Raw genomic sequence first — 56,104 nt, 5'->3', positions numbered from 1 at the left:
TTTTGCTTATACCCCTAAAGAATTCAGGAAAAAAGGATATGCATCTTCTGTTGTAGCCGAACTCAGCCGCCTTTTATTGAAGGATCATTCTTTCTGTTCCCTGTATACGGACCTGGATAATCCCACGTCCAACAAGATCTATATAGAAATCGGATATCGGCCGGTTTGCGATTCGATGATGATTTCCATAGTGTGAACCATTAACCACAATGTTGAATATAATTTATTTGAGAAATGGTTGACATCGTGATAAAAAGAGATTAGTATAATAAACAATTAATTAAATGAGCGATTGGCTTTGACGAAGAGGAGTACCTATAATCGACACTGCAGAGAGCTGGTGGTTGGTGTGAACCAGTGTGAACGGTCATAGGGAATGGACTTCCGAGCTTCCAAACCGAAACGTTAGGAGTAGGCTTTGGCGAATGTCTTATCGTTACAAAAGACGCGTATTAAAAGCATTGTGCTTCGATACGATTGAGTGGACTGCCGAGGCAGTCAACAAAGGTGGCACCACGGGTATCCCGTCCTTTCTTTTTTATGAAAAAGATTAGGATAGGGATGCCCTTTTTTTATAATTACATAGTGATAAATCGTTGAATAAGAGGAGTACATTCAAGTGATGCCTAACAGGGAGTTAAGGATAGTGAGACCTTAGCATGATAGCTTGTCTGGAATGGACTTATGAGAGATGATCTGAATGAAGTAGGATCATACGGATTTCCACCGTTAATAGGATAGAGTATCGGGTGATATACCCCGTACTTGAAACAAGAGGGGATATAGATCTATATCCCAATAGAGGTGGCACCGCGGTCAGCATCGTCCTCTATGAACAGATTTTTCTGTTCATAGGGGACTTTTTTTATGGGATTTTATGGTGGAGAATTGGAGGCAAAAAGATAATGAAACAGCAGGAATTGAATTATATGGTGAAAGAATTGAATGGTGATATGTATACACCTATCTCACTCTTTCAATCCCTTGAGGGCAAGAAAAAGTTTTTATTGGAGAGTTCCCTCAAACATGAACAATCCGGACGATATTCATTTGTAGGAAGCGATCCATTTTTAGAATGCAAGGCATACGGAAATGACGTACAGATCAAACGAACGTCTTCAGATCAGGTAGAAGAGCGGACGGGGGATCCGATAAAGATCATTCAACATCTTATCCCCCACCAGCAAAAGGATATTCCATTTCCTTTTGCTGGTGGAGGGATCGGGTACCTGGGTTACGATGTGATCAGGCAGTATGAGGATATCGGAAAGACTCCATCTGATGAAATGGAAATGCCGGACATCCACCTTATGTTCTATGAAAAGGTCATCGTCTTCGATCATCTAGAGCATAAAGTATTTATCGTCGTGATGGATGAATGGACCGGGGGGGAAGGAGAGGAACTGGAGGATAAGATCAAGAAGCTTGAGAATGAACTTACCGGTGTGTATTTACACACACATAAAGAAAAACTTGACCGCCTCAGCTTTCGTGCTCAAACGTCGAAAGAGGAATTCATGAATAAGGTGGAGAAGGCAAAGCAATCCATTATTGAAGGAGAGATCTTTCAAGTGGTACTTTCGCAAAGACTTCAGGCTCCATTTTCTGGTGAACCATTTTCATTTTATAGGAGCTTGAGAAAATCAAATCCATCACCCTATATGTTTTTTATTGATTTCGAAGACTACATCGTTTTGGGTGCTTCACCGGAAAGTCTATTGAAAGTCCAGGGTGACGAAATAACGACAAATCCGATTGCAGGGACAAGGCGAAGAGGGACAACAAGTTCTGAAGATTTGGAGCTGGAGAAAGAACTTTTGTCAGATGAAAAGGAAATTGCCGAACATCGAATGCTCGTTGACTTGGGCAGAAATGATTTAGGCAGGGTTTGTACAGTCGGCTCCATCCATTTATCCAAATACTTAACCATCGAAAGATATAAATATGTGATGCACATCGTTTCAGAGGTAAAAGGAGAATTGAAAGGTGATGTGACCCCTTTAGAAGCATTAACAAGCTGTTTGCCGGCAGGGACGGTCAGCGGGGCACCGAAAATCAGGGCAATGCAGATCATCAATGAACTTGAATCGACAAAGCGAGGAGTGTACTCGGGAGCGGTTGGATATATCGGGATCAACGGGAATCTGGACTTTGCCCTGGCCATCCGCACAATGGTCCTGAAAGATGGCATTGCCAATGTTCAGGCGGGTGCAGGTATCGTATATGATTCAGATCCTGAAAGCGAATATGAAGAAACGCTGAATAAGGCAAAATCATTATTGGAGGTAACAGGATGATTTTACTCATTGATAATTATGATTCATTTACGTATAACCTGTATCAATATATAGAAGAGCTTGGAGAGAGGGTGGTTGTCAGGCGGAATGACGCAACTTCACTTGAAGAAATCAAGAAACTAAATCCTTCAGGTATCATCCTTTCACCGGGACCGGGAAAGCCCGAACAAGCGGGAATCTGCATCTCCATTATCCAGAATCTTCACTCTAGTGTGCCGATTATGGGGGTATGCTTAGGTCATCAAGCGATCGGCGCCGCCTTTGGGGCAACTATTGAATTGGCCGATAACGTGATGCACGGGAAGACTTCCCTCATCAAACACAATGGCAGCGGAGTATTCGAATATCTGCCTCAACCACTTGAAGTCATGAGATATCACTCTTTGGTGATTAAGAAAGGGACGTTGAAAGCTCCCCTGGAAGAGGTTGCCCATTCTATGGATGACGGGGAGATCATGGCCATCAAGCATATGAAATATCCATTGTACGGGGTTCAATTCCACCCTGAATCGATCGGGACGAAAACGGGCAAGAAAATCATACAGCATTTTATAGACGAGATGAGAAAGGGGAATAACCGTGAAAAACTATCTGCAAAAGCTATCTGACGGTCATTCATTAGAAAAAGATGAGATGAGAGGAGCTGTTCAGGAATTATTAAGGGAGGAAACGACCGAGAGTCAAATCGCATGTTTCCTGACGCTGTTGAAGATGAAGGGAGAAACGGTGGAGGAAATGACAGCCCTGGTTGAAGTGCTTCGAGAGAAGGCTCTGCCGGTAAAAAGCACGTTGAAAGGTGTACTGGATAATTGTGGAACAGGGGGAGATGGTTCCCAGAGTTTTAACATCAGCACGACGAGTGCATTCGTATTAGCGGGAGCAGGCGTCAAAGTGGCAAAGCACGGAAACAGGAGCATATCGAGCAAAACTGGCAGTGCTGATGTATTAGAACATCTTGGCGTATCCCTGGACTTCGGGGAAGATGAAGTGGAAAATCTTCTGAATGGAACCAATATCGCCTTCCTCTATGCCCCCCATATCCATTCAGGGCTAAAGAAAATCATGAAGGTCCGGAAAGAATTGAAAATCCCGACCATCTTTAATCTGATTGGTCCATTAACGAATCCCGTTCAATTGGAAACACAGCTTGTCGGGGTGTATAGAAGAGATAAACTTGAAACGATGGCAAATGTTTTACATGAATTGGGAAGAAAGCGGGCAATCGTTCTGAATGGGGCGGATTACATGGACGAAGCGTCCCTTGCAGGTGTAAATCATCTTGTCCTTTTGGAGGATGGTGAAATCAGCTCATTTACGCTATCCGGGGACGAGGTCGGGCTTCCTTCTTATACCCTTGAAGAGATAAAAGGAGGAGATGCAAGGGAGAATGCCCGTATCTTACAGGACGTCTTACAAGGAAAAGAAGGAGCCTATACTGATACGGTCATATTCAACGCAGGAATTGCTTTAGTTGCCCATGGTAAAGCTTCGACCTTTGCAGAAGGTGTAAAACTGGCTAGGGAAAGTATAGAAACCGGACGGGCAAATGAAGCGCTCGCATCCCTTGTACACTATAGTCGACAACGAAGAAAGTTGGTGATTTGAATGGCAACCATTTTAGAAACCATCATTAAAAAGAAGAATGAAGAAGTGAAGGAGTTAAAACAATTCGGATATACTACCTTTCAGTATCAAGGCACCCACAACCATTCATTATATGAAACTCTAAAATCCGCTTCGTCACTTCAGGTGATAGCAGAAATCAAACGGGCTTCTCCATCTAAAGGAGATATTCGAACTGAAGTGGATCCCGTGTCACAAGCCGCTATCTATGCAGAAGCTGGAGCATGCGCCATTTCTGTTCTGACGGATACACCATTTTTCAAAGGGAGAATGGAGGATCTTGCAAATGTTCGAAGAGCCGTCTCGATCCCGATTTTATGTAAAGATTTTATCATTGATGAAATCCAGATCGATCGTGCCAGGGATGCAGGGGCGAATGTGATTCTGTTAATTGTGGCGGCCCTGGATTTCACCAGGATGAAAGAATTATATTGTTATGCCACAAATCTTGGACTGGAGGTTCTTGTAGAAGTTCACAATGAGGAAGAAATGATAGAAGCTTTAGAACTCGGTGCTACGATCATCGGAGTAAATAATCGTAACCTGAAAACCTTTGAAGTGGATCTTCTCATTACAGAATCTCTGGCATCGATGGTGAAGGGCAGGGAAGTCGTCCTCGTAAGTGAAAGTGGGATCAGGGATGAGTCGGATTCAAGGAGAGTGAAAGACGCAGGGGCACAAGGGATCCTCGTCGGGGAAACGTTAATGAGGAGTAAAGATCCAGCAGCTACCCTCACAGTTCTCCAAGTTGAAAAAGGTGAGATGAAATGACGAAAGTCAAAGTCTGCGGCATCAGGAGGCAGGTAGAAGCCGAGTGGGCATTAGAAGCGGGAGCTGATGCGATAGGGTTCGTGTTTGCCGATAGTAAAAGGAAAGTCGATGTGGAGAAAGCGGCCGAGATCAGCAAAGCCGTTTCTCCAGACCTATTGAAAATCGGTGTATTTGTAAATGAAACAAAAGAAAGAATGGAAGAAATCTTTCATCTCGTTCAGCTCGATTATGTGCAGCTGCACGGAGATGAATCAGTGGAATTCTGTGAAACTCTCAATCTTCCTTTTATCAAGGCGATTTCGGTGAAGGAAAGAAAAGATATAGACGGGATTGAGGGATTTCCTGGTGAAATGATTTTGTTGGATAGCGGAAAGGGACCCCATCGTGGAGGCAATGGCACCACCTTCAATTGGGATTATGCACATTCAATCAATATTCCCCAGCATCTGATTCTTGCAGGAGGATTAAATCCGGACAATGTAAGGGAAGCCATCATCAAGGTCCGTCCCTATATGGTGGATGTCTCGAGTGGGGTTGAAACCGAAGGGGAAAAGGATCGCTTAAAGATAGAGTCATTCATCAAGGAAGTAAAATCGGTGCTTGAATAAAATGAAAATAGTGAACGGAGGAAGAAGAATGTTATATGCGCAACCAGATCAGAAAGGACTGTTCGGTCAATTCGGTGGGAGGTTCGTTCCTGAATCATTGATGAAAGCTGTACAGGAGCTTGAAGCCGCTTACGATGAAGCAATCAATGACGAACATTTTCAAGAGAAGCTGCAGAGCTACTTAAAGGATTATGTAGGAAGGGAAAATCCTCTCTACTTTGCAGAAAACCTTAGCAGGCAGGTAGGAGGAGCCAAAATCTATCTTAAGCGGGAAGATCTTAATCACACCGGTGCACATAAAATCAACAACACCATTGGTCAGGCCCTGCTTGCTGAACGGATGGGAAAAAGAAAAGTGGTAGCGGAAACAGGAGCAGGCCAACATGGGGTCGCAACCGCCACCGTATGTGCTCTATTGAACCTTGATTGTGTCATTTTCATGGGAGCGGAAGATATCCGCAGGCAGAAGCTGAACGTATTCAGAATGGAGTTGCTCGGAGCAAAGGTAATCAGTGTCACCCAGGGAAGTGCCACATTGAAGGATGCCGTCAATGAAGCGCTGCGTTACTGGGTTGCCAATGTAGAGGACACCCACTATATCATGGGGTCCGTTTTAGGTCCACACCCATTTCCTAAGATGGTCAGGGACTTCCAGAGTGTTATTGGAAAAGAAACAAAGAAACAATTCTTTGAAAAAGAAGAATGTCTCCCGAATGCCATTGTGGCATGTGTCGGGGGTGGAAGCAATGCCATTGGGATGTTCCATCCGTTTATTGAAGACAAAGAAGTCGACTTATACGGTGTCGAGGCAGCCGGAAGCGGTGTTGAAACAGAAAAGCATGCAGCCACTTTAACGAAAGGATCCGTCGGAATCCTCCATGGAAGCATGATGTATCTCCTTCAGGATGAAGAAGGGCAAGTACAGGAAGCCCATTCCATTTCAGCTGGTCTTGACTATCCTGGTGTGGGACCTGAGCACAGCTATTTAAAGGAGATTGACAGAGTCCGTTATACTTCCATTTCCGACAGTGAAGCGCTCGAAGCATTTAAACAATTATCTCAGACCGAAGGGATCATTCCAGCTCTAGAAAGCTCCCATGCCGTTGCCTATGCGGTTAAAATAGCGGAAGACATGACAAAGGACCAATCGATCGTCATTTGTTTATCAGGCAGAGGGGATAAAGACGTTGAACAAGTAAAAGAATTATTGGGAGGTAGTCAGCATGGGTAAGACATTTCTGGAAAACACCCTTCAAGCCGAATTGAAACGGGGTAATAAACTGTTCATTCCCTATGTAATGGCGGGAGACGGTGGCATTGAAACGTTGATATTAACTTTAAAGAAGTTGGAAGAAGCTGGAGCGACAGCCATTGAAGTAGGTATTCCATTCTCAGATCCAGTCGCCGATGGACCGACGATCCAAGAAGCGGGTAAAAGGGCGCTTGAGAAGGGCACTACACTTCGAAAGGTGTTCGATGTATTAAAGAAACGAAGAGAAGAAATCGGGATCCCCCTGATTTTTATGACCTACATTAATCCAATATATAAATATGGTGTAGAACGCTTCTTTGGGGATTGTAAAAACGCCGGTGTTGACGGAGTAATCATTCCCGATCTGCCGCTGGAGCATTACGAATTGGTTAAAGCATCTTCCCGAGATAAGGAAGTTGCAATCATTCAGTTGGCAACACTCACCAGTCCTTTGGAAAGAGTGAAAGAATTGGCTTCTGTAACAGAAGGATTCCTCTATGCGGTCACGATTAATGGAATTACAGGAACAAGAGAGGGATTTGCAGAGGATATATCCCTTCATTTAAACAAGCTTAAGAGCAACAGTCCGGTTCCGGTTCTGGCAGGATTCGGGATATCCAGCCCTGATCATGTTCGCAGCATGAGTGAAAACTGTGATGGGGTAGTGGTTGGAAGTAAGATCATAGACCTTATTCAGCAAGGCTCATTTGATGAAATCAAGGAATTAATCGGGGCATCGAAGGGGATTTTTCACGCGTGAAAACATCCATTTTGTAAATAAATGTAGAAGTTGATGAACAGAGTCTAAATGAATGTTAAATAAAGGTAAATAGTCTTCTAATACTCTAAAAAATCAGTATGATAGAGATGTAGTTGAACAAAGCATCATAACAGGAGGCTATTAAAATGAAAAGTATGAAAAAGTGGTTATTAATGTTAATGACAGCACTATCAGTAGTAACTTTTGCAGCCGGATGCAGCAGCGACACAGAAGATGACACAGGAACAGAAGAGAACATGGATGAAGAAAGTAATACAGACGAGAGCAACACCGAGGAGTAAAAGATCTACAGCCGATCCTTATAGGGTCGGCTGTTTACTTGGCAGGATGAATTATTTTACACCTTTAACGGAGACAGTCAGTGAAGGATTCGCATCTTTATAGGAAACAGTAATATTTTTAAAACCGGTGTTCTGTAAAGCCTGTGAAATCTCCGCTCCATAGACTCGAGCTTTGCTGTCCCGCTCTTCATCTCCCCGGGGCTGAACGGTAATGAGCAGTGTGCCATCCGTTTTAAGCATCTTGTATAAATGGATGAGTGCCTGCTTCTGGTCATTCCATAATGGGTAGTTATTGACGGAAAGGATTCGATCGTACTGAACATCATTTAACTCGAATTGACTGATATCCTGAACAAACAGGCGAACCCTGCCTTTCTCTATGGCTTCTTCATTCTTGCTTTGGGCGGTTTCTTTCATGGTATCGGAAATATCGACGCCATCTACAAAGGAACCCGGATAGAGTTTGGAAATCCGCCGGATACAGTATCCTGTACCATATCCAACTTCAAGAATGCGTTCACCGTTTTGGATGGCCAGTTGCTTAATGGACCAGTTATTTATCTTCCGATTATCAAACTCCATCACCTTTCCCACAAACCAGCCTAGGAACCCTTTTGGACGCTTGAAGTGCTTTTGAATTGAAAACAACGGGACATCACCTCTATTCACTTTTCCTTCAAAAGGGATTCGTCCCTTCACTATTCCACTATTTCTTGTGAATAAAACCTAAGAATTTATGTTGCATTTTTTTTGAATAGTGGCATAATATAATCAAATTACTTTGTGCGTTGATGAGAAGAGTACTTAGTCGGTCCCTTTATCAGAGAGCTTCGGTAGCTGAAAAGAAGCAAGGGTACTTCCTTAGGAAAATGGTCTCGGAGCATTCTACTCGAACCAATATGGTGTAGGGTAGAACGGGGGTGGGCGTCCGTTATCATTGCCACGGTATAAGGGCTTTTCTTCCCCGTACTTGTTGAGGTAGTCTTGCGTGAGCAAGCTATAAACTAAGGTGGTACCACGAGCTTAACCCCTCGTCCTTGGATGTCTTTCGATATCTATCAGGACGAGGGGTTTTTATTTATATCGAGGAGGAAACAATATGACTGTTTTCATAGGTGGGGCTTGGCCATACGCCAATGGCTCCCTGCATTTGGGGCACATCGCAGCATTGCTGCCGGGGGATATCATTGCCCGTTATTATAGGTTGAAGGGGAAAAAGGTTCTCTATGTGTCAGGAAGCGACTGTAATGGTACACCGATTGGAATCCGGGCGAGACAAGTTGGAGTGACGGTTGAAGATATAGCTGATCGATATCATGAAGAATTTATCCACTGCTTTCAATCACTGGGATTCAGCTATGATCAGTATACCAGAACGGATCAGCCTCAGCATCATGAGGAGGTACAAAGGATCTTTACCCTCCTGTATGAAAATGGATGGCTTTATGAAAAGGAAATAGAGCAAGTGTACTGTGTTCACGATCAGCGATTCTTACCGGACCGATTCGTGGAAGGAACCTGTCCGGTCTGCGGTTCGAAGGCGAGGGGAGATCAATGCGATCAATGCTCCACTGTATTGGATCCAACAGACTTATTAGATAAAAGCTGTAAACTTTGCGGGCATAAACCGGTTCTTAAAACGACCACACATTTATATTTTGCTCTCTCCAAGTTTCAACAACCCTTACAGACGCTACTAAATGAACATAAAGGAAAGTGGAGGGAAAATGCCGTCCAGCTTACAAGCCGCTATCTTGAAGAGGGACTGAAGGATCGGCCGGTTTCAAGAGATTTGGAAAATGGAGTGGAGGTTCCCCTCGAAGGCTTCCGTGACAAGATGATCTATGTCTGGATAGAAGCAGTGTGTGGATATTTGAGTGCATCCAAGAAATGGGCTGGAGAAGCAAACGATCATTGGAACGAATATTGGGATAAAGATTCCGTCTCTTATTATGTGCATGGAAAAGATAATATTCCTTTTCATACGATCATATGGCCAGCCATACTTATGGGCATGAATGAAGAAATGAAATTACCGGATCACATCGTTTCAAACGAGTATCTGACATTGGAGAAAAGAAAAATATCGACGAGCCAAAATTGGGCTGTCTGGCTAAAGGATCTTTTAACCGATTACCATCCTGATACCATTCGCTATTTTCTTACGATCAACGCACCTGAAAAGAGGGATGCTGACTTTTCTTGGAGGGAATTTATTTATAGTCATAACAGTGAGCTTCTTGGCGCTCTCGGAAATCTTGTTCAACGTACAGTGAAATTCTATAAGAAAGAGTTCGGTGACAACCTAATAGTAACCAGTGTAGACGAGATAGTAGAACGTAGAGTGGAAGAGGTATTCACTTCTGTAGGCAAATGGATTGAAGCAGGAAGTACAAGGCAGGGACTCGAGGAAGTATTTGAATTCATTCGGTGGTCGAATAAACGTTTTGATGAAAAGAAACCATGGGTAATAATGAAAGAAAATAGGGGAGATGGGAGAAAGGTGCTCGAAGAATTCATCTATATCATCAGTAATCTGAGAAGCATCCTTGAGCCCTTTCTACCTTTCACAGCTTCAAAGGTCGGGGAACAGTTAGGCATGACCCAACAACCGGTTTGGGGGAATGCATACCTCCCTTTGAAGTTAACGATAGAGAATACATTACCATTGTTTACCCGGATTGAATTGGAATCGATCGATAAAGAACGGGAAAAGCTGATTGAAAAATCCAATGTCAAAGGAGAATGAAATGAAAATCGTCATTGTATCTGACACTCATATGCCGAGCAAAGGGAGGGGGCTCCCTCCTATCCTTCAGAAAGATCTTATGGAGAGCGACCTCATCATTCATGGAGGAGATTTTGGGACTTATGATGTTTATGTAGAATTTATGGGATACGGGGAATTGATTGCCGTTGTCGGAAATATCGATGATTCTGAACTTCAATCTCTTCTCCCAAAAAGAAGGATCATAGAAAGAAAAGGCATGAAGATTGGTATAACACATGGGGACGGGAAGGGTAAAACCACTGAAAAAAGGGCTTTGGAAGCTTTTGAAGGGGAAGATGTGGATGTGATCATCTTTGGTCATTCCCACATCCCCTTTTCCCGATTTATGAAAGGGATTCTTCTGTTCAATCCCGGGTCCCCCACGGATAAACGAAAGCTTCCATACTATTCCCATGGTGTATTGACGATTGAGGAGACTTGGAAGATAGAGCATGTATTTTATGATTAGTAAGGAGCAGTGGCCGAATATGCCACTGTTCATTTATTGGATAGGGTATTGAAAATAATCCTGACGATAGATGATTTGAAAACCACTGGATTCATAAAGTTTCAGCGCCTTGGAATTGGTGGCTGCTACGTCCAAATATATGTCATCCGTCCATTTCGATTCCTGCATCACCACTTGAGATAATGCTTTCCTCCCGATTCCCTTTCCCTGAAATGAAGGGAAGATGGCAAAACCATAAATGGAGCTTTTTTTGTCCATTCTTTGAACTCTTATCTTTCCTATCGTTTTTTCACCGTACATGATCATGAGGTTGCCTGACCTGGATTCTGCGAATAATCTTTTGGTGTACATTTGAGCATCGCTTCTGACTATTTGGAAACATTTTTCATCAAGGTCAATGATTGTTTCAATAGCGTGTTCATCCGCCACTCTTAAAACGACAGTATCGGTATTTGGGATGAGGTCTTTCTTATTCCACTTCATTTCGTATTCCGTGAAATCATAAGCTGCTTTTGTTTGGGATATAAATCCTTTTCCAGAAGCAGAAGAGCCCGGAACATTGAGTAAGAGCTTGTGGACACTACGGGATTTTAAAGAGTGTAGAGCCTTTTGAAGGAGTTCTTGAAACCGGTGCTGACGGCGGGAATCCGGATGGATCATTCCGCATATTTCATACGAATCTCCAAATCCATAAATACCTAAAAATCCAATCAGTTTATTATCCTTGTAAAGAAGGAAATCATCTTGATCATTCTCTCTCTTTTTAAGCATTTCCCAGTTTAATTTTAAATTTATGCCTTCAAACGTTTCGCAGACATTCTGCAGATCCTTTATATCTTGAAGCTGTTTCGAAGTAAGCATTTGACGTCCCCATTCTTTCAAAGAATAAAACATTTACTTACTAAATTTTATTTTATTATCCATATTTTCACAAGGGTGGAGCGTAGATTTAAAGAAATAAAAATAGGTTCAACACACGAATATCCATGGGAAAAGCCATGCTCTTCTACATGGCTAATAATTATTCTTTCTCTTGTATACGCTGAATCACTTCATGCAGGTCATCGGGCTTTAAAAATTCCAGAGGGGAAAACCCTCTTTCAAACATGACCGATTCGCTTTCAATCATCAAGACATAGCGCCCATTCACTTTTGCTAAATGAATGTTGTCCCCAAAGTCTGAAAGGAGGGCTTTGACTGACACATGATCAAGCTTCACTTTCAGTTCCACTTCAGGGGACTGCTCGACGATTTGAGAAGTGGCTTCTACGACTTGTTCCGTCGTGAATCGTTCCTGCAGTTCACGCTTTGGGCTGATCGCCCATTCTTCCACGGCTTCTTCAAATTCGATCCGTTCGTCACTTTCTTCCGCGTACGTTTCAGATATATGTTCCTTCACCATTCCATACACTTGGGATTTGACGATTTCTGGCATGGATTTTTCATACTCCACCCATTTCAGGAAATCTTCAAAGTACCTCGCATGTGACGCTTGATGGATCTTGATTTCGGCTGAATCCATCATACCTTCTTCAGGCATGTAGGGATATTGGATCGATTTCATATTTTTTGTCGTAATCGCCATTTCTACATTGTGGATCAAGGTTGCTTCATCCGTGATGGTGGCAACTTTTGGTTCAAAATCACATTTCATGATGAACAAAAAGGGATCATCAAAAAATTTCGTCAGCTTTGCTGAAGCTACCAGAAATGCTCCGCCTCTAATGGCGCTCGCTTCAATATACATTTGGACAATTTGATCGCACTCTTCTCGAAACGCTTCTGCACTCTCTGCGTACCGGGTTCGGTGGAATAAATTATAGTTTGGATTCGAGGTCAATTCATGACCGGGCTCTACAACAAAGCGGCCAATCTTAGTTGGAGCTGATTCTGACTTGGAATGCCTGTCAACCTTACGTTTGACGATCTTCGTCAGTTCTCCGTCAAGAAAGCTTTTCAGGGGGCTTTCTTCATATTCAGCCCCGGTTAACGTTTGAAAGTGTTTATGTCGTTTATCTGCTTCTTCCCCTTTGCCTTCAACCTGTATTAAATAAAAGGAAAGGTGCTGTATCGTAAAATCCATGATATTTACTCCTAACTAGATTGGAAATCGTATGTATACATACTTATTGTATCAGTATAGAAAAGCTCAAAAGGTTCGTCAATTGACTTATGAAAGTACAGACTTTAGAGATACTACGTATTAGGTGGATAAAACGTAAGGGGTGATCGTGGTGAGTAATGAGTCTTTTCTTTCGCTAGTGAAAAAAGGCAATAAATCTTCCTTTTTTGCAATGGTAGGGAACGGGATCCTGGCAATCGCAAAGGGGGCAGCTTTCCTATTCAGCGGGAGTGGGGCCATGTTTGCATCGGCTATGCACTCATTGGCCGATGCAGTCAATCAAGGTTTTGTGTTTATCGGAAGTGTTCTTTCAGAAAAAAAGCCGACAGAAAAGTTCCCGACAGGTTTCGGCCGTGTCATCAATTTATTCTGTATGATCGCGGTTATCGTCGTATCGGTTATGGCATATGAGACGATCCGTGAAGGGTTTCACCTTCTCAAACACCCTGCAGAAGTAAAAGGAATCTGGATCAATGTTTCAGTGTTGCTGTTAAACATCGTCATTGATGGAACCATTCTCTTTAAAGTCATGAAGGAAATCGGGCAGGAAGCTCGTGTGGAAAGCAGTGGAGCAGGTATTGTCACCGGTGCGTTCAAGCATGTAAAACGGGCTGCACCACCAACAAGGCTCGTATTTTATGAAGACCTGGTAGCTGTATCCGGGGCAATCCTTGCGCTGATCGCCGTACTTGTCTCTTATTTCAGCACGATTCAACTATTGGATGGGATTGTGACGATCTTGATAGGATTCCTGATGGTGGGTGTAGCTTTTCGGGTAGGCTACGATAACATGGTCGGTCTGATTGGAGTTGCTGCTCCTAAAGAAGTTGAGGACAGGATTGCTGCTGCCATCTTTGAACATGAAGCAGTCATCGATATCTTTAAGTTGAGAATCACCCAGGAAGGGCGCTATTACCATGTAGAATCCTATCTTGAATTGAAGAAGGGGCTGCCACTCTCAGAAGCGGATGACATTAAGTTTGCCATCCAGGAGAAATTAATTGCCGATCCTGATATCGCTGATGTCACTTTAGGCATCATTGAGGATGACGGTATCCAAGAATGGAAAGGGACACATTCCCATGAAATGTCATAAGGGATATCCGGCTGAGCATTCCAGCCGGATGGTGAAGATTAATTTTGAATGAATTTTTCAAATACAAAGCCGAAATCCTTTAGGGTCAACTCTTTTTTCTTATCTGCCATCCAATTGAAGGCATATTGATTGACCTCTTTAAACTGCTCGACTACATTCACATCATTTGTCTTTACTTGTCCCAATGTAGAGGCCGCAAGTTGGAGACTTTCATTTGAGAAAGATGAATATATGCTGTTGTCAGTAGTGATTTCACCAATCTTGATCAGAGATTTGTATAAATCTTTCACTTCAGTTAAGTGTTTTTTATGAACATCAATGGAATAAACTTCCGACCCGATCTTGAATTTGATTTCCACATCCAGATCAACTGTACCTGCGGTTTCAAGAAGGACATTCGACAGCTGATATTTATAATAATCGAGGCGGCGGAGCACCCGTTTTTTGCTGGCTGCACTCGTGCCGTCCAGATGAATGAGCGCTTTGTTTGTAAAGCAATATTCATCGGACTTGGATTTGATCAGGAAATAGATCTTTTCTCCATCCTCATGCATAATGTAATCATCTGAATCGGCTTTATCGTAATCAGCCGGCTTGATGACTGTACCAATATCACTTAAACCTAATACATCTGAAGCAACTTTTCCAAACATGCTATCAAATCCTTTCTATTAATGACTGAGTGTTCTTCTCCCCATCCGGGAAGACTTCATCAGTATATCATAGTTTCATAGTAGTTATGGTAAAAAATGGTTCGTGTTGTATCGAGCACATATGGCTTGGTGTTGGATCACGTTCATACTATAATAAAGAAAATCATAGAATAGAATATCGAATTAAGGAGGGATAGGATGGATATGAACGAGCTTTTGATGCGTTTCAAAGACAGAACGCCTAAAGTGCTGGGAAGTGAATCATTTTCTGAGTATGCTATTCTACTTCCTTTGATAGAAGTGGAAGATGAGATTCACGTATTATTTGAAGTACGCTCATTGAATATGCGGAGACAGCCGGGGGAAATATGTTTCCCGGGAGGCAGGATCGACCGGAGTGATTCCGATGAGAGGGCAGCTGCGCTAAGGGAGACGTCTGAAGAACTCGGGATTGCAGAGAAAGCAATCACCGACATACATCCCTTGGATTATATCGTATCACCATTTGGGACCATCATTTATCCTTATGTGGGAAAGCTGAATATCTTATTTGAAGATATGCGCCCAAACCCGGCGGAAGTGGAAGAAGTTTTCACCGCCCCCCTTTCTTATCTTCGTGAAAAAGAACCGGAATTATATAATATTAAATTTAGAATGGAACCTGAGGAGAGCTTTCCGTATAAACAAATTCCTGGTGGCGAAAACTACGAATGGCAAGCTAGGACTATGAAGGAACATTTTTACTATTATGAGGACAAAGTCATCTGGGGACTCACCGCCCGTGTGCTGAATCATTTTATTAAACTGCTATAATCGCCGTTGACTTGCTGTTTAATAAAAATAGATAAAAAGAAATTCTACATTTACTTGTACGGAGTGACATTCGTTTCGGTTTAATACTTTTTTCGATAAGCTAATCTGTCGGAGAAGGTATTTTTGTTTGACATTTTGTAGCAAATTGAATGGTTTGTAAAAGGTTAGAAGGAGGTAAAGACAAGTAACATGAACTAAGGAGAGGGGAAAAATTATGATCATTCGTGCTAAATGCTGGAGGATGTTAAGTGTACAGGAAAAACTGTTTATCCTGAAGGCGGTATGTAATAAACATCTGAAAAAATAACCCCTGGACATGGAGACACAATTATTTCATTTTGAACATTGTTAATTGGTGGTACGATCAATATCGGGAGCGAAGAATGTTTTACATGAATCCCATTCCATTTATGGAAATGTGGTGGAAACGACATGGATACATTGATCCAACCACCTGCCTATTCTTTTTTGAATATTTCCGAAAAGTCTAGAAGATCATTCGCTGGTACTCACTCCATTTTATCCCCCATATCCCTCCTGAGCTTATTTCATCTCTTCATGCTCATCACTAATCAAACAAGGTATGATTCCTTCTTGGTATGGAAAACAATTGTTTCTGGCGCACATTATTGATACTTTGGTAAGATGATAGTGCACATACATATAAGGAGGACAACAAGTGAAAGAATCAAAAGCAATTATGATTGCAGGAGTATTATTTGCCATCCTTTTAACGGGATGCAACCGAAATGCAGCAGATATGGTCGTAAACGGTGGTGTAACGTGGAATGAAGAAGAGGAAACACTTACATTTTCCGGACTATTAACCGATGAAGCCATAGAACCGGATACCAAGTTCCGTGCCCGTTTTTACCTGGAAGGAAAAACAATCAAGAATGCTTTGGGGACCGACTTGATCTATTCGGATGAAGAGCTCAAAAGCCGATCAGAAGGAGAGGCAGTTCAAGAGTTCAAAGTAGAGAAAACCGTAGATATTAAAAAGAGTGACGATATGGATAAGGTCATTGACGAAATAAGAAATAAAGATAAAGAAGCCGTAACCATTGAAATCGTAAATGATAATGGACGGATTGATGACATGGTTCTTCATAAAATTAAAAAGGAGTAGGGTTTTCCCTGCTCCTTTTTATTTCTTGCTTTTGGATGTAGAGAGTGGCTGTTGATTTCCGCTACAGGTGCTCGCTTTCCGCGGGGCTGGCGGTGAGCCTCCTCGGCTTTGCCTGCGGGGTCTCACCAGTCCAGCTACGGCGGCTAGCCCCTCGAGGTCATAAGCTAAATGGTCCAAGAAGGCAAAAGAACGCCTTCTTAGCCCATTCATCTTATGCTTGTCGGGGCTGAACGAGCCGCCTCCGCATTTCGTGCTGTCCAGCGTTTCCCGCAGGAGTCGAGCACCTTCCGCTCCAATCAACTATGTTTTTACAATCATAAAGAAAATGTGTAGATTGTTTATGCCACTGCTTTTTCATTTGTTGTAGTGAACGATTTTATTTAATCGTACATTACGCTTCCTTAACTGATGTTCACGATTTATTTTTTTTGCTCTGTCAACACTTACTACTCAAGAGGGTGAAGGGAACTGCGTAGACTCCTACGGAAAACGGGCGTGCCGAGACCCCGGAAGCGGTTTTTGCTGAGGAGGCTCGGCCGAACGTCCGTGGAAAGCGGAGCAGTTCCCTTCACCATCCTGCACCACATCCTAAATGACAGAGCATTCGCAGATCTTAGTTTGTATATAACAACAATCTTTTGCGAGTTGCATCATTTGGGATTCACTGGTCTTTTCAATGCATAAAGGTCGTCCTCGAGAAGCAGCATTTTATCCATCAACACGTCCTTGGAGTCCATCACTCCCTTATTGTAGAGGAAGGGACCTATTTCCTTCATGAAGAAGTCGAACCAATTTTCAGCGCCTAAATCCCCGATTTCATCCCCTGTTTGCTCATAGTAAAAGCTTTGGATCATTCCAATCATTTCATCTTTCTGTTCCTTTGGGATCTTTGTAAACATCATATGTAACCCTCCAGTTTGGTTTCCTCCATCGTAACATAACAGGCCCGATGACGGGTATGAAAGAAAGCCACCGATTCTTCCTAATGTTATAGATTGAAATCATTGTGTAATAAGAAAGCCAAAGTAAAATGAAGAAATCGACTGTCATGACGCTGACAAGCTTTGAAGCTTGGAATGCATTCCAATAAGAAGCGAGTGAGACCCCATTTCTAAGTTGCATTACTGAAGTAATGGCCATTAAGATCAGAAGAAAACCGAGAGCATTTGATGAAGCCGTGTTATCCAACCATCGAGGAGTCCTGGGAAGAGATCGATTATCACCTCTCTTAAGGAAAAAATATGGAAGAAGGCTGAATGCCCCCAGTGCGAGTGAGCCAAGAATGAAAGGCCATGCCGGGATATTGTCCCTATCGAAAGGTAGTATTAACGCTGCAAATAACAAGGGAAAGAGACCAAGAAAGGTGAAGACGGTCAAAACGAGTGGATCCACTTCATTGACATTTCCCTGGAGTAGATCGTGTATGATGGGGTCACTTGCAGACCTTTTCCTGGTGCAAGAAACATAGCGTAAAATATAAAGATCAACCAGAGCCAAAACATAATATCCCCCCCTTTGTAGAATTGTAACAAAGGTATCCAAATGAAGGTTGGATCAATGTGTTAGTCGTGATTATTTCTTAACAAGCTCATTTTCTTCAATAAATACTTCCTGCTTCTCTTCTTGAATATACTTCAAGATCCGGTCCTGAATCATGGGGTAAAGCACGATGGAATGAAGTTCAGATAGCGGGACCCATTTGATGCCCGTCTGTGTAGGATCCGGCTGACTTGGTGAAAGGGTGGAATGATAATCTGTCCGGTTACAAGAGAAAAACATGGAAAGGGTGTGGGTCGGTCCATATCTTTGGTCATTCAGATGGGGGGCATATTCGTAGGTGAATGCTAACGTTTCAACCTCTACCTGTGCTCCTGTTTCTTCAAAGGCTTCTCTAACGACAGCCTCTTTAATCGATTCTCCCTCTTCAACTCCTCCTGCGGGAAGGTTATAATGAAGCCCGTTTTCGTCTTGAAACTCAGCCAATAAGATTTTTCCTTCTTCTACAATGACAGCTCCAGCACGAATTCTGATAGGGTATAACATGTCATCTCTCCTTTTCTCTTTGAACATGTGAAAGTCCAGTTTAGCAGAAAGAAAGCTAAACGAACATATAAATTTGTATAATTGTGGCAAACTAATCGGGATAAAGTACTGATTTAACTGTAGAGAAAAGTATAAAGGAGAATGAGCATGTGGCAAGAATTTAAAAAGTTTGCCGTAAAAGGGAATGTCATAGATCTCGCAGTGGCTGTAATCATCGGCGCAGCCTTTGGCAAAATTGTCAAATCACTTGTAGACGATATCGTGATGCCCCTTCTTGGCACCATCCTTGGGGGAATCAGTTTCACGGACCTAAAGGTTACGTTCGGGGACGCAGTGATTACCTATGGGGTCTTTATTCAAAATGTAGTGGATTTCTTTCTGATTGCGTGGGTCATATTCTTTATCGTACGAATATATAAAAGAATGGAGAGAAAAGAAGAGGTAAAAGTAGAGGCCAAGGTCGATCCGAAAGAAGAACTTCTGAGAGAAATACGAGATCTACTAAAGGCAACTGCAAATCAATCGGAATGAATTTGACAAAAATAGAGGGAATATCCATTATTTATCTAATATAGACAAATAAGATCAAAGGGGGATTAAATAGTGGATATGAACTCGTTATATTTAATAAAAGAAAAAGAGGGAATGAAGAAGGATTTTTCCTTGCTTCTATCCATGATGAATTATGCCAGATTCACCTCTATACGTGAAGTCGAAAATCTTTCTGTTGAAATGCTTGATTACCGGTGTCATGATGAAGCAAATTCCATCGGCATGTTGTTGGCTCATTTTGATGCTGTAGAGAAGATCTATCAGGCGCTGACATTTGAAGAATTGACAAATGACGAGGTAGAAGCCTTTGCTGCTGAATTGGAACCTGCACTAAGTTTAGGAAGACAGGCGGCAGTAACGATTAAAGGGAAATCTGTAGAGTATTACCTGGACAATCTTCAACTTACAAGAGAAAAAACAATACAGCAATTTTCGAAATTGGACGAAACATGGTTATATCAAGAAACAGATTGGTGGTATGGACAAAAGGGCAATAACTTCTTTAAATGGTTTCATGTCTTTGAAGATGAAATCAATCACAGAGGCCAAATACGGATGATCAAGAAGTTGTATACTAAAGAACATCATAAGACAATGGCAGAGTAGGTTGATCTGGTCATTTTACAATTAGACCCATTCCCGCCTTGAGTTTTGAGGGAGAGTCTGTTATAGTTAAATTAGTTATTTTTGTTCGGTTAATATACATGATTGAAGAACATTCGTCTTGAATCTTAATCAGAGCAGGAATATAAATATTTTTATGTGCAACTGCACTAGGAGGTACATGTTTTATGTTACAAGGTAAAGTTAAATGGTTTAACGCTGAAAAAGGTTTCGGTTTCATCGAAGTTGAAGGTCAAGACGATGTTTTTGTTCACTTCTCTGCTATCCAAGGTGAAGGATACAAATCATTAGAAGAAGGTCAAGACGTTACATTTGAAATCGTTGAAGGTGCTCGTGGACCACAAGCGGCTAACGTTCAAAAGTAATCCAACCGTATAATTCCAAACAGAGTACGTCAGCTGACGTACTCTGTTTTTTTGTTTCTATAAAGAGGGGTTGTTCGGCTAGACATACAGCTAGAAAGTTCTATAATGGAAAAGAAGTTAACGGATTTTGGAAGGATGATGGTGATGGTTGCGAAAGAAAGTAATATGAAGCTGGCACTTGCCGGTCTATTGTTGGGGATCCTCATGTCTGCCATGGATAACACAATTGTTGCAACGGCCCTGGGCTCCATTGTTTCAGATCTTGGCGGACTTGATAAGTTCGTCTGGGTCACAAGTGCGTATATGGTTGCAGTGATGGCTGGAATGCCGATATTTGGTAAGCTGTCTGATATGTATGGGAGGAAGCGGTTTTACATATTCGGTCTTTCCATTTTCTTGATTGGTTCTGCTCTGTGTGGGATTGCACAGGATATTGTTCAATTAAGTATATTCCGTGCCATTCAAGGAATAGGTGGAGGAGCATTGCTGCCAATAGCCTTTACGATTGTTTTTGATTTATTCCCTCCAGAGAAACGTGGGAAAATGACGGGACTCCTTGGGGCGGTATTTGGTTCTGCTTCGGTATTTGGACCTTTAATCGGTGCTTTTCTAACGGATAACTTCAGTTGGCACTGGATCTTTTATGTCAATGTGCCGATTGGACTCCTTTCCCTCGTTTTTATATCGACTGCTTATAAAGAATCCACCCAAAGATCTGATCAGCGCATTGATTGGGGTGGAGCGATTACGCTAGTGATTGCGGTTGTCAGTCTGATGTTTGCCCTTGAATTTGGAGGAAAGGAATTCTCGTGGTCTTCCTGGCAAATTATCGGATTGTTTGGATCTTTCCTGTTATTCTTTATTAGTTTCTTATTTATAGAAAGAAGAGCAGCAGAACCGATCATTTCATTTTGGATGTTTAAAAGTCCCTTATTTGCGTCTGCACAGGCTTTGGCCTTTCTCTACGGTGCTGCTTTCATCATTCTGACTATCTTGATCCCGATATTTGTTCAAGCTGTGTATGGTGGATCGGCTACAAATGCCGGATTGATATTAACGCCGTTGATGCTGGGGTCAGTAGCAGGAAGTGCTGTGGCTGGCATTCGGATGACCAAAACAAGTTATCGAAGTATTATGTGGATCTCCATTATTTCTTTTATTATCGGTATGGTTTTACTTGCGACGATGGGGCCGGATACGAGTAGATGGCTATTGACCGTATATATGATCATTAGTGGTTTCGGTGTAGGTTTTTCATTTTCATTACTGCCGAATGCGACAATCCATAAGCTTGATCCCCGATTTAGAGGTTCAGCAAACTCGACAAATGCCTTTTTCCGTTCTCTGGGGATGACTCTCGGTATAACAATATTCGGAACATTGCAGACGAAACTATTTTCATCTAAATTGGAAAGCGCCTTTAAAGGACAAGAAGGAGGCGGCAACATTCAGGGTGATCCAAGAAGTATCTTTGAACCTGAAATGAGGGAGAAGATTCCTGATTTCGTGCTGGCTAAGATTACTAATGCTATGTCTGAGTCGATTACAACTACTTTCGCCTACGCATTGATTCCACTGGGGATTGCTCTTGTGTTTGTATATCTTATGGGGAAAAGCAGGTTGGAAGTTTCGGATAATCAACCTTCAATGGATAAAGTGGAATAGATTGAAATAATGAGTATCCCATGACCTGATCAAAGATGCCTGTAACTGGTCTTTGCTGCGTATTCCTGTTATATTCTAATAAACAATCCCTTACATTGGAGTGCTGTAATTTTGTGGGAAAATGCCAAGAAGTTTTTTATTTTTATAGGAGTATTCCTGGGAGTGAGCCTATTATTAAGTGTTATAGCCGGTCTAATCATAACGAACATGTATGATGGTACAGGTTATAAAGGCTCTCCTATGGTCGGAACTTTAATAAATGCGGTCTCGGCGGTGGTTGCCGTAGTGGTTGCCTACAAACCGTTCACCAAAAAGAGCAGTCATACTAAATAATTACATGAAATGGGTTCATCTCCTTTTCATTGAATTCCATGGAAAGAAAACAACCTCCCCGAAGGATTGCGGGGAGGTTGTTCTTGTTCTAGCCTAAAGATTGATTTCCGGTAGGGCTCTTCAAAAAGAAAGAGACCAGTCATTAGACTGATCTCCCATTAAGTATTCAATATTTATTACTATGTTAGATTATTTATTTTGTTGGTTTTGTTGTTTAGAAGCTTTTTTCGCTCTTTCAGCAGCGTTTTGCTCTTGAGCAAATTCTGCTTCATTTTTTTGCTGTTGTGGATTTTTGTTGTTTTTGTTTGTCATGTTTATCACCTCCGTCTACTATAATTTGCCCATTAATTCAAAATTGATACCTCTAAAATAAAATGAACAGGAAACTGTAAATGGATCTCCCCTTTTCAATTACCATTAACTTACTAGTTTAGTCCTATATACCAGAGGGTAAAATAATTTCATGTCTTTATTTTTATTACATATCAAGCTGTACATTATTCATTGACACAATTGTATTGAGGGGGAAGTAAGTTGAAGAATTTTACACCAATGTTTTGGATCGCGATTTCGATCGGCGTGATCTTTGTATTATGGGGAGTCATTTTTCCTCAGGGATTGATCGAAGTTATGACAAATACTCAAGGAGTTCTCCTTGATAAGTTTGGCTGGTTTTATCAGTTCTCAGCCACATTCTTTTTTATCATCGCCATCTTTTTTGCATTAAGTAAATACGGTAAGATCCGTTTAGGGAAAGATACGGACAGGCCGGAATATTCGACGTTAACATGGTTCGCCATGCTGTTTAGTGCAGGAATGGGGATCGGTCTCCTGTTTTATGGGGTATCCGAGCCGGTTTCTCATTATGCCACACCTCCTTATGGTGATGGAGGAACCATTGAATCAGCTAAAATCGGGTTGAGGTATACCTATCTTCACTGGGGATTTCACGCATGGGCCATTTATGCGGTTGTTGCATTGGCATTAGCCTATTATAAGTTCAGAAAGGGCATGCCGGGATTGATGAGTGCTACATTGTATCCGGTCATAGGCAAAAAAGCGAATGGGCCGATAGGATATGTCGTGGATATTATTGCGGTATTTGCAACGATTTTTGGCGTAGCCATTTCGTTAGGTATTGGAGCTCAACAAATTAATAGTGGACTTAATTACTTAATAGGAACCCCGATAAACTTCAATGTTCAATTGATCATCATGGGTATCGCAACGATACTTTACATTACGTCAGCTTCTACAGGATTGTCAAAGGGAATCAAATACCTGAGCAATGCGAATATGATCCTGGCGGTATTGTTATTTATTGTTTTCCTTATCGTTGGACCTTCTCAATTTGTATTGGAACTATTTCTGACTACGTTTGGGAGCTATGTTCAGAATCTTCCCAGTATGGGATTGCGGTTTTCACCCTTCAACATTGAAGATAACCAATGGGTGAAAGACTGGACGATTTTTTACTGGGCATGGTGGATTTCCTGGACACCGTTTGTCGGGACCTTTATAGCGAGGGTGTCAAAGGGTAGGACAGTCCGGGAATTCATCATTGCGGTCATCATCGTACCAACCATCGTATGCTCTCTCTGGTTTGGTGTATTTGGAGGGACAGGATTGTATTATGATCTTGTTCAGGGAATTGATGTAGCCGGTCAAAGTTTGGAGACTTCACTATTTTATGTGTTTGATCAGATGCCATTAAGTGGAGTTCTGTCGGTTATTTCGCTTTTCCTCATCATTACATTCTTTGTCACATCTGCAGATTCTGCAACATTTGTATTGGGGATGCAAACCTCAAATGGAAGTTTAAATCCTCCATTCTTTGTGAAATTCAGCTGGGGTCTAGTCTTGGCTGCCATTGCTGCGATCTTGATGGGTTCAGGTGGGATCAGTGGATTACAGGCAGCCACTATCATAACGGCTTTGCCATTAGGAGTGATATTACTCTTCATGACATATGGCCTGATTCTTTCCTTTCAAAAGGAAACCAGTAAGAGAAAAAGAAAAACAGAAGCAGGTACAGATAATTAGTTATTTGAACTGAATAGTAAATAGAGGTTGTCTCAAGAAATCATGAAAAATGACTCTTGATGACAGCCTATTTTTTTATTTTAAGGATGTAAGTCAAAATTCTATAACCCGAACACAAGTTAATTTGATAGGATAGAGGTACTTATCATTTTATTCCATAAAAGGAAGTGGGTATTTTCATGAAACAAATCATTGCAATGGGTGGAGGAGGTTTCTCCATGGAGCCCGAAAACTTATTATTGGATCAGTACATACTCCAGCAGGCAAAAGCCTCAGAACCAAAGATATGTTTTCTTCCGACAGCCAGTGGAGATGCCGACAGTTATATTGAACGGTTCTACCATTCATTTAAATCCCTATCCTGTGAGCCTTCACATCTTTCTTTATTCAAGCCCTCCACAAGGGATTTAGAAGGATTTCTATTAGATAAGGATATTATTTATGTAGGAGGGGGCAATACAAAATGCATGCTGGCACTATGGCGAGAGTGGGGGATCGATTCCATATTAAGAAAGGCATGGGAGTGCGGGATCATCCTTTCAGGATTAAGTGCAGGTTCTATATGCTGGTTTGAAGAAGGTACGACCGATTCATACGGTGATGAATTAGAAGGAATTAAAGGATTGGGTTTGTTGAAAGGCAGTCACTCCCCCCATTATGATGGAGAAGAGAACCGACGCCCCCTCTATCATTCTTTTATTAAGAGTGGTGAATTGAAGGTTGGCTATGCAGCAGATGATGGGGCAGCCCTGCATTTTATTGATGGTGAACTACACAATGTAGTGAGTTCCAGGGAGCATGCTTCCGCATACTGGGTTGAAAGACAAGATGGTGCGATCCGGGAAACCAAACTAACGACAAATTATTTAAAACATAGCACGTGATTGTCGGCTGGTTCGAATACTTTGGTCTCCTCTTACATAGGGATAGTGATGAGTCTTTATCTAAGGAGGAGAATCAGCATGACTGAGGATAAACGAAATACTCCGGGTGAATTAGTCAAGAATACATCCAAGCAGGCCAGTGAACTGTTGAACAAAACGGCAGACACTGCAAATGACATGATTAAAAGTGTGAGCGGTAAAGGTGGATTGGTAGGGAAGGTTTCTGATACCTCGGCAGACTTTGTGAAAAATGTAGGCAATACCGGTAATAAAATGGTTGGAAAGACCGTCGATACGGCCGGCAAAGCAGTCAAAGGGGCATCGGATAAATTATTTAAAAAGAAAAGATGAAAAGAGAAGCAAATTCCCATGTCGGGGGTTTGCTTTTTTTTGTTTATAGGCAAAAGATCTCAACATTAAAACAACCGGGCAAGCCCGGCTGTCTCCGTGATCATTCCTGTATGGTTGATCTTCGCAGTTTAATGAACTTCACTGTATTCAATACTATGGTTTTCGTCACGGCGTAAGTTGGTACAGCTAAGATCATTCCGAGTATCCCTGCCAAATTCCCAGCAACAAGTAATAAAATGATGATGGTCGCCGGGTGGGTATCCAGTCGTTTACCCAGAATGAGGGGTGAAAGGAGATTCCCTTCAATTTGTTGAGCGATCGTGACAACGACCACCACCAGGATCGCTTTCGTCGGTGAATCAAATAATGCCACGATGATGGCAGGTGCTGCACCGATGAAAGGACCAATAAACGGTATGATATTCGTGACCGCTCCGATCAGTGCCATAACTAATGCATATGGCAAACCAATGATTAAATAACCGATAAAAGTCAGGGTCCCTACAAATGAAGCGACGGTCAGCTGTCCCTGTATGTAAGCAGCAAGTGTTTCACTTGTATCCTTTAATGTGTTGACTCCTTCCTCGCGGTAAGCTGGAGGCAGGAACTTCGAAATCGCTCTCGGAAATTTATGCCCATCTTTGAACATGAAGAACAATAGGAAAGGAACGGTTACAATAAGGATTGTAATACTGGTTAAGACACTCAACAAACCTTTTAATGCTGTTGTGATATTATCGGGCAATGTATTGGCGAAATCCACCAGCTGATTCTCAATATCCTTCAGTGACACATAATCCTGATTCATCATCCATTTAAATTGTTCTGTCTCAGACAAATACTCAATGAAATTCCTCGTTTGACGAGCATACTCCGGCAGTGCATTGAATAATGCCGTCACCTGGCGTGTAATGACAGGGGCGATATTTCCTATGATCAGAACCATAGCACCGATAATCGCCGCATATAAGACGATGATCGCAACTGTTCTCGGCAATCTTGCTTTAACAAGAAGATTGACCAACGGGTTTAATAAAAAATATAGAAACCCTGAAATAATGATCGGGAAGAATAAAGTTGAAGCAAATACAACGATTGGTTCAAATAGAAAGGAAATTTTAGTTGAAACATAAATGATGGTAAGAATAATAAGGATTTGTAAACTCCATGAATACATTTTTTTCTTGGTCAATCTATTCACCTCTACCTATCGACTAGTTTATCTGATTAAGTATATCAAAAACTGGCAGGTACACCCTACTAATATCTGATGGAAAGAGAGAATTTTTTGAATGGGATCACTAAAACTGAGGATGACACCTCATCCAAGCAAAACGCATCTAATCAATTGAAGGTCGTACCTTAACTTGAAATGCCCATTGATGCCTTTGAATAGCACGGCATATTGTGGACACCCTACATGGTAATAAACTCTTTCAGTAGGTGTTAAACATGGGAAGGTCATTCAAGACAAGGACCACACGAAAATTAATCAATCCGGCTCAAGAGGATAAAGAAGTGAGCGTATCTTCCCCTTCTAATTTAGAGGAGAGAGTAACGTTTATTCGAGATGGCCTTTATTTAACAGATGACCTTTCCATTAGGAATCTGATCTTCAATGATAGCAGGATCAAGCTGATTTTCATTGATTCAATAGTAGATGTTAAGAGTGTTCAAATGAATGTCATCAAGCCAATGCAGGAAACCCCTTTTGGGAACATACGTCATATCGTGAATGGTGCAACCATCATTGAGACGGTCGACCTCCAGAAAGCTCTTGATGGACTGGTGGATGGCTCATGCCTATTGATACAAGAGGACGAAGAATGCATGCTGTTGATCCCCTCTCCGAAAGATCAGTCGGCACATCGGATTGAACCTACCAATGAAAAGGTCGTCAGGGGTTCCCATCAAGGGTTTAGTGAGAATGTCTCAGAGAATGTCCAATTCATAAGAGAGAGAATCATAAATAAAAATGTGACGGTGAAATATTCCCACGTGGGAGAGACAACAAAAACGAAGTATGCTCTGGTCAGCATATCCACATTGACCAATCCTGACTTAGTGAAGACAATCGAAAGAAGGATCTCAACAATTGAGGCAGACTCCATCCAATCTCCGGGGTATTTTGAAGAATTTCTCGAAGATAATTCATTTTCCCCTTTTCCGCAGTTTCTAAATACGGAGAGACCGGATAGGGTGGTGGCCAATCTGATGGAGGGCAGGATGGTCCTTCTGATGGAAGGGAGTCCGACTGCCTTGATTTTTCCTGTTTCATTTTTCAGTTTTTTTCAAACGGCAGAGGATTATAACACACGTTCATTTATTGCTTCTTTCTTACGGCTGATCCGATTGATAAGTTTTATAACCACGTTGTGTCTTCCTGCATTTTACATCGCGGTTATTTCTTATAACTATGAAGTCATTCCGGTCGAGATTATCTTTTCTATCAAAAGTTCATTAGAGTATCTGCCCTTTCCGCCTCTTATCGAAGCGGCCATTATGCAATTCACCTTGGAATTATTACGTGAAGCTGCCATACGGTTGCCAAATCCTGTTGCTCAAACCATCGGTGTGGTGGGGGGGCTCGTCATCGGGACAGCTGTGGTAGAGGCCAACTTTGTTTCCAATACAATGGTTATTGTGGTTGCTATTACGGCGATTTCATCATTCGTCATTCCTTCCAATGAATTGAGTACTTCACTACGGATATTGGGGTTTCCACTGATGCTATTAGCGTCGATATTCGGTTTTTTTGGAATTGTCATCGGTCTGATGTTCACATTTATACATATGGCAAAACTGAAGTCCCTTGGTCACTATTACTTATATCCTCTGGTGCCTCTTGATTTAAAGGCATGGAAAGATACATTTATGAGAGTTCCGATATGGTTAATGAAAGAGCGGCCAAGAGATTTAAAGTCGATATATAAATGGAAAACGACGGATCCAAGAAGGTGGAAAAAGAATGAACAATCAGACTAAGCTGAGTGGTGTGCAACTCACATTCTTTATTCTTCAGACTCAAATAGGAGTAGGAATATTAGGACTCCCGTTTAATGTCTATCTGAAGTCAAAGCAGGATGCTTGGATCTCTGTGATTTTAGCCGGCCTCCTGGTACAGGGGGTCATCTTCCTTCTATGGTTACTAGGCAGAAGATTTCCTTCAAAATCCATATTTGAATATTCGAAGATCTTACTTGGAAGGGGTATTGGGACACTTCTGAATTGTGGCTACATCCTTTACGGCATATTAGTCACTGCGTTGGTGTTAATGTACTCAACGAAAATCATTAAAATGTGGGTGTTAATTTTTACTCCTAAATGGATCATAATGGTCCTTTTAGTCGCCACGGCCATATATTTGGCGAAAGAAGATGTCGTTGGGATAAGCAATGTCTATGTCGTTGTATCAAGCCTCATCCTCTTTCTGCTTGTCATATCCATCATTGTTCTGGTGACGTATCCAGTTGATTTCAGATATTTGTTTCCCATGGCTCATTCAGGAGGTTTAAATTGGTTGAAGGGGGCGAATGAAGCGTACTTTTCCATGCTTGGATTTGAATTATTGCTCATTTTATATCCCCACTTTCAGCAGATCGGGTCTGCATCAATCTTAAAGTCTGTCACGGTTGCCAATATAAGCGTGACCACCATTTATTGCTTTATGACGATCGTAAGTATTGTGACATTCAGTCCCGCTGAAATTGCAATTGTTCCACAACCCGTTTTATATTTCGTGAAGTCACTGTATTTGAAAATCATCGAACGGATCGACCTTGTTTTTGTATCCCTGTGGATTGTCAACGTCATCACATCCCTGACAAGCTACTTGTTTTTTTCAACGGAAGGGACATCATTCTTTATCAGGAAGCTCAAAAAAATCAAACGCACCTTTCTACCCGTCCTATTTGGCATTATTGGGCTAATCATTGCTTTATTGGTGAAAAACGAACAAATGGAAGTGTACAATAAGGCAATTATCTTTATGAGTTATATTTTTGTCATCTTGATTCCTTTCTTGCTGCTTTGTATATCCTTTTTGTTCAAAAAAATGGAATGGGAGAAGAATTCATGAATAAGAAAAAAATTCTAATCCTACTTATCATAAGTTCCTTTACCCTTTCAGGATGTTGGGATGAGAGGCTGTTGAAAAATGGGAGGCTTGTATTTTCATCTGCCTTCGATTTAACCCCGGACGGAAATATACATGCCACCGCCATCATTCGGGACTTTAAAGAAGGAACTCCAACCAATACAGAGGTAGAGGCAGATGCCAATACGATCCGCGAAGTCAGAATGCATATGGACCGCAAGATATCAGGCAATTTCGAACCGTCAAAAAACCGTATCTTCATATTGGGTGAAGATTTGGCGAGGAAGGATGTATACGATTTCCTTGATATTTTCTATCGTGATCCAAATAGCTCCATTTCCTCCAAGTTAGCGGTTGCAGAAGGAGAGGCTGGGGATATTCTCAGGACCATCGAACAGAAAAATGTCCTCATATCAGAGTATCTTATTGAATCCATCACTTCTGGAGAGTCTTTCACAGGGGTACCGAAAGTGAATCTTCAATCTGTTTGTACTGTCATGTTTGATGAAGGAAAAGATTTCTTCGTACCCTTCTTTAGGATAAAAGATGAAGAAGTTATCATGGACGGCACTGCGCTATTCCATAAACGGGCGATGTCTGGTACCCTTTCTATTCCTGAATCGACCCTTATGCTCGTGTTAATGAATGAAAAAGCGAAAATTGCAAGGGTCGTCACCAAAGTGGATAAAGAAAAGAAAGTGAATATAGAAAATTATATTACGTATAATTTGGTGGACCCAAAGACGAAAATGAAATTAATATCAACCACTCCAGGAAATATACAAGTAGAATTATCATTGACGACAGGGGTTTCTATTGTGGAGTTCCCCCAAGATGAATTGGCGGATAAAGCAAAGGTTAAGGAGTTGGAAAAGAAAATAACAGAGCATTTGGAGAAAGAAACGAAAGAGGTCATCAAGAAGATCCAAGTGGCGAACTCAGATTTATTGGGAATAGGGAGAGAATTAATCGCATTTCACCATAAGGATTGGGAACAGTTGGACTGGGAGAAGGAATACCCGACCATCATTATAAAACCTACTATTCAATTGAAAATTGTCGGGAACGGGATCATCAATTAACATATAGAAAAAGATCTTGCCCATATGGGGGACAAGATCTTTTCTTTTTAAGATATGAACTTCAAACCAATGATACTTCCTACTATACAGCATATAAACATCATTCGTTTGAGATCTTTTTTTTCATTGAAAAACATCATCCCCATGATCACGGCCCCTGCCGAACCAATTCCAGTCCAAATCCCATACCCCGTACTTACAGGGATATCAAGAAGGGATAGCGATAATAAATAAAAGCTCATTGCACCGGCTACAAAGCTGATCAGGGATGGAAAAAGCTTTCTGTACCCTTCCGAAAGCTTCATGAACGATACCATGATCACTTCAGAAAACCCTGCAAAGAGGAGAAATATCCACGCCATCAGAGTTCACCCCCTGCTTCTTTTTCTTCCTTATCACTCATCTTCAATCCAATGACTCCGAAAATGAGTAAACAGATGAATACTATCTTTAGAAAGCTTATCCCTTCGTTTAAGAAGAACATTCCGATCAAAGCCGTCCCCGCTGCACCAATGCCCGTGAAGACGGCATAAGCCGTCCCTATGGGTAGTAATCTCATTGAATTGGAGAAAAAGTAGAAACTCACCAATATGAGAAATGCCGTAATAATACTTGGCACCGGTTTTGTAAACCCTTCAGATAGGGAAAGTCCGGTTGCCCACCCAATTTCGAGAATACCTCCTATAATGACATAAAGCCAACCCATGATGCTACACTCCTTTGTCACTTACTATTCCACGTTCATATACTTTCCAGGCTGATTCAATCCTTTGCTGGAAGATTTCCTGCGTGTAATAATGATGCTCTAAGAAAACCCCGTCAACCAAGCATAAAAACGATGCCACAAATTCATCTGCAGTGATTCCTTGAAACCGTTTTTGGCTTATCCCTTTCTCGTATATAGTCACCAGAATAGCAGAGGTCACTTCTTCAAAATGGATAAAATGTTCCTGAATTAAATCTCTAAATGGCTCTGGGGGAAAAAATGTGACCCTTTTCCATAGTAGAGATTCTTTTGTTGTCATCAATCGCCGACAAAAGAGGTCAAAGAGAGTCCTGATATTCTCAACGGGTTCCGAGGGATTCATTTCCTCCTGAGCCATTCTGTATGCCGTCACTTCAGAAACAATCAGATCTTTCAATACTTCCACAAATAAATCCTCTTTACTGGTGAAATGATTATAGATGGAAGGTTTTTTTATTCCTACTTCCCGTGCGATCTCTGCTAATGAGGTATCTTCATAGCCTTTTTGTCCAAATAAGTCCAGTGCAACGGTCTTAATCAATTGCTTATTATCATTCAAGAAGAATCATCCCCTCTAAACTAACTAACGGTCGTTAGTTGATTATAAATCCCTTTTCAATTAAATGCAAGGGTAGTCAATCGTTACGCAGTCGAATGTTTTAATATTTTCTGACATATAATCCTTTATTGTTTATTAACAAGAGAAGGGGAACTATATGAAAGCCTTTTGGATGAAAGTGATTGTTCTGGGATTATTGGTCTTACTGCTGATGTGTTTGCTGATCGTGCAATTCGTAAACAGAGATAAAGAAGATTGGGTGGTGATTGAGGAAAAATACTTTCCTGAAGGTGTAGGAGAGGGGCTGGTGGGAATAAAATCTGGGAAGAGGCTGGATATGAATGACAGTAATTCCTCTTGTGCCATGAAATTTGATAATGGTCGTACCTATAAATTGAATTGTGAAGAATATCTGGACTTTACTGTCGGGGAAGAAGTGAAAATTGTCACAATTGAAAAGAATACGGTGAAACTTAGAAGGAAGTAAAACGAGTATGTGGTAGGATGATATCATGGTACTCCAATAAAATGATGATAGGGATGATAAAACGGATGACAAGAAGGGATCTCGTACAATATTTTATCGTAAACAAGGATCTACAGATGTCTAAAGGAAAGACAGCCGCACAAGTGGCACATGCTGCAACCTTGAGTACCCTGACGATGATGTCGGAGGATTCACCATTCAAAAACAGGCAGGCGGACTTTATCGAATGGGTACAAACGGGAATGAAGAAAGTGGTCCTGAAGGGCAAATACACAGAATTGGAAAAGCTGGAGAAGAAAGGATATTTCAGTATTCATGACAGTGGCTTAACGGAGATAGTAAAGGGGTCTTTAACCGTGACTGCACTTCCCCCTATGGAAAAATTTGAGGCGAAGGAAATTGTCGGTCATTTAAGTCTATTGAAAGATTAAACCTAGGGAAGGTGGAAATACCATTGTTTTCAAAAATTGATACGGTACATACTCAAGTAGCAGATTTAAAGAGTGCTCAAGCATGGTATGAAGAGGTATTGGAGTTAGAACGAGCCTTCGATTCAGGTAATTATCTTGTTTATAAAGTTGGGGTAGGGGAGTCCACTCTCACCATTCAACAAGGCGAGGTCCGTCCCTCATCCATTAAACCCATTTTATTTTCAGATGCACTGGAGGAGACCAGATTGAAGCTCATGGAGAAAGGTGTCAAGGTAGGGACCATTAAGGTAGATGAAGGGGTAACCTATTTTCAATTTTATGACCCCGATGGGAATTGTTTTGAGGTGTGTCAGTATTTGCCGTAAAAAAACTTCTGCATTATCTGAGAGGAGATGAATGTAGCTGGGATACATAGAAGAAATTAGAGAATTAGTTGGGAATCGTCCACTGATCTTGGTTGGGGCGGTAGTTATTATAGTAAATGAGCGAAATGAAGTACTTCTACAGGAAAGGCGATTTCCGAGTGGAACCTGGGGCCTCCCGGGTGGTTTGATGGAGCTTGCGGAATCAACAGAAGAGACAGCAAGAAGAGAAGTGGAAGAAGAGACGGGTCTCCATTTGGGAGAACTTCATTTATTAAATGTATACTCAGGTGCTGATCAATTCATTAAAGCGGCAAATGGGGATGAATTTTACGTTGTGACTACGGCCTATTTTACTCAAGAGTTTCACGGACAAATGAGGGCGGATCCATCTGAATCCATTCAGTTAAAGTTCTATCCGTTTGATGGATTGCCACAATCCATGGTAAGCAGTCATCTACACATTTTCAATGAATATACAAAGGCAAAGGCATCACCTCGGTGTAAGAGAATGAACACAGAATTAAGGCGTTACCCTTGAACAAAAAACAGCTGATCGGATTAAGTTCTGATCAGCTGTTTTATAGATAAGCGTTTTATTGTAAAGTATCTAGATACGCATAATATGCGGCTAGTTTTTCGTTGTTGTTAGCAGCTTTACCGTTTCCTTTTAATGATTTACCTACCGCAAAGTATTCTTTATGGACCGGTAAGACATGAACAGTAACAGCTGGTCGCCATCTATGCCTGATATCCTTAGGAACGTGAAGCATGGAAAATCGTTTCATTGTTATGCCTCCTTAAAGGAGAGAGCCATTCTACCCATCTATTACTATTTAAGTAGAATCAATTGTTGTTTAACGATAACATAACGTGACATTTGATTCAACTTTCCGATTATTATAGACAATTAAACATGAAAAATTCAAAAATACCCCCAAAAATGAGATGTTTCCATCGTATCCTATAGGGAAGATGATAAATCATCCGTTCATCACATTCTGACATTCACAACTTGGGAGGTATTATAAGTATGAATATTGATGAAGTACTAGACGATACCGTAGAACTTGGACAAAAGGAATTAAAGCGCCCGATCTTTCGCGTTGATATTGATCAACTATTGGAATCAACAAGTAATCTTTGATAGGAACTCTATATAGATATGAAAAAGGCAAGCCCCTTCAAGAGGGGCTTGCCTTTTTTATGTCTCATTTACATTCTCACACCTATTGTTTCAGTCATGCCTTTTATGTTTGTTCAGTAATTCTTTCAACAGATTGATGATGGTTGCTCTTTCACCCTTATCGAAAGATCGGGTCCAGCCTGATATAAGGGTTTCCTCTTCGGTTGAAAGGTCACGCTGCAAGCCATCTACAAATATTTCTTTGATTTCATCCTTTGCATACTTAGGATTTACAGATTCATGTCTCATCGCTCTACCTCCTCGATTCTTGTTCCTTATTTTCCCTCTGTTAACGAAATCAAACCTCTTGGTGCTTTCTAAATGTTATGTATTGGGTGGATTAAGGGAACAATGATGAAAAAAGTATAGGAGGTTCCTATGTCACTTCCTTTTTTTATTACGATATTAATCATCTTGATTTACATTGTCTTATTCATGAAGAAGAAACTTTCATTTACAGCTAATACGATTCACTTTATGGTGTTATCCATCATTTCAACGAATTATATTACGATTCTGACGAATAAATTGGAATGGATGAAGGCTTCAGAAGACATCACGTCATTTATCAGCTTACTTATTAACAGGGAGTGTATCTTACCATTGGTAGGAGTCATAATGGTGAACGGCTATTTGAATTATAGAAGAACAAGAGATAAAATGGTTTGTTTTGTTTGTCTCTTATTTTTCATCAGCGTATTGGATGTTCTACATGTCCATTTTCATTCTCTTTCCTACCCTGAATGGAGTTTATTAAATACTGTGGTTGTTAATGGTGTATATCTACTGTTCTGTATATGGTTTGGGAAAGGACTTTATTACTTTCAGAAGAAGGAGGAGGGAAGCAATGGACAGAATCTATGAAAGGTCATTCGATTGGAATGAATGGTTTATCATAATAAGCCTGATCGTCCTCCTCCTGCTGATATGGGTAACTCCGAAGATTTTTTCATTTCTCGAGGGATTGAATTACTTTGTCTACGGAATATCAATCGGTATGTTTTATGATCACACCATTAGTATCCCACCTTGGGACTTTTATGATGTGAATGACAGTTCCGCTTATCAGGGAATCGATTTCATCAGTTATATTATGTATGGTCCTTACAGTTATTTTTTTATTTATATATATAAGAAGTTGAAGATAAATGGAATCATGAATCTTGCCTACATATTGATTTGGACCGCTTTCTCTCTATTGATGGAGTGGTTTACGGTGAAAATCGGAATCTTCCACTTCGACAAGGGATACAAGATGTATTGGTCCATACCGATTTATATGGCTGTTCAAAGTATACAGATCCTGCTTCATCATAAGGTAAAACAAGATCATAAAATCTCTTCTTTATAGAAGAAAGACCATAAACCGCCTTTTCCGGTTTATGGTCTCTTTAATTAAACAGGGAGTACCACTTCATATTGGTTGAATCCGATGTCTTCAAGGGCTTTTTTCAGGCTGGCGCTTGTTTTCAGGTCTTCGAAAGTAATGCCGAGATTTCCCAATGTATGAGCCACTTCAGGCCGGATTCCCGTCAAGACAGATTGCACACCCATCATCTTTAGGGCATTTATGATTTGATAGATATTATGGGAAACCATGGTGTCCATGATGGCAACACCGGAAATATCAATAAATAAATACTTTAATTGTAATTCAGAGCTTTTCTTTAAAGCTGTTTCCATGACCGAACTTGCTCTGTGGGTATCGATTTCTCCAATAAGCGGGAGAATGGCTACTTTATCTGCAATCGGAACAATCGGTGCCGAAAGTTCATCCATTGCAGTATGGATTAAGGCAAGCTGATCCTTTTGTTGTGTACGGAACACTTCGTTTAATAGATATACGATTTCATCAAGGATTGGATTGATTTCTGAGTTTACCTGAAGCATGAAGGAGGCAGAAATTCGTTGATCACGTAACTGTTCAGAGAAAATGTCCCAAATGGCGGTTCGGAATGCTGATAATGTTTTAAGAGATTCATTGAGTGGGATGCCTTTCTCAAGAGCAACTTTTCCTACCCTTCCTGTCCACTCCGTTACTTTATCAAGGGATACTGCTTTATCTTCAAACAAGGATTGACCTAGCATTTCAATTAATTGCATACGCCATTCTGTGATTTGTTCCATTTTTACACCCGATAACTTAAGCTGATCAGAATATCGTTGTTCCTGATAGTGAATGACCCCTTGAGCGATTTCGGATTTATGGGATATTATTTCTTGCCCCATATAGAATAATTCGTCTCTCATTTCTTAAGCCAACTCCTTATACTGCTTATGGATTTGAAAATTTCGAAATAATCTCTATTAATGGTAATATAGTATATCATAAAAGCTAGTAAAATTATACTCACCCAAAAGTATCGATCTTCCTTTGGAGGGTTTTGGCTATTTTTTCAATATAATGAAACAGCAGGAGGAGAATGTATGACGCATATATGTTTTGTCCGTCACGGTCAAACAGATTGGAACCTTTGTGGAAAGTTACAAGGTCAAACCGACATTCCATTAAATGAAACTGGAAAACGGCAAGCGGAAGAGTGCAGGGATGCTTTGAAAAACCATCGATGGGATGTACTGATCTCCACTTCTTTACAGAGGGCAAAGAAAACGGCGGAAATCATTAATGGGGACCTGAATCTGGATATGATAGAAATGGATCATTTCAAGGAACGTTTTTTTGGTGAAGGGGAAGGAATGCTGCGTGAAGAAAGGGAAAAGCACTATCCGGCCTTTACGTTCCCAAATATGGAATCCTATGAAGAACTGGTAGCCAGGGTCCAAACTGGATTAAGAAATATCCATGCTCTTTATCCTGATCGAAAGGTATTGGTCGTTGCCCATGGAGCCGTCATCAATGCTTTAATAAGGGAATATCATGAAGGTATTTCAGGACTTCAACATGTGAAATTACAGAACGGATGTTTTACTGACATTCAGTTTAAGGATGGCAAGTGGTTCATCCGTTCCTATAATCAGATTGGTCATTTATCAGAAATGGTGTAAGGAATTGTATCAGTTAGGATATGAACAATTTCCTTTATGGTTCTGATTGACTGTATTATAGTGAAGGTGCATGGTATCTGTTTAAGGCGAAGGTGTGATAGATGTGAAAATCATTTTGTTTGATGGTATTTGTAATTTTTGCAATAGTAGCGTCCGCTTCATCATTGAGCGGGATCCAAGGGGAAGTTTTCGATTTGCTTCGCTGCAAAGCAAGATTGGACAGGAATTATTACGAAAACACAATATCCCTGAAACGACTGACAGTTTTGTACTGATTGATGATCATCAAGCCTTCATTGAATCGACAGCAGCCTTAATGGTTTGTTCAAAGCTAGTATGGCCCTGGAAGATTTTCAGTGTATTCCTCCTCATTCCAAAACCCTTGAGAGACAGCATATATAGAATGGTCGCCAGGAATAGATATAAATGGTTTGGAAAAAAGGAATCGTGTATGCTGCCTTCGGGAAACATTCGGGATCGGTTTTTAGAATAAGGATATTGCAGTGTGAAGTACCTGGTTGTGAAAATGAATCGAGGGGGACGGATGTTGAAGATACTTATTACTTCAACATCCGTGATGATTAATAAATCAAGGTTGATGGTTTCCAATTCGATCTAAAAGGCTTATTCTGAAGGAATGACTTTAACGGACACTTTTCTTCGAGAACGGGGTCCGTCGAATTCACATAGGTAAACACCTTGCCATGTCCCAAGCAAAAGTTCCCCTTCCGTAACGATGATCATCTGAGAATGGCCAACTGTACTCGTTTTCAAATGGGCCGCTGTATTTCCTTCACCATGGAGATCTGAGACGTGATGCCAAGGGTACACTTCGTCTAATCGGCGGAGGAAGTCGGTTTTTACATCCGGGTCGGCATTTTCATTGACCGTAATCCCTGCAGTTGTGTGCAGGGATTGAACGATTGCAAAACCTTCTCTCACATTTGAAAGATTGATGATATCCTGCACATAGTCAGTAATTTCGATCATTTCGTCACGTTTCTTTGTATCGATGGTGAGTGTTTTTATCATATATATACCTGCCTCTTTCTTGTGTGATCTATTCGTTTCCATTCCACTGAAAGCCGAGATTAAAACCTGTTATCGTCAAGTCGTATCCTCCCGATGACCTGGGAATGATCATCTTCACCTATTTCCTCTATGACGACTTCTCTTACAACCGTATGGAAGTTCTCTTCCCAATCCTTGTATTTCTCGACGGCCAGGGTGCACTCCTCCTGATATTTTATCCGTCCAAGAGTAATATGGGGAGTGTATGTAATGTGATGATTCCGAAAAGGTGCCAGGATTCCTTTGTACAATTCATCGTGTAAATGGATAATAGCATCGTTACCTTGTTTAACATTTAAGAATAGATATTTCCCTCCTGAGCCAGTCACTCCATTCATGGTAAGGTTGAAAGGGGCAACAGCATTTGCCAGCGATTGAACATGGGCGAATAATTCGTTTTGGGGAATGCGGGATTCAAAAGGGAAAACAAGGGTGATGTGAGGAGGAATCTTATCAAAAAGCGGATCGTAAATATATCTGATATCCTGAATTTTTTCTGATTTATGAAAGGATGGAAAGATATGAATGGCCCTTTTCAACTGTTTTCGCTCCTTTACTGACAAGGTGATTCACGATTTTCAATGATCGTGTAGCTTTTCCGCTCAAATGTAGCATTGAAACACTTTCCCTCTGTTGTTTTATAAAGAGCCTTATAGATTTTTTTATTTGTGGTTGTTGTATGAGTTTGAATGATTCCCACAATCGTGGACCGGGGGGAAACGGTATGAATGGTTGACTCTATACCGGAATGCAATAGGACCCGCTTGTACGAGTAAATCACAATGACGAATCCGACTATAAAGATAAAAATCCACCTAAATCCTTTTAAAAGTATTGTCTTGTTCATGTAAAACCCTCCATATCCACCACTAACCTATTGAATCCCAATTAGTGAAAGGGATGAAAAGGGCATATGCGCCCTGTATCATACCCTTAACTTATTATATAAACGTTTAGCGAGGGATAGAGCTGCTTCGTTATCCCCGTGTAGACAAACGGTGTCTGCCTGGATGGATACGATTTTACCATCAATTGACATCACTTCTTGTTTTTCCACCATACGAAGGACCTGTTTTTCTACTTCGTTCTCATCATGAAGAACTGAATGTGGAAGAGAGCGAGGAGTCAATGAACCGTCTGATTGATAGGCTCGATCTGCAAAAACTTCATGAGCGACATGTAAACCGACTTCATCACCTGCTCTTGTTAATTCACTTTGAGATAGACCAAATAGAGTGAGGGACGGGTCAAAGTCATATACGGCTTCAGCAATCGATTTAGCCAGTGCGAAATCCTTCGCAGCCATATTGTATAAAGCACCATGAGGCTTCACATGAGATAAAACACCTCCCTGTGCCTCTACAAAGGCGTAAAGAGCACCCATTTGATATTGAATAAGAGCATAAGCCTCTTCAGGTGAAATATGCATCATTCTCCTGCCAAAGCCTTGAATGTCAGGCAGTCCCGGATGGGCGCCGATTTTCACATTATGCTTCATGGCATTTGTTACAGTATGTTTCATTACAAGGGGATCACCTGCATGAAAACCACAAGCGATATTAACAGAGGTGACATAATTCATCATGTCTTCATCTTTACCAATTGTATATGCACCAAAGCTTTCTCCTAAATCACAATTTAAATCGATTTTCATTTTTTCATCCTTTCAAGCATGAGAATGTATTATAACATTCTGAATTCTTCTACATCATATCATAAAACCCGATGTTCTGTTTCCTTTTGATTAAGGACTTCACGGTCAAAAAGGTATTTTCTCATCAAATTTTAATCTTGTTTTAATAGAGTTCACTTTTTTGAAAGATACAATGAATCTTGCTTATGAATAAGGATTTATCACTCCCTAAACAGAATGGAAAGTGGGGTAGCTTTCTCAATCTGTTTAAATCTTTATTATGTAAGACCCATTCTAATTTCTTTCCTTTGAAGACAAAAGCCTTGCTGAAGCTTTTGTCTTCTTTTTTTAGGTTTGAGAAAACTGTGAGTATAGATATTGATCAGTATCCTTTAGGGTGAGAAGGTGTAAATGGAGGAAAAAAGATCATTCAAAAAAAGAGGCAGAGAAAAATTTCTCTGCCAGTCTGTATATGTATTCAGGTTATTGGGGATGATTCAGCTTTAATTTCACTTTATAGAACCATTCTTTCATTTTACCTTCAGTATTATCCTCTTTAGATGGATTCTCCATGATTCTTTTCCGCAAAAAATAATAAACCATCTCTTCCGACAGGGTGAGCAGGATAAAGAAAGAAACGATTACAATGACCCACGTCATACTTATTCCCCCTTTGCTTCTCTTCCATATTTATGGTTATATCTACCACGATATGAAAAAAATAAACCATATACGGTAGGGAATGTGGTGGAACGCTATAAAGAACGGAGCCTTGGCTCCGTTCTTTGGTCATGCCTTTCTCGTTGAAAGTGAATGCGGATCTGAAACCGGAATTTTAATGAGAAACATCCCGATGAGACACGAAAAAATGCTGAGAATAATAAAAATGATAAAAATGGTCATCGGTTCAATCAATGCCACTATCGGAGGGCCAAGGGCGACTCCCGTAAACCTCATGGAACTGTAAATCGAGGTTACTGTTCCACGATGTTCTTTTTCGATACCTTCTGTAATCAATGCATCCAGACAAGGCAATGCTGCCCCCATGCCAATTCCTGCAATAGAAAAGATGCCTATTATCACCCATTTACCTTCGCTGAATAATAGAGGGAGAAATGCAATAGAGCTCATTAAGGAACCTAATACAATGACCCACTTCATTTTATTTTTGCTCTTACCAATTAATTTCCCCGTAATGTATGAGGTCAAGCATAAAAATAGTAGGGGTACGGCCAGATACAGACCTTTTATGATCCCGTTGATATGATAAGCCTGTTCCAGTCGGGTTGATAAATAATACAGAAATCCAAATAAAATGAACATAGAAAGGATACCGATGATAAAGATACCAAAAATCCATTTCTTTTCTTTTTTAAGGACCACCTTAACTTCGTGGATGAACTCTTTGATAGACTGTTTTGCCTCTTCCCCTTTTTTAGGAGGCACTTTTACCATGAAAAGGATCAGAACAATTGAAAGTGTTGAAAAGAGAGGGATTGAAAAAAAAGGAATGTACCAGATCCAGGCAGCAAATAAAGCGCCTAATATCGGACTCAATACTTTACCAAACGTATTTGACGTTTCAATCAGTCCCAGCCCTTTGGTTATCTGATCATCATCTTCATACAAATCCCCAACTGTTGGAATGACGACCGGAAAGGCTCCTGCTGCACCTATCCCTTGTATGACCCTGCCGATGATCACAAAGAAATAGGCATTTGATCCATAAATGGACGCAAAACCGCAAAGTATTCCACCAATTCCAGCAATGATGAGACTAGGGATCAATATTTTCTTTCTGCCGAAGCGATCGGACAAAAATCCCGCTATGGGAATGCAAAGAATTGCAATAATCGAATAGACCGTGATGATCAGACTTGATTGAAAGCCAGAAATCTTCAATTCTCTTTCCAATTGAGGGAGAACAGGAATTAACATGGAATTCCCAAGTGTCATAACTAAAGGAATAGATGATAATGCAAATAAATCCAACTTTTTCTTGCTTTCCATTTCGTGCACCTCATTCTCGTTTCTACAGAGCTTATTTTCTTCAAACAAGGTTATTTCATACTACGAATTTAATCACCTATAATTTTATTATGTAAACAATGGTATCTCTTAATAAAAATTCACCCTTTTCTCATTTCATTTTAATGATGGAAGAGGAAAATGAATGTATTGATAAAAGGGAGGTTAGAACCATGTGGATTCGAATTATTCCTGTTTTATTTTTCAGTTTTACCGCCATTACCTTAATGACTTATCAAGGTATCGAAATATTCCATGCCCTTAATGATTTTATTTTTAATAAAAGTAAACTAAAATAACATGTAAGAAGCTTTAGAGCAGGTGATTGTATGAAAAGGATCTTGGTCATTGAAGATGAAAAAAATCTATCCCGTTTTATCGAACTGGAACTTAAATATGAGGGTTATGATGTGGGTCTCGCATATGACGGAAGGGATGGTTTGGAAAAGTCACTGGAAGAGGAGTGGGACATCATCCTGTTGGACTTGATGCTCCCAGGTTTGAATGGTCTGGAAGTTTGCAGGAGAATACGTCAAGTGAAGTCCATTCCCATACTCATGATAACGGCAAGGGACAGTGTAATGGACCGTGTATCAGGGCTTGACAGCGGGGCGGATGATTATATTGTCAAACCTTTTGCAATTGAAGAATTGTTAGCTAGACTCAGGGCCGTATTCAGGCGTGCAATAAAAGAGGAAACGGTGGTCACCCAGACTACCTTTCATTTCCGGGATATCACTGTACACAAAGAGTCCAGACAGGTTTTTAAGCTTGAAGAAGAAATTGAGGTGACGAAGAGGGAATATGACCTTTTACTCGCCTTTTTGGAAAACAAGAATATTGTGTTGACCCGAGAAGTTCTTCTGAACAAGGTATGGGGGTATGACACTGAAGTAGAAACGAACGTCGTGGATGTGTATGTGAGGTATTTAAGGAATAAAATTGATTCACCTGGCGAAGATAGCTATATCCAAACGGTACGTGGGACGGGTTATGTGATGAGGACATGAATACATTCCTCAATCGTTTGAACCCTTCATCACTTAAGCTGAAGTGGGCTCTGGCCGCGGGCTCAGCCATATTCCTTGCATTTTTTCTGTTCAGTTTCTTTCAATATCATGCAATCAATAAATGGATGCTTGATGAAGAGGAAAACAATTTTGAACGGGTATTGGATGAAATTTCTGTATTTTTTAAACAAAGAGGACCCAATATTCAGCTTCAGGACATTTATGATAGCCGGGACTTGATGAAACAAATTGCAGAAAAGGACCAGACAATAAGGATTTTGGATCACCAAGGGGATCAAGTGTTGGAAATCAAAGGGGAAAATGAAGCTTCATTTTATGTACCCTTTCAGCAGGCAAAGTCCAAATCTGTGGCATTGATAGAATCCGAGGGGAAAAAGATGCTTATCGGACGCTCATCGATTCAATCAAGCGAGTTCAATGGATATGTAGAAATCATTCAGCCGTTGAACCGTTATGAAAAGATTAAGAAAAACCTTTTCTGGATGATGACTATAACTGGTATTTTGGCACTCCTGATCAGCGCAGTCGTTGGTTATTTCATGGCGAAAAGCTTTGTTCGACCATTGAATAAGCTTTCCGAAACGATGAGATCGATTGAACGGAAAGGGTTTCATGAAAGAGTCGAGATCGTCAAGGCTCATGATGAAATCAGTGATTTGTCACAGATCTTCAATAAGATGATGAGCCAAATCGAAAAATCCTTTCAACAACAACAGCAATTCGTGGAAGATGCTTCCCATGAATTGAGAACCCCCATCCAGGTACTTGAAGGGCATCTTGCTTTACTGAACCGCTGGGGAAAAAAAGATCCAACCATCCTGGAGGAATCTTTACAAGTATCATTAGAAGAACTGGAAAGAGTGAAGCGCCTTGTGGGTGAATTGCTGGAGCTCTCAAGGGCGGACCGGGAAAATTTCGATCTGGAAAATGCCCGTGCGAACGTTCAGAAAGTAGTGGATAAAGTGATAAGGGACTTTAGATTCCTTCATAAGAACTATACGTTCGCATCCTTGGATGAATTAGACCGGGAAGCTTTGGTTGCCATCATGCCACGGCATCTGGAGCAGATCATGATCATCCTCCTGGATAACGCCGTAAAGTATTCAGATGAACATTCCACCATCGAAGTGAAGCTTTCGGATCATCAGGGGGAACTAATCGTAGAGGTAAAGGATGAGGGGATCGGTATTCCGGAAGAAGATCTCCCTAAGATTTTTGATCGTTTCTACCGCGTAGATAAGGCGAGAAGCCGGGAAAAGGGCGGATATGGACTGGGATTGGCCATTGCATCAAAACTAATCCAAAACTATGAGGGATACATCACTGCCTTTAGAAACCAACCAGATGGAACTGTTATCCGGCTATCCCTTAAATACGTCCGATGAATATTCACTTCATATATAGACGTCTCAATATTTTTCTGAGACGTCTATTTCTGTGTACTGCATATCAATGCTCTTAGGGATCCTGAGCTCCAGGATTCCTTCCTTGAACTGAGCCACAGCCCCTTTTTTCTTTACTAAACAAGGAAGAGTGATCACTTGTCTTTCTTCACTCCCCGGGATGTTTTCTATGATTGCCTGGTTGGAGGTGTGGAAGATTTTCAGGTGTTTCATCCATTCTTCGTTCGGAATATGAAAACGTATATAAATATCTTCAAATGTTTCAAAGACAGTTACTGGAATGGATGAGGAGTGGGAATGGTATCCTTTCTCATTCTTCTCTTTTTGCCCCTGATTCCCCATAGGGTTCATGAAGGATTGAGCCCCATTCATCATATCATTAGGATTCATCATGCTCTCCCAACCGCCAGGGAACATTTTCTGCATCATTCCTTGTATATAGGAATCCATTTCTTTCGGGTTCATCTGGTTCATTTGATCTTTCATACCTTTATTGAAAGGAAATAAACTCCATGGGAACATGTGAACCACCTCACTTTAAACTGTATTGGTTGATTTGCTTTTAGTTTTATACTATGCAATGGGTGGGCGATGAGTTCATTTTTCAAGAGGAAGATGCGGCCAGCAACCTAAAAATCTGTATCTATCACTCTATAAATTTCTAACAAAATAAAAAATACATGAAATCAGCAAAAAATATTTGGTTTTTTTAGGTAACAGTAGTAAGATGGTTTATGAAAAAAGTACCCTCACGGGATACAAGAAGGTGAAAGAGAAAGCGCTTAATAGAATATTATTTCAGAATAGTCGATTTAAGAAAGGGTTTTCCCAATGTTTATTATGGGAATATAAGTAATAGCCGCATGTGAAATGTGGAAAACAAAATTTTGAGAAATTTGTTATAAAGACTTTATCTTACCACTGCACAGTGATAAAATGTCCTTGTAAGCGTTTTAATGCAGTAAAAATTACTATTCTTGCATAATGAAAAACGATAAGTGAACTGTAAGAATACATGATACCCAAATTATACTAACTGGCAAAATAGTTGGAGGTTTTTCACAATGAAAAAGCAATCTGCACATGGGGAACCGTGGCAATCGTTTTACGGACCAAACCTGGGTTATGTGATGGAGGTTTATGAACAATTCCTTGAAGATCCAACTGAGGTAGATCCTGAGCTGAAGGAATTATTTGAACAATGGGGACCTCCCACCGTTGAAGATGTCAAGGTCATCGCTAGCGCTCAACACGGTGATTCGTCATTCACATTACCAGAACAGCCAACCGCTCTGAGCAAAATGGTGGCTGCGGTTAAATTAGCAGATAATATTCGTACATATGGTCATTTGGCTGCGGATATTAATCCCCTGAATGATCGGAATAAGGATACTAGAAGAATCGAACTTTCGGAGTTCAACCTGACCGAAGAAGATCTAAAGCAGATCCCGGTTGATTTCTTATGTCCGAATGCACCTTCCCATATTAAGGATGGGCTCGAGGCGATCAATCATTTAAGACAAGTCTATACAAATAAATTAGCTTTTGAATATGCTCATGTGCATGAACTTGAAGAAAAGAACTGGTTAAGGGAAAAGATTGAATCGGAATCCTATTTCGCTCCTCTATCAAAGGATAAAAAAGTCGCATTGTTAAAGCGCCTTGCTCAAGTGGATGGATTTGAAAAATATGTTCATCGTACATTCGTAGGACAAAAGCGCTTCTCGATTGAAGGATTGGATACAATGGTTCCACTTCTTGACGAGATGATCCGTTATTCTGTTGAATCTGGAGCTAAAACGGTCAACATTGGAATGGCCCATCGGGGACGCTTAAACGTATTGGCACATGTGATCGGTAAGCCGTATGAAATGATCTTTGCAGAATTCCAGCATGCACCAAGCAAGGATTTAATACCTTCTGAAGGTTCCATCGGAATCACCTTTGGCTGGACAGGAGACGTCAAGTATCATCTGGGAGCAGACAGGGAAATATCTCCCCAACAGTCACCTACGGCACGTGCAAGGGTGACGCTTGCCAACAATCCAAGTCATTTGGAGGTCGTGAGCCCGATCGTTGCAGGATATACCCGTGCAGCTCAGGAAGTCCGTGAAGACAGAGGATATCCTGAGCAGTCACCTGAATCATCATATGCAGTGATGATTCATGGAGATGCGGCATTTCCTGGCCAGGGTGTGGTAGCAGAGACATTAAATATGAGTCAACTGAGAGGTTATAATACTGGTGGCTCAATTCATCTTATCGCGAACAATATGATTGGCTTCACAACTGAAAGCCGTGATTCACGTTCGACAAAGTATGCATCTGATACTGCAAAAGGTTTCGAGGTGCCTATCGTGCACGTCAATGCAGATGATCCAGAAGCCTGTCTCGCAGCTGCAGTCCTTGCCTATGAATATCGTAAAACATTTGGAAAAGATTTTGTCATTGATCTAATCGGTTACCGCCGTTTTGGTCACAATGAAATGGATGAACCGATGGTGACGAATCCTTTGATGTATTCAATCATTCAGAATCACCCGAATGTGAAGAAGATGTATGCAGATAAGCTTATCTCCGAGGGGATTTTAAAAGAAGAAGAAATCGAAAAGATGGATACTGAAATTGAAGAAGAATTAAAAGCGGCGTATGAAAAGGTGCCTGCGAAGGACGATGATCCCGATACAGTTCTTGCTCCTCCTGAGTATGTAGCGAATGGACTGCCGGAAATCAATACAAGCGTCGATTTCGATAAGCTGGAAGGGCTGAACAGTGAATTGCTTGAATGGCCGGATGGCTTTAATGTGTTCAAGAAATTAGAGCGCATATTAAAGAGACGCAGTCAGGTATTTGAAGGAAAAGGGAAAATCGATTGGGCCCATGCAGAAACTCTTGCTTTTGCTTCGATTTTAAAGGATGGTACCCCAATCCGGTTGACTGGTCAGGACTCTGAGAGGGGGACATTCGCTCAGCGCCATCTGGTGCTTCATGATGAGAAATCAGGTGAGGAATATATTCCCTTACACAATCTCAAGGATAGCCACGCATCTTTTGTCGTGCACAACAGCCCTCTTACTGAAACCGCGGTTGTCGGATATGAATATGGGTACAATGTGTTTGCTCCTGAAACACTGGTTCTATGGGAAGCGCAATTTGGAGATTTCTCAAATATGGCACAAGTGATGTTTGATCAATTCATTTCAGCCGGACGTGCAAAATGGGGCCAAAAAACAGGTCTTGTCATGCTTCTCCCGCATGGATATGAAGGACAGGGTCCTGAACACTCAAGTGCCCGCCTGGAGAGATTCTTACAGCTTGGTGGCGAATATAACTGGACTGTCGCTAACTGTTCAACAGCCGGTCAATATTTCCATATCTTAAGGCGTCAGGCTGCCATCTTACAAAAAGATGAAGTCAGACCACTGGTCATCATGACGCCGAAAAGCTTACTTCGAAATCAGTATGCTGCTGTCACAGCTGAAGAATTGGCACATGGTGAATTTCATCCAGTCCTTGAGCAAAAGGGTCTTGGGGAAGATTCGAATGCAGTTGAAAGGATTGTATTATGCAGTGGTAAAATTGCCATCGACTTAGAAGAGAAGCTACAGGATATCGAAGATAAAGATTGGTTGCATATTCTTAGAGTCGAAGAAATCTATCCGTTTCCTAAAGGGGATATCACTGCCATATTAGAGAGATATCCAAACCTTAAAGAATTGGTCTGGATCCAGGAAGAACCTAAGAATATGGGCGCATGGACCTTTGCAGAGCCACGCCTCAGGGATATTGCACCAGAGGGTGTAGAAGTGCATTATGTCGGCCGCCGCAGACGTTCAAGTCCATCAGAAGGTGAACCGACTGTACACAAAAAAGAACAATCACGGATTATCAGAGAAGCGTTAACCCGATAAGAAAGAGGAGGACATCACAGTGGCAGAAATTAAAGTTCCAGAATTAGCAGAATCAATAACAGAAGGTACGATTGCCCAATGGTTGAAGCAGCCTGGGGATTATGTTGAAAAAGGCGAATATATTGTCGAGCTTGAAACGGACAAAGTAAATGTTGAAGTCATTTCAGAAGAAGCTGGTACGATCCAGGAACTGAAAGCCGATGAAGGCGATACCGTTGAAGTTGGGCAAGTGATTGCCATCGTTGGTGCAGGAGGAGAAGCTCCTTCCACTCCTGAAGCAAAAGAAGAGGCTACTAAACAAGAAGAGAAGGAAGAGAGCAAGAAAGAAGAAGCACCTGTGAAAGAGGACAAAAAGAATCGTCCAATCGCTTCTCCGGCTGCACGTAAATTAGCACGTGAAAAAGGCATCGACCTCTCGGATGTACCAACAGATCCACTTGGCCGTGTACGTAAACAGGACATCGAGGCCTATAGCAATAAGCCAGCTGAAGCTTCCAAGCCTTCTCCACAGGAAAAGAAAGCGCCTGCTAAGAAAGATGATGGAAAGCCGGTAGTACGTGAGAAAATGTCCCGTCGTCGTCAAACGATTGCGAAACGACTAGTCGAGGTTCAGCAAACTGCTGCCATGTTAACGACGTTCAATGAAATCGATATGAGCAAAGTCATGGAGCTCCGCAAACGCAAAAAAGACAAATTCTTCGATGACCATGATGTAAGACTTGGTTTCATGAGTTTCTTCACTAAAGCGGTCGTTGCGGCTCTGAAGAAATACCCTTATGTAAATGCTGAAATCGATGGGGATGAAATTGTCCTGAAGAAATTCTATGATGTCGGTGTAGCCGTATCAACGGATGATGGACTGGTTGTACCTGTGGTACGCGATTGTGAACGCAAGAATTTTGCAGAAATTGAAGGCGAAATTATGGAACTTGCTACTAAGGCAAGAAACAATAAACTATCTTTAGGAGATCTTCAAGGTGGTTCATTCACCATTACAAATGGTGGAGTATTTGGTTCACTCTTATCTACTCCAATCTTAAATGGACCTCAAGTCGGAATTTTAGGAATGCACAAAATTCAACTCCGTCCTGTAGCCATTGATAAAGATACAATGGAGAATCGTCCGATGATGTATATTGCATTATCATATGACCATAGAATCATTGATGGTAAAGAAGCTGTAGGCTTCCTTGCAATGGTTAAAGACTTACTTGAAAACCCGGAAGATTTGCTTCTTGAAGGTTAATTCATTCTGATTGAATAGTGATAGATGAATGTTTGGCTGATTCATATGACCATTTTAGGTCTATGAGTCAGCTTTTTTTTTCACCATTTTTCACCAATCACATAAAATATGGATAAGTATAATAAAGTTTACTTCGGGAAACTTTCGGACAAATTAGAGAGGTGTAATTATGAAACCGTATCATTCAAAAAAAATCATTCAATATTCCTATTTTTTTCATAAGTTGGGACTGCTCGATAGTGAGCAATATAAACAAATCGAGGAATATCATGGATCGAAGGAAATGAAAAAAGACAGACTCAAATAAATTTGGGTCTGTCATCACAATGGTATCTCAGGGGGTGAGATAAAAGCCTTGAATTCTAATTATGTTTAAACAGTCAAGATTTCCTAAAAGGTTTTAATCCACGGTTACGAATTTCTTTCTTAAGAAGCATAATCCAGTCTTGATCATTCCCTTGTTTCTCAGCATCACGATAAGCTGCCACCAACTGTTCATTACTTAAGATTTTCATGACCAACCTCCCAGGAAATGTATAAAATATAGAATTTTCTATATTTTCTATATATTCTACATAGAAAACCTACATTTGAAAAGAGTTTTTTCGTAAATCACGTCAAAAGTTGTATTTTTAGTTATTTTGTTGATTTTGGTTTAGGTGAGGCGATTTTTGTCTATAATGTTTAGTTAAACCATTTTTATATTGTGGAATTTTGTAGTTTACTAAACTACTTAAATTTCTAAAGCATAAAGGTGGATTGATTAGTTTGAAAATTTAAATTTTTGTGATAATATACACGAATAGGGAACTAAATTTTTCACCTCAAGGATTACATACGCTCGCAGGGTTCCAAGCATCTTTCGGTCTAAGTAAAGGGGGATATTCATTTGTCGGAGATTTTACACACTACAGTAGGGGAACTTCTTGAAGAAAAAGCACGAATTCAGCCTGATATCGAGGCAGTCGTTTATGCGGACAGAGGATTGCGATGGTCATATCATGAATTTAATCAACTGTGCAGACAGGCTGCAAAAGGATTCATGAAGCTGGGTATCGATAAAGGGGATCACATTGCCATATGGGCATCAAATACTCCAGAATGGTTAGTGAGCCAATTCTCAACAGGTAAAATGGGCGCGGTCCTGGTAACCGTGAATACCAATTATCGAACCGCGGAATTAGAATATTTGTTAAAGCAGTCTGACAGTCAGACGATCATTCTAATGGAAGGCTTCAGAGGTGCGTCTTATATAGACATGTTATATGAAATCTGTCCGGAGTTAAACTCTTGCAAGCCGGGGGAATTAATGAGTAAAAAACTTCCTTTTTTGAAAAACGTCATTGTTCTGGGGGAGAATTCCTATCCGGGTACATATAGCTGGCAGGATATTTTGGACAAAGGGAAGGAAACCGATGACAAAGAGTTGGACGAAAGACTTTCAAGCCTTTCCCCCCAAGACGTTATTAATATGCAATATACATCGGGGACGACGGGATTTCCAAAAGGGGTCATGCTCACACACTCCAATATCGTAAACAACGGTTATAACATAGCCGGGTGCATGAGGCTCAGTCAAAAAGACCGTCTTTGCATACCTGTTCCATTCTTTCATTGTTTCGGGTGTGTATTAGGTGTACTTGCATGTGTTTCCGTGGGAGCTACAATGGTTCCATTACAGGAATTCGATCCTCGTCAGGTCTTAAAGACCGTACAGGATGAAAAATGTACGGGACTCCATGGAGTACCGACCATGTTCATATCAGAACTGAATCTCCCTGACTTCGATCAATACGATTTGTCTCATCTGCGTACCGGTATCATGGCAGGAAGCAATTGTCCAATTGAAGTAATGAAAGGTGTCATGGATAAAATGGGAGCGGATGAAATCACGATTGCCTATGGCCAGACCGAGTCATCACCGGTGATCACACAGACACGCACTCATGATCCGATCGAATTAAAAGTAGAGACCGTAGGAAAAGCACTTCCGAATGTTGAGGTGAAGATCGTGGAACCTGGTTCAAACCGGGAAGTACCAAATGGAGTCCAGGGTGAATTATGTACCAGGGGCTACCATGTTATGAAAGGGTACTATAAAAATGAAGAGGCTACGAGACTTGCCATCGACGATCAAGGCTGGCTACATACAGGTGATCTGGCCGTTATGGATGAACATGGATATTGCAGGATTACCGGAAGGCTTAAAGATATGATCATTCGAGGTGGTGAGAATATTTACCCGAGAGAAATTGAAGAGTTCCTTTATTCCCACCCTAAGGTGTTGGATGTACAAGTAATTGGCATCCCAGATGAGGTATATGGTGAGGAAGTCATGGCTTGGATCATTCTCAAAGAAGGTCACAAGGCAACGTCTGAAGAAATCAGAGAGTATTGTACCGGTAAGATTTCCCGACATAAAATTCCAAGGTATATAGAATTTACTGATTCTTACCCAATGACAGCCTCTGGAAAGATACAAAAATTCCGATTAAGAGAGCAGGCAAGACAAACGGCCATACCAAAAAGTAACTGAATAATTGAAAGCGTTTCCCATAGGGCATTCCTGTCATGACAGGAATGCCCTATTACACTATATCCCTATTCTTTGAGTATGTTTAACTGAAATTTGATCGGCCATTTGATAAAATATAGAAAAGTAAATTTCATTGTTTCACAATAATAAAGTTATGTTAACCAAGGGGAAGGGGTAAAACTGTGTACGTTTTTGTTTATGGTACGTTAAGAAGACATGAAAGTAATCATACACTATTGAAGGAATCTTTATTAATCAGGGAGCAAGCCTGGGTTGAGGGAGTTCTTTACGAGACTAGTAGAGGGTATCCCGCCCTTAGAGAAGGGGATGGAAGAGTCTATGGAGAATTGTATAAGATTAACTCAGATATATTATCAAAAGTGGATGAACTTGAGGATTTCTTGGAAGGCAGAGAAGACAACCTCTATATTCGGAAGATAAAAAAAGTTGCTACTGATACAGGAGAATATGAAGCGTTTGTATATTATTCTGAAAACGAAGCATTATTTCAAGGAGAAATTCCTTCAGGGGACTGGAAAGTTCATCAATATCTAAAGGAAAAACCTGAAGGAACCCTTTATTTTGCATACGGTTCCTGCATGGATGATGATCGCTTTAAAAAAGCTGGAGTAGATCGTTATTTCGCAAACTGCCTTGGTGCCGGTGAATTGGAAGGTTATACGATGAAATATCTTTTTCAAGTTGATGATGGAGGTCGAGGAGACATTGTAGAAGATGGCGGGACAATGGAAGGCGTCGTCTATGAAATCCCTCAGCAGGCAGTAGAATACTTGTTTACGAGGGAGGGTGTGACACCTGGCTGGTACAGAGCCGCTTTCATTGACATTACAATTGACGGTACCCGCCATAAAGATGTGTTGACCTTTATTGTAAAAGCGAAATATGAAGAAACATGTCCTCCCGATCATTACGCAAGGGAAATCCTTCGAGGGAGTCTTCCTCACGTAAGCATGGCATACCATGAAAAGTTACAAAAACAATTAACGGAAATAGGTATGACAAAGGAACAAGTACAGAATCTTTTAAAGCCAAGTTAAACAGGTAAATTCATTAAGTTAATTCTATTCTGAAATGGTTTTCTCTCCCGTAAGCGGGTGATTCATTGGTAAGCGTCTAGGAATCTCAATGGGCGGAACGAATCGCAGGAAGTGAAAAGAGGTGTGTGATGGACTTTTTACTTGAGTTGGTAGATCAAATTGGATATTTGGCCATGTTCCTTTTTAGCTGGGTTGTATTTGTAGGCTTACCGGTACCAAACGAACTGGCTGCAGCATTAGCGGGATATCTTTCAGAATGGAGACATTTTGACCCTTACACCTCTTTTTTCTTTATGTACAGTGGGTTAATCTCCTATGGGATTTTTGCCTTCTTGAATGGAAGGTATTTAGGCTCAAAGGTAACTTCTCGTATGATGAAGGGGAAAAAATCAAAAAAACTGATTGAAAATGGAGAGATCTGGTTGCATAAATATGGCCCTTTAGCCATTTCGTTCAGCTATTTTATACCTGGTGTCCGATTATTCATGCCTTACATTGCAGGTGCGTCAAAGGGAATCCCCTTTATGAAATTCCTTCTATATGCCCTTCCTTCAGCTTTCGTATGGGGATTTATCTATTTTCAGATTGGACGGTACTTTCCTAAAAGATTTCAGGCGATATTAGAGGAAGTGAGTGTAAAAGCAGGAATCTTCTTTGCTATCCTTTTTATCTCAATCATTATATACGTACTCATACACATCATGAAAAAAAGTACACTCACTACAAAATGGAAAAAAGTAAGATACCGAAAATAACAAAAGACTGATGGAAGTGTTGATTTGCCATCAGCCTTGTTCATCAATTATGATTGTAAAATACTTCCCAAACATACCCATCGCTTTAACAGTGATTCTTGAGCCATTCTCATCTTCATAGATCTTGCCGATCGTGTTGAACAGAAGGTATCCGTTCTTAATATTTGATCCTGTTTCGATCAGTGTTGTGTATGAATTGCCCTCTGATTTTTTCGTGCACGTTATTGATTCATGACATTCAATATTATATTCCTTCAAGAGCCATGAGTAGAACTGGGCTTCACTTGGTCTATGTGTACTCATATAGACAATCAGCATGAAAGAGAAGATCATTCCCATTCTGGTTAATTCTTTTTTCACTTGTACCTAACCTCTCCAAACATTTAATCTCCTATAATATACCATATAAAAAGATAGATGTGACAGATTTTGTGAAAAATATACAAATTACTTTTTTAATGAATCAATCGAAGAGAAACGAAATAGATACAATGCCGCAGGATAGTAGTTGAACAAATGAGCCTGTAAGAATATACTAGTAGCATAGTTCTCATTAAAAGGAGGTTGTTGATGTGATCCATAAGACTTGGACTGAGCACAATACTAATAAAAAGGTAAAATGTGTACATACTGATGCCAAAAAATACACAGTTGCTAATGTTCTCACCGTTGGAAAAGAATACGAAGTGAAGAATGAATCAGAAGATTACTTCTTCGTGATCGATGAGAGTGGAAAAATGGGTGGCTTTTACAAAGAGTACTTTGAAGAAGTATAATCCTTCTTCCAGCTGATTTCTCCCACATTCACGGGAGAAATCAGCTTTTTTTTGATCATTCAAATCCTCACATCGTTCGATCAAATTGCTGGGAAATTTAATATTAAACGGGGAGTAAAATATGAACGGATCATATAGTAAGCGAATCATATCCAAGGAGGATAAACCATCGCTTGTTAAGCTCTTTATGAACTATGAAAATGAGGTATATGGTGAAGTGCAAACAAGTGAAGGGGAATTACAGGAAATCCTTGAATTCATACCTGCAGGAGATCGGATCGGACTTTGGAAAGATGGGGATCTGGTGGCAGTTTCCATTTTGACAGAAAAAGATCACCGCCTACCTTCTTTGATTTTAGGCAAGCCTGACGAGAATCTTGGTATGTATATCGAAGAGATGGCAACAGAATTAATCAAATCAGCTAGAGCCCGAAAAGAACATATTTCCGATTCCAAAACAATTATATTATCAGCAAATCTCGATGCAGAGAAGAGGACATTTGAAAAAATTGGATTTACTCCGACCCGATACTGGTTTCAGATGAAAAAGAATCTCGAAGGTTTGGACAATCCGTCGATTCCCTCTTCTTATCGAATTTCTGAATTCAACCCTGATACTGAAGCACAGTCTCTTTATGAGACATTTGAGGACGTATTCTCAGATCATTTTGATTATCACCCCTCAGAATTTCAGGAATTCATTAAGAGATTCCAACGGCCATCATTTGATCCTACACTATGGTATCTCTTAAAAGAAGAAAACGATATGGTTGGATTTATCCTTTGTTCTGTTAATGAGGAAACTGAAATAGGGGAAATCTCCCATCTCGGGATCAGGAAGGACTGGCGTCGAAAAGGGCTAGCCCATCTCCTTCTTTCCTATGCCTTTTTAAAACTGAACGAACGGGGAATGAAAACCGCCGCACTCTCCGTCGACAGTGATAGCTACACCGACGCCACCATTGTCTACCAAAAAGCAGGTATGTATGTTTACAGAGGATTCACCCGGTACGATTTGAAAGTTTAGAAACTTAAAAACACCCGAACGGGGTGTTTTTTTAGGCTGTTTTCGCAAAGATTGTTGCTATTCTCATACAAATTAAGATTTACGATGCTCAGTCATTTAAGTTGTGGTGCAGGAGGGTGAAGGGAACTGCTCCGCTTTCCACGGACGTTC

67 protein-coding genes and 3 other annotated features (1 of these 70 cut by a window edge) are annotated in these 56,104 nt (G+C 40.8%); of the genes, 43 read left to right on the top strand and 24 right to left on the bottom strand.

From position 1 onward, the window contains the following. The 9 genes from KYJ26_RS14925 to KYJ26_RS14885 all read left to right on the top strand — a co-directional run. Positions 1–196 carry the 3' end of a GNAT family N-acetyltransferase gene (locus tag KYJ26_RS14925; protein ID WP_219168186.1) on the top strand. The gene continues 662 nt to the left of window position 1, outside the view, so 196 of the gene's 858 nt are visible here — the last part of the coding sequence; the start codon falls outside the window, past its left edge; it ends in the stop codon at positions 194–196. A gap of 93 nt (positions 197–289) precedes the next feature. Then, positions 290–535: a binding site (T-box leader), on the top strand. Between the two features lie 52 nt (positions 536–587). Continuing rightward, positions 588–833 (top strand) — a binding site (T-box leader). A gap of 72 nt (positions 834–905) precedes the next feature. Next, the gene (trpE, locus tag KYJ26_RS14920; RefSeq protein WP_219168185.1) at positions 906–2,297 is read left to right on the top strand and encodes an anthranilate synthase component I; all 1,392 of its coding nucleotides are present in this window, start codon (positions 906–908) and stop codon (positions 2,295–2,297) included. Further along, the gene (locus tag KYJ26_RS14915) at positions 2,294–2,905 is read left to right on the top strand and encodes an anthranilate synthase component II (RefSeq protein ID WP_219168184.1); all 612 of its coding nucleotides are present in this window, start codon (positions 2,294–2,296) and stop codon (positions 2,903–2,905) included. The genes trpE and KYJ26_RS14915 overlap by 4 nt, the downstream gene beginning before the upstream one ends. Beyond that, the gene (trpD, locus tag KYJ26_RS14910; protein WP_219168183.1) at positions 2,877–3,902 is read left to right on the top strand and encodes an anthranilate phosphoribosyltransferase; all 1,026 of its coding nucleotides are present in this window, start codon (positions 2,877–2,879) and stop codon (positions 3,900–3,902) included. The genes KYJ26_RS14915 and trpD overlap by 29 nt, the downstream gene beginning before the upstream one ends. After that, entirely contained in the window at positions 3,903–4,691 is a 789-nt protein-coding gene (trpC, locus tag KYJ26_RS14905; RefSeq protein ID WP_219168182.1) for an indole-3-glycerol phosphate synthase TrpC, read from the top strand. Next, complete coding sequence (locus KYJ26_RS14900; protein ID WP_219168181.1) at positions 4,688–5,299, top strand: phosphoribosylanthranilate isomerase; 612 nt, start codon at positions 4,688–4,690, stop codon at positions 5,297–5,299. The genes trpC and KYJ26_RS14900 overlap by 4 nt, the downstream gene beginning before the upstream one ends. Before the next feature lie 28 nt (positions 5,300–5,327). Beyond that, entirely contained in the window at positions 5,328–6,530 is a 1,203-nt protein-coding gene (trpB, locus tag KYJ26_RS14895; RefSeq protein WP_219168180.1) for a tryptophan synthase subunit beta, read from the top strand. Next, positions 6,523–7,311, top strand: a complete 789-nt coding sequence (trpA, locus tag KYJ26_RS14890) for a tryptophan synthase subunit alpha (RefSeq protein ID WP_219168179.1) — start codon at positions 6,523–6,525, stop codon at positions 7,309–7,311. The genes trpB and trpA overlap by 8 nt, the downstream gene beginning before the upstream one ends. A gap of 146 nt (positions 7,312–7,457) precedes the next feature. Continuing rightward, on the top strand, positions 7,458–7,613 hold the full coding sequence (locus tag KYJ26_RS14885) for a hypothetical protein (protein WP_171050748.1): 156 nt from the start codon (positions 7,458–7,460) through the stop codon (positions 7,611–7,613). 51 nt (positions 7,614–7,664) lie between these two features. On the opposite strand, the gene KYJ26_RS14880 is transcribed toward KYJ26_RS14885, so the two are convergent. Beyond that, positions 7,665–8,261, bottom strand: coding sequence for a class I SAM-dependent DNA methyltransferase (locus KYJ26_RS14880; RefSeq protein WP_219168178.1), 597 nt, complete (start codon positions 8,259–8,261; stop codon positions 7,665–7,667). A gap of 131 nt (positions 8,262–8,392) precedes the next feature. Continuing rightward, positions 8,393–8,655 (top strand) — a binding site (T-box leader). Positions 8,656–8,712: 57 nt separating this feature from the next. On the opposite strand from KYJ26_RS14880, the gene metG reads away from it, so the two are divergent. Together metG and KYJ26_RS14870 are read left to right on the top strand one after the other, a co-directional pair. Beyond that, positions 8,713–10,362, top strand: a complete 1,650-nt coding sequence (metG, locus tag KYJ26_RS14875; protein ID WP_219168177.1) for a methionine--tRNA ligase — start codon at positions 8,713–8,715, stop codon at positions 10,360–10,362. Position 10,363: 1 nt separating this feature from the next. Further along, the gene (locus KYJ26_RS14870) at positions 10,364–10,852 is read left to right on the top strand and encodes a metallophosphoesterase family protein (RefSeq protein ID WP_219168176.1); all 489 of its coding nucleotides are present in this window, start codon (positions 10,364–10,366) and stop codon (positions 10,850–10,852) included. Positions 10,853–10,885: 33 nt separating this feature from the next. Here the strand turns inward: KYJ26_RS14870 and KYJ26_RS14865 are convergent, their stop codons facing one another. Further along, entirely contained in the window at positions 10,886–11,713 is an 828-nt protein-coding gene (locus tag KYJ26_RS14865; RefSeq protein ID WP_219168175.1) for a GNAT family N-acetyltransferase, read from the bottom strand. Positions 11,714–11,873: 160 nt separating this feature from the next. After that, positions 11,874–12,935, bottom strand: a complete 1,062-nt coding sequence (locus KYJ26_RS14860) for a DUF3900 domain-containing protein (RefSeq protein ID WP_219168174.1) — start codon at positions 12,933–12,935, stop codon at positions 11,874–11,876. Positions 12,936–13,083: 148 nt separating this feature from the next. Between KYJ26_RS14860 and KYJ26_RS14855 the strand changes: the two genes are divergently transcribed. Then, positions 13,084–14,070, top strand: a complete 987-nt coding sequence (locus tag KYJ26_RS14855; protein ID WP_374939769.1) for a cation diffusion facilitator family transporter — start codon at positions 13,084–13,086, stop codon at positions 14,068–14,070. Between the two features lie 38 nt (positions 14,071–14,108). Here the strand turns inward: KYJ26_RS14855 and KYJ26_RS14850 are convergent, their stop codons facing one another. Further along, a complete protein-coding gene (locus KYJ26_RS14850; protein ID WP_219168173.1) occupies positions 14,109–14,723 on the bottom strand; it encodes a PH domain-containing protein in 615 nt (204 codons plus the stop codon). A gap of 198 nt (positions 14,724–14,921) precedes the next feature. Here KYJ26_RS14850 and KYJ26_RS14845 point away from each other — a divergent pair, with 198 nt between their 5' ends. Both KYJ26_RS14845 and KYJ26_RS14840 read left to right on the top strand, forming a co-directional pair. Further along, on the top strand, positions 14,922–15,536 hold the full coding sequence (locus KYJ26_RS14845) for an NUDIX hydrolase (protein WP_219168172.1): 615 nt from the start codon (positions 14,922–14,924) through the stop codon (positions 15,534–15,536). A 679-nt stretch (positions 15,537–16,215) separates the two neighbouring features. After that, on the top strand, positions 16,216–16,665 hold the full coding sequence (locus tag KYJ26_RS14840) for a hypothetical protein (protein ID WP_219168171.1): 450 nt from the start codon (positions 16,216–16,218) through the stop codon (positions 16,663–16,665). 650 nt (positions 16,666–17,315) lie between these two features. Here the strand turns inward: KYJ26_RS14840 and KYJ26_RS14835 are convergent. The 3 genes from KYJ26_RS14835 to KYJ26_RS14830 form a co-directional block, all read right to left on the bottom strand. Beyond that, a complete protein-coding gene (locus KYJ26_RS14835) occupies positions 17,316–17,567 on the bottom strand; it encodes a DUF2164 domain-containing protein (RefSeq protein WP_219168170.1) in 252 nt (83 codons plus the stop codon). Positions 17,568–18,038: 471 nt separating this feature from the next. Further along, positions 18,039–18,167, bottom strand: a complete 129-nt coding sequence (locus KYJ26_RS24020; protein WP_257475067.1) for a hypothetical protein — start codon at positions 18,165–18,167, stop codon at positions 18,039–18,041. Positions 18,168–18,237: 70 nt separating this feature from the next. Further along, positions 18,238–18,708, bottom strand: coding sequence for an NUDIX domain-containing protein (locus KYJ26_RS14830; RefSeq protein ID WP_219168169.1), 471 nt, complete (start codon positions 18,706–18,708; stop codon positions 18,238–18,240). A gap of 147 nt (positions 18,709–18,855) precedes the next feature. Here KYJ26_RS14830 and mscL point away from each other — a divergent pair, with 147 nt between their 5' ends. The 4 genes from mscL (at position 18,856) to KYJ26_RS14810 (ending at position 21,914) form a co-directional block, all read left to right on the top strand. Continuing rightward, complete coding sequence (gene mscL, locus KYJ26_RS14825) at positions 18,856–19,239, top strand: large conductance mechanosensitive channel protein MscL (RefSeq protein ID WP_219168168.1); 384 nt, start codon at positions 18,856–18,858, stop codon at positions 19,237–19,239. A 78-nt stretch (positions 19,240–19,317) separates the two neighbouring features. Beyond that, positions 19,318–19,866 (top strand): DinB family protein, encoded by a 549-nt coding sequence (locus KYJ26_RS14820; RefSeq protein WP_219168600.1) that lies wholly within the window; start codon positions 19,318–19,320, stop codon positions 19,864–19,866. A gap of 185 nt (positions 19,867–20,051) precedes the next feature. After that, complete coding sequence (gene cspD / locus KYJ26_RS14815; protein ID WP_032088076.1) at positions 20,052–20,249, top strand: cold-shock protein CspD; 198 nt, start codon at positions 20,052–20,054, stop codon at positions 20,247–20,249. Between the two features lie 144 nt (positions 20,250–20,393). Further along, positions 20,394–21,914 (top strand): MDR family MFS transporter, encoded by a 1,521-nt coding sequence (locus KYJ26_RS14810; RefSeq protein WP_219168599.1) that lies wholly within the window; start codon positions 20,394–20,396, stop codon positions 21,912–21,914. A 522-nt stretch (positions 21,915–22,436) separates the two neighbouring features. Here the strand turns inward: KYJ26_RS14810 and KYJ26_RS24015 are convergent. After that, positions 22,437–22,559, bottom strand: coding sequence for a hypothetical protein (locus tag KYJ26_RS24015; protein WP_257475066.1), 123 nt, complete (start codon positions 22,557–22,559; stop codon positions 22,437–22,439). Positions 22,560–22,781: 222 nt separating this feature from the next. Between KYJ26_RS24015 and KYJ26_RS14805 the strand changes: the two genes are divergently transcribed. The 3 genes from KYJ26_RS14805 (at position 22,782) to KYJ26_RS14795 (ending at position 25,525) form a co-directional block, all read left to right on the top strand. Then, positions 22,782–24,290, top strand: a complete 1,509-nt coding sequence (locus KYJ26_RS14805; protein WP_307513972.1) for a glycine betaine uptake BCCT transporter — start codon at positions 22,782–22,784, stop codon at positions 24,288–24,290. Positions 24,291–24,469: 179 nt separating this feature from the next. After that, positions 24,470–25,174, top strand: coding sequence for a Type 1 glutamine amidotransferase-like domain-containing protein (locus tag KYJ26_RS14800; RefSeq protein ID WP_219168167.1), 705 nt, complete (start codon positions 24,470–24,472; stop codon positions 25,172–25,174). A gap of 78 nt (positions 25,175–25,252) precedes the next feature. Further along, positions 25,253–25,525, top strand: a complete 273-nt coding sequence (locus KYJ26_RS14795) for a hypothetical protein (RefSeq protein ID WP_219168166.1) — start codon at positions 25,253–25,255, stop codon at positions 25,523–25,525. 100 nt (positions 25,526–25,625) lie between these two features. Here KYJ26_RS14795 and KYJ26_RS14790 read toward each other — a convergent pair whose 3' ends face one another. After that, positions 25,626–26,717, bottom strand: a complete 1,092-nt coding sequence (locus tag KYJ26_RS14790; RefSeq protein ID WP_219168165.1) for an AI-2E family transporter — start codon at positions 26,715–26,717, stop codon at positions 25,626–25,628. A 260-nt stretch (positions 26,718–26,977) separates the two neighbouring features. On the opposite strand from KYJ26_RS14790, the gene KYJ26_RS14785 reads away from it, so the two are divergent. From KYJ26_RS14785 to KYJ26_RS14775, 3 genes are read left to right on the top strand one after another with little or no spacing between them, the layout of a single operon-like run. After that, the gene (locus KYJ26_RS14785; protein WP_219168164.1) at positions 26,978–28,510 is read left to right on the top strand and encodes a spore germination protein; all 1,533 of its coding nucleotides are present in this window, start codon (positions 26,978–26,980) and stop codon (positions 28,508–28,510) included. Next, entirely contained in the window at positions 28,494–29,603 is a 1,110-nt protein-coding gene (locus KYJ26_RS14780) for a GerAB/ArcD/ProY family transporter (protein ID WP_219168163.1), read from the top strand. The genes KYJ26_RS14785 and KYJ26_RS14780 overlap by 17 nt, the downstream gene beginning before the upstream one ends. Then, positions 29,600–30,703: a Ger(x)C family spore germination protein gene (locus KYJ26_RS14775; protein WP_219168162.1), complete on the top strand. Its 1,104-nt coding sequence runs from the start codon at positions 29,600–29,602 to the stop codon at positions 30,701–30,703. Before KYJ26_RS14780 ends, KYJ26_RS14775 begins: the two co-directional genes overlap by 4 nt. A 47-nt stretch (positions 30,704–30,750) precedes the next feature. On the opposite strand, the gene KYJ26_RS14770 is transcribed toward KYJ26_RS14775, so the two are convergent. From KYJ26_RS14770 to KYJ26_RS14760, 3 genes are read right to left on the bottom strand one after another with little or no spacing between them, the layout of a single operon-like run. Then, the gene (locus KYJ26_RS14770) at positions 30,751–31,065 is read right to left on the bottom strand and encodes a DMT family transporter (RefSeq protein ID WP_219168161.1); all 315 of its coding nucleotides are present in this window, start codon (positions 31,063–31,065) and stop codon (positions 30,751–30,753) included. Continuing rightward, a complete protein-coding gene (locus KYJ26_RS14765; protein ID WP_219168160.1) occupies positions 31,065–31,409 on the bottom strand; it encodes a DMT family transporter in 345 nt (114 codons plus the stop codon). The genes KYJ26_RS14770 and KYJ26_RS14765 overlap by 1 nt, the downstream gene beginning before the upstream one ends. A gap of 4 nt (positions 31,410–31,413) precedes the next feature. After that, the gene (locus KYJ26_RS14760; RefSeq protein ID WP_219168159.1) at positions 31,414–32,007 is read right to left on the bottom strand and encodes a TetR/AcrR family transcriptional regulator; all 594 of its coding nucleotides are present in this window, start codon (positions 32,005–32,007) and stop codon (positions 31,414–31,416) included. A 157-nt stretch (positions 32,008–32,164) separates the two neighbouring features. Here KYJ26_RS14760 and KYJ26_RS14755 point away from each other — a divergent pair, with 157 nt between their 5' ends. The 4 genes from KYJ26_RS14755 to KYJ26_RS14740 all read left to right on the top strand — a co-directional run bounded on the left by KYJ26_RS14755 (position 32,165) and on the right by KYJ26_RS14740 (position 33,828). Then, on the top strand, positions 32,165–32,494 hold the full coding sequence (locus KYJ26_RS14755; RefSeq protein ID WP_219168158.1) for a hypothetical protein: 330 nt from the start codon (positions 32,165–32,167) through the stop codon (positions 32,492–32,494). Positions 32,495–32,559: 65 nt separating this feature from the next. Beyond that, entirely contained in the window at positions 32,560–32,925 is a 366-nt protein-coding gene (locus tag KYJ26_RS14750) for an aminoacyl-tRNA hydrolase (protein ID WP_219168157.1), read from the top strand. A gap of 23 nt (positions 32,926–32,948) precedes the next feature. Next, on the top strand, positions 32,949–33,290 hold the full coding sequence (locus KYJ26_RS14745) for a VOC family protein (protein ID WP_219168156.1): 342 nt from the start codon (positions 32,949–32,951) through the stop codon (positions 33,288–33,290). Positions 33,291–33,378: 88 nt separating this feature from the next. Then, a complete protein-coding gene (locus KYJ26_RS14740; protein ID WP_307513968.1) occupies positions 33,379–33,828 on the top strand; it encodes an NUDIX hydrolase in 450 nt (149 codons plus the stop codon). A gap of 55 nt (positions 33,829–33,883) precedes the next feature. Here the strand turns inward: KYJ26_RS14740 and KYJ26_RS14735 are convergent, their stop codons facing one another. Further along, a complete protein-coding gene (locus KYJ26_RS14735) occupies positions 33,884–34,075 on the bottom strand; it encodes a hypothetical protein (RefSeq protein ID WP_219168155.1) in 192 nt (63 codons plus the stop codon). Between the two features lie 449 nt (positions 34,076–34,524). Continuing rightward, on the bottom strand, positions 34,525–34,722 hold the full coding sequence (locus KYJ26_RS14730; protein ID WP_219168154.1) for a hypothetical protein: 198 nt from the start codon (positions 34,720–34,722) through the stop codon (positions 34,525–34,527). Between the two features lie 129 nt (positions 34,723–34,851). On the opposite strand from KYJ26_RS14730, the gene KYJ26_RS14725 reads away from it, so the two are divergent. Together KYJ26_RS14725 and KYJ26_RS14720 are read left to right on the top strand one after the other, a co-directional pair. After that, a complete protein-coding gene (locus KYJ26_RS14725; RefSeq protein WP_219168153.1) occupies positions 34,852–35,337 on the top strand; it encodes a hypothetical protein in 486 nt (161 codons plus the stop codon). Next, entirely contained in the window at positions 35,321–35,824 is a 504-nt protein-coding gene (locus KYJ26_RS14720) for a hypothetical protein (RefSeq protein WP_219168152.1), read from the top strand. The genes KYJ26_RS14725 and KYJ26_RS14720 overlap by 17 nt, the downstream gene beginning before the upstream one ends. 44 nt (positions 35,825–35,868) lie before the next feature. On the opposite strand, the gene KYJ26_RS14715 is transcribed toward KYJ26_RS14720, so the two are convergent. Further along, on the bottom strand, positions 35,869–36,723 hold the full coding sequence (locus KYJ26_RS14715; RefSeq protein WP_219168151.1) for an STAS domain-containing protein: 855 nt from the start codon (positions 36,721–36,723) through the stop codon (positions 35,869–35,871). Positions 36,724–36,900: 177 nt separating this feature from the next. Here KYJ26_RS14715 and KYJ26_RS14710 point away from each other — a divergent pair, with 177 nt between their 5' ends. The 3 genes from KYJ26_RS14710 (at position 36,901) to KYJ26_RS14700 (ending at position 38,064) form a co-directional block, all read left to right on the top strand. Further along, the gene (locus KYJ26_RS14710) at positions 36,901–37,479 is read left to right on the top strand and encodes a histidine phosphatase family protein (RefSeq protein WP_219168150.1); all 579 of its coding nucleotides are present in this window, start codon (positions 36,901–36,903) and stop codon (positions 37,477–37,479) included. Positions 37,480–37,573: 94 nt separating this feature from the next. Then, positions 37,574–37,972, top strand: coding sequence for a thiol-disulfide oxidoreductase DCC family protein (locus KYJ26_RS14705; RefSeq protein ID WP_308807566.1), 399 nt, complete (start codon positions 37,574–37,576; stop codon positions 37,970–37,972). Continuing rightward, positions 37,906–38,064 carry a hypothetical protein gene (locus tag KYJ26_RS14700; RefSeq protein WP_219168633.1) on the top strand — a complete coding sequence of 53 codons (159 nt, stop codon included), beginning with the start codon at positions 37,906–37,908 and terminating at the stop codon, positions 38,062–38,064. Before KYJ26_RS14705 ends, KYJ26_RS14700 begins: the two co-directional genes overlap by 67 nt. A gap of 39 nt (positions 38,065–38,103) precedes the next feature. On the opposite strand, the gene KYJ26_RS14695 is transcribed toward KYJ26_RS14700, so the two are convergent. The 6 genes from KYJ26_RS14695 to KYJ26_RS14670 form a co-directional block, all read right to left on the bottom strand. Beyond that, positions 38,104–38,511 carry a secondary thiamine-phosphate synthase enzyme YjbQ gene (locus KYJ26_RS14695; protein WP_219168148.1) on the bottom strand — a complete coding sequence of 136 codons (408 nt, stop codon included), beginning with the start codon at positions 38,509–38,511 and terminating at the stop codon, positions 38,104–38,106. 59 nt (positions 38,512–38,570) lie between these two features. Beyond that, positions 38,571–39,089, bottom strand: a complete 519-nt coding sequence (locus tag KYJ26_RS14690) for a 2'-5' RNA ligase family protein (protein ID WP_219168147.1) — start codon at positions 39,087–39,089, stop codon at positions 38,571–38,573. A 14-nt stretch (positions 39,090–39,103) separates the two neighbouring features. Then, the gene (locus KYJ26_RS14685; RefSeq protein WP_219168146.1) at positions 39,104–39,397 is read right to left on the bottom strand and encodes a hypothetical protein; all 294 of its coding nucleotides are present in this window, start codon (positions 39,395–39,397) and stop codon (positions 39,104–39,106) included. Positions 39,398–39,475: 78 nt separating this feature from the next. Further along, the gene (locus KYJ26_RS14680; RefSeq protein WP_219168145.1) at positions 39,476–40,204 is read right to left on the bottom strand and encodes a LamB/YcsF family protein; all 729 of its coding nucleotides are present in this window, start codon (positions 40,202–40,204) and stop codon (positions 39,476–39,478) included. A 462-nt stretch (positions 40,205–40,666) separates the two neighbouring features. Next, positions 40,667–40,843 carry a hypothetical protein gene (locus KYJ26_RS14675; protein WP_219168144.1) on the bottom strand — a complete coding sequence of 59 codons (177 nt, stop codon included), beginning with the start codon at positions 40,841–40,843 and terminating at the stop codon, positions 40,667–40,669. Positions 40,844–40,972: 129 nt separating this feature from the next. After that, positions 40,973–42,193, bottom strand: a complete 1,221-nt coding sequence (locus KYJ26_RS14670; protein ID WP_219168143.1) for an MFS transporter — start codon at positions 42,191–42,193, stop codon at positions 40,973–40,975. Between the two features lie 347 nt (positions 42,194–42,540). Here KYJ26_RS14670 and KYJ26_RS14665 point away from each other — a divergent pair, with 347 nt between their 5' ends. Both KYJ26_RS14665 and KYJ26_RS14660 read left to right on the top strand, forming a co-directional pair. After that, complete coding sequence (locus tag KYJ26_RS14665; RefSeq protein ID WP_219168142.1) at positions 42,541–43,221, top strand: response regulator transcription factor; 681 nt, start codon at positions 42,541–42,543, stop codon at positions 43,219–43,221. Next, entirely contained in the window at positions 43,218–44,627 is a 1,410-nt protein-coding gene (locus KYJ26_RS14660; protein WP_257475065.1) for a HAMP domain-containing sensor histidine kinase, read from the top strand. The genes KYJ26_RS14665 and KYJ26_RS14660 overlap by 4 nt, the downstream gene beginning before the upstream one ends. Before the next feature lie 24 nt (positions 44,628–44,651). Here the strand turns inward: KYJ26_RS14660 and KYJ26_RS14655 are convergent, their stop codons facing one another. Further along, positions 44,652–45,167 (bottom strand): Hsp20/alpha crystallin family protein, encoded by a 516-nt coding sequence (locus tag KYJ26_RS14655; protein ID WP_219168141.1) that lies wholly within the window; start codon positions 45,165–45,167, stop codon positions 44,652–44,654. A gap of 542 nt (positions 45,168–45,709) precedes the next feature. On the opposite strand from KYJ26_RS14655, the gene KYJ26_RS14650 reads away from it, so the two are divergent. From KYJ26_RS14650 to KYJ26_RS14640, 3 genes are all read left to right on the top strand, one after another. Then, positions 45,710–48,556: a 2-oxoglutarate dehydrogenase E1 component gene (locus KYJ26_RS14650; RefSeq protein WP_219168140.1), complete on the top strand. Its 2,847-nt coding sequence runs from the start codon at positions 45,710–45,712 to the stop codon at positions 48,554–48,556. 19 nt (positions 48,557–48,575) lie between these two features. Then, positions 48,576–49,802: a 2-oxoglutarate dehydrogenase complex dihydrolipoyllysine-residue succinyltransferase gene (gene odhB / locus KYJ26_RS14645; protein WP_219168139.1), complete on the top strand. Its 1,227-nt coding sequence runs from the start codon at positions 48,576–48,578 to the stop codon at positions 49,800–49,802. 169 nt (positions 49,803–49,971) lie between these two features. Next, positions 49,972–50,109: a hypothetical protein gene (locus tag KYJ26_RS14640; protein WP_219168138.1), complete on the top strand. Its 138-nt coding sequence runs from the start codon at positions 49,972–49,974 to the stop codon at positions 50,107–50,109. A gap of 73 nt (positions 50,110–50,182) precedes the next feature. Here KYJ26_RS14640 and sda read toward each other — a convergent pair whose 3' ends face one another. Beyond that, positions 50,183–50,317, bottom strand: a complete 135-nt coding sequence (gene sda / locus KYJ26_RS14635) for a sporulation histidine kinase inhibitor Sda (protein WP_201715126.1) — start codon at positions 50,315–50,317, stop codon at positions 50,183–50,185. A 383-nt stretch (positions 50,318–50,700) separates the two neighbouring features. Between sda and KYJ26_RS14630 the strand changes: the two genes are divergently transcribed. From KYJ26_RS14630 to KYJ26_RS14620, 3 genes are all read left to right on the top strand, one after another. Continuing rightward, entirely contained in the window at positions 50,701–52,338 is a 1,638-nt protein-coding gene (locus tag KYJ26_RS14630) for an AMP-binding protein (RefSeq protein ID WP_219168595.1), read from the top strand. Positions 52,339–52,520: 182 nt separating this feature from the next. After that, entirely contained in the window at positions 52,521–53,396 is an 876-nt protein-coding gene (locus KYJ26_RS24300) for a gamma-glutamylcyclotransferase family protein (protein WP_219168137.1), read from the top strand. Between the two features lie 128 nt (positions 53,397–53,524). Further along, entirely contained in the window at positions 53,525–54,151 is a 627-nt protein-coding gene (locus tag KYJ26_RS14620) for a DedA family protein (protein ID WP_219168136.1), read from the top strand. 30 nt (positions 54,152–54,181) lie between these two features. Here the strand turns inward: KYJ26_RS14620 and KYJ26_RS14615 are convergent, their stop codons facing one another. Next, complete coding sequence (locus KYJ26_RS14615) at positions 54,182–54,511, bottom strand: hypothetical protein (protein ID WP_219168135.1); 330 nt, start codon at positions 54,509–54,511, stop codon at positions 54,182–54,184. 212 nt (positions 54,512–54,723) lie between these two features. Between KYJ26_RS14615 and KYJ26_RS14610 the strand changes: the two genes are divergently transcribed. Both KYJ26_RS14610 and KYJ26_RS14605 read left to right on the top strand, forming a co-directional pair. Continuing rightward, on the top strand, positions 54,724–54,927 hold the full coding sequence (locus tag KYJ26_RS14610) for a DUF6501 family protein (protein WP_219168134.1): 204 nt from the start codon (positions 54,724–54,726) through the stop codon (positions 54,925–54,927). A 121-nt stretch (positions 54,928–55,048) separates the two neighbouring features. Then, a complete protein-coding gene (locus KYJ26_RS14605; RefSeq protein WP_219168133.1) occupies positions 55,049–55,954 on the top strand; it encodes a GNAT family N-acetyltransferase in 906 nt (301 codons plus the stop codon). Positions 55,955–56,104: the final 150 nt, after the last annotated feature.

The organism is Rossellomorea orangium (assembly GCF_019334305.1).
Lineage (GTDB): Bacteria > Bacillota > Bacilli > Bacillales > Bacillaceae_B > Rossellomorea.
Note: the sequence above shows the minus strand (reverse complement) of the source record. Positions and strands in the feature narration are given on the sequence as shown.

Bases quoted from the DNA above. Each gene is read 5' to 3' on its own strand.
- KYJ26_RS14775 (WP_219168162.1), top strand. From the start codon at position 29,600: ATGAATAAGAAAAAAATTCTAATCCTACTTATCATAAGTTCCTTTACC.
- KYJ26_RS14765 (WP_219168160.1), bottom strand. From the start codon at position 31,409: ATGGGTTGGCTTTATGTCATTATAGGAGGTATTCTCGAAATTGGGTGG.
- KYJ26_RS14845 (WP_219168172.1), top strand. From the start codon at position 14,922: ATGGATATGAACGAGCTTTTGATGCGTTTCAAAGACAGAACGCCTAAA.
- KYJ26_RS14675 (WP_219168144.1), bottom strand. From the start codon at position 40,843: ATGACGTGGGTCATTGTAATCGTTTCTTTCTTTATCCTGCTCACCCTG.
- KYJ26_RS14870 (WP_219168176.1), top strand. From the start codon at position 10,364: ATGAAAATCGTCATTGTATCTGACACTCATATGCCGAGCAAAGGGAGG.
- KYJ26_RS14700 (WP_219168633.1), top strand. From the start codon at position 37,906: ATGGTTTGGAAAAAAGGAATCGTGTATGCTGCCTTCGGGAAACATTCG.
- KYJ26_RS14660 (WP_257475065.1), top strand. From the start codon at position 43,218: ATGAATACATTCCTCAATCGTTTGAACCCTTCATCACTTAAGCTGAAG.
- KYJ26_RS14770 (WP_219168161.1), bottom strand. From the start codon at position 31,065: ATGGCGTGGATATTTCTCCTCTTTGCAGGGTTTTCTGAAGTGATCATG.
- mscL (WP_219168168.1), top strand. From the start codon at position 18,856: ATGTGGCAAGAATTTAAAAAGTTTGCCGTAAAAGGGAATGTCATAGAT.
- KYJ26_RS14865 (WP_219168175.1), bottom strand. From the start codon at position 11,713: ATGCTTACTTCGAAACAGCTTCAAGATATAAAGGATCTGCAGAATGTC.
- cspD (WP_032088076.1), top strand. From the start codon at position 20,052: ATGTTACAAGGTAAAGTTAAATGGTTTAACGCTGAAAAAGGTTTCGGT.
- KYJ26_RS14795 (WP_219168166.1), top strand. From the start codon at position 25,253: ATGACTGAGGATAAACGAAATACTCCGGGTGAATTAGTCAAGAATACA.
- KYJ26_RS14735 (WP_219168155.1), bottom strand. From the start codon at position 34,075: ATGAAACGATTTTCCATGCTTCACGTTCCTAAGGATATCAGGCATAGA.
- KYJ26_RS14720 (WP_219168152.1), top strand. From the start codon at position 35,321: ATGGACAGAATCTATGAAAGGTCATTCGATTGGAATGAATGGTTTATC.
- KYJ26_RS14670 (WP_219168143.1), bottom strand. From the start codon at position 42,193: ATGGAAAGCAAGAAAAAGTTGGATTTATTTGCATTATCATCTATTCCT.
- KYJ26_RS14685 (WP_219168146.1), bottom strand. From the start codon at position 39,397: ATGAACAAGACAATACTTTTAAAAGGATTTAGGTGGATTTTTATCTTT.
- KYJ26_RS14820 (WP_219168600.1), top strand. From the start codon at position 19,318: ATGAACTCGTTATATTTAATAAAAGAAAAAGAGGGAATGAAGAAGGAT.
- KYJ26_RS14640 (WP_219168138.1), top strand. From the start codon at position 49,972: ATGAAACCGTATCATTCAAAAAAAATCATTCAATATTCCTATTTTTTT.
- metG (WP_219168177.1), top strand. From the start codon at position 8,713: ATGACTGTTTTCATAGGTGGGGCTTGGCCATACGCCAATGGCTCCCTG.
- KYJ26_RS14755 (WP_219168158.1), top strand. From the start codon at position 32,165: ATGAAAGCCTTTTGGATGAAAGTGATTGTTCTGGGATTATTGGTCTTA.
- KYJ26_RS14620 (WP_219168136.1), top strand. From the start codon at position 53,525: ATGGACTTTTTACTTGAGTTGGTAGATCAAATTGGATATTTGGCCATG.
- KYJ26_RS14695 (WP_219168148.1), bottom strand. From the start codon at position 38,511: ATGATAAAAACACTCACCATCGATACAAAGAAACGTGACGAAATGATC.
- KYJ26_RS14655 (WP_219168141.1), bottom strand. From the start codon at position 45,167: ATGTTCCCATGGAGTTTATTTCCTTTCAATAAAGGTATGAAAGATCAA.
- KYJ26_RS14715 (WP_219168151.1), bottom strand. From the start codon at position 36,723: ATGAGAGACGAATTATTCTATATGGGGCAAGAAATAATATCCCATAAA.
- trpE (WP_219168185.1), top strand. From the start codon at position 906: ATGAAACAGCAGGAATTGAATTATATGGTGAAAGAATTGAATGGTGAT.
- KYJ26_RS24020 (WP_257475067.1), bottom strand. From the start codon at position 18,167: ATGTTTTGGCTCTGGTTGATCTTTATATTTTACGCTATGTTTCTTGCA.
- trpC (WP_219168182.1), top strand. From the start codon at position 3,903: ATGGCAACCATTTTAGAAACCATCATTAAAAAGAAGAATGAAGAAGTG.
- KYJ26_RS14780 (WP_219168163.1), top strand. From the start codon at position 28,494: ATGAACAATCAGACTAAGCTGAGTGGTGTGCAACTCACATTCTTTATT.
- KYJ26_RS14750 (WP_219168157.1), top strand. From the start codon at position 32,560: ATGACAAGAAGGGATCTCGTACAATATTTTATCGTAAACAAGGATCTA.
- KYJ26_RS14900 (WP_219168181.1), top strand. From the start codon at position 4,688: ATGACGAAAGTCAAAGTCTGCGGCATCAGGAGGCAGGTAGAAGCCGAG.
- KYJ26_RS14730 (WP_219168154.1), bottom strand. From the start codon at position 34,722: ATGAGACATGAATCTGTAAATCCTAAGTATGCAAAGGATGAAATCAAA.
- KYJ26_RS14680 (WP_219168145.1), bottom strand. From the start codon at position 40,204: ATGAAAATCGATTTAAATTGTGATTTAGGAGAAAGCTTTGGTGCATAT.
- trpB (WP_219168180.1), top strand. From the start codon at position 5,328: ATGTTATATGCGCAACCAGATCAGAAAGGACTGTTCGGTCAATTCGGT.
- KYJ26_RS14885 (WP_171050748.1), top strand. From the start codon at position 7,458: ATGAAAAGTATGAAAAAGTGGTTATTAATGTTAATGACAGCACTATCA.
- KYJ26_RS14850 (WP_219168173.1), bottom strand. From the start codon at position 14,723: ATGTTTGGAAAAGTTGCTTCAGATGTATTAGGTTTAAGTGATATTGGT.
- KYJ26_RS14710 (WP_219168150.1), top strand. From the start codon at position 36,901: ATGACGCATATATGTTTTGTCCGTCACGGTCAAACAGATTGGAACCTT.
- KYJ26_RS14785 (WP_219168164.1), top strand. From the start codon at position 26,978: ATGGGAAGGTCATTCAAGACAAGGACCACACGAAAATTAATCAATCCG.
- KYJ26_RS14915 (WP_219168184.1), top strand. From the start codon at position 2,294: ATGATTTTACTCATTGATAATTATGATTCATTTACGTATAACCTGTAT.
- sda (WP_201715126.1), bottom strand. From the start codon at position 50,317: ATGAAAATCTTAAGTAATGAACAGTTGGTGGCAGCTTATCGTGATGCT.
- KYJ26_RS14605 (WP_219168133.1), top strand. From the start codon at position 55,049: ATGAACGGATCATATAGTAAGCGAATCATATCCAAGGAGGATAAACCA.
- KYJ26_RS14725 (WP_219168153.1), top strand. From the start codon at position 34,852: ATGTCACTTCCTTTTTTTATTACGATATTAATCATCTTGATTTACATT.
- trpA (WP_219168179.1), top strand. From the start codon at position 6,523: ATGGGTAAGACATTTCTGGAAAACACCCTTCAAGCCGAATTGAAACGG.
- KYJ26_RS14835 (WP_219168170.1), bottom strand. From the start codon at position 17,567: ATGATGTTTACAAAGATCCCAAAGGAACAGAAAGATGAAATGATTGGA.
- KYJ26_RS14665 (WP_219168142.1), top strand. From the start codon at position 42,541: ATGAAAAGGATCTTGGTCATTGAAGATGAAAAAAATCTATCCCGTTTT.
- KYJ26_RS14860 (WP_219168174.1), bottom strand. From the start codon at position 12,935: ATGGATTTTACGATACAGCACCTTTCCTTTTATTTAATACAGGTTGAA.
- KYJ26_RS14830 (WP_219168169.1), bottom strand. From the start codon at position 18,708: ATGTTATACCCTATCAGAATTCGTGCTGGAGCTGTCATTGTAGAAGAA.
- KYJ26_RS14800 (WP_219168167.1), top strand. From the start codon at position 24,470: ATGAAACAAATCATTGCAATGGGTGGAGGAGGTTTCTCCATGGAGCCC.
- KYJ26_RS14810 (WP_219168599.1), top strand. From the start codon at position 20,394: ATGGTTGCGAAAGAAAGTAATATGAAGCTGGCACTTGCCGGTCTATTG.
- KYJ26_RS14650 (WP_219168140.1), top strand. From the start codon at position 45,710: ATGAAAAAGCAATCTGCACATGGGGAACCGTGGCAATCGTTTTACGGA.
- KYJ26_RS24015 (WP_257475066.1), bottom strand. From the start codon at position 22,559: ATGACAAACAAAAACAACAAAAATCCACAACAGCAAAAAAATGAAGCA.